The following is a 57,671-nucleotide window of genomic DNA, read 5'->3' as shown; positions in this document are numbered from 1 at the left end:
GTGGTGGGCAGAGGTCTCATTGCTGCCGGAACAACGAACGAGCAGTACCAGTGGCCCAGAGCGTCCTGGTACACGCGCACCGAGGATGGCTCCGTGGGAAGGCTCCGAGACCACACCACATTCAGCACGATCCCGCCCGCAAGGTGCAGACGGCCGTGCTTCAGTCGGAAACCGCGCCTGGTATAGCTCAGTGTCGGCAGTGCGGCGTGTTTCTTCTTGTACTTCGGCATCCCGGCGCGATGGTGTCCGGGCAGCCCCTGCACGATGTCCTTCACAGCCTTGGCACGGGACTTGCCGAAGTCGCGAATGATCTGCTGCTGCGGAACCGAACACCCCGTCCGCAGCCATGCGTTGTTCGCCCTGGCCTCGGTGAGCATGCGGTCGAGGCGGGCCGGGCCGCACGTCTCGCCGTCCCGGTGGGCCTTCACGGAACGGGCAACACACTCGTTCCAGACCCAGCGGCACCGGACCCACTCGGCCTCCAACGCGGCAGCGGTGGCCGACGACACGCGCAGCCGGAAGGTGTAGCGAGCGTGTCCACCCTGTGGAGCCGCCTTCAGCTCCGTCACCCCCTCACCAGCCTTCCGCGCGGAACGTCGCGGCACTTCCAACTCTCAGACGGAACCGTACGTACGACGGCCGCACATCCGTGCCCCGATCTCGCGAGCACGCTCCAATGGGTGAACGTGGGCACGCGTATTCGCATCATTCCGTCTCCGTTCTTCCCTGGCGTGTCTGTCGGGGCCCTCGTAAGAAACAGGTGATGCCCATGACCCCACTCGAGGCAGCCCGGGAACTACTCGCCGAGTTCCCGGTCGTCGACGGCCACAACGACCTCCCCTGGGCGCTGCGCGAACAGGTCCGCTACGACCTCGACGCCCGTGACATCGCCACCGACCAGTCGGCCCACCTGCACACCGACCTGGCCCGGCTGCGGGCCGGCGGGGTAGGTGCGCAGTACTGGTCGGTGTTCGTCCGCTCGGACCTGCCCGACGCGGTGCCGGCGACGCTGGAACAGATCGACTGCGTACGGCAGTTGCAGGCGCGGTACCCGCAGACGCTGGCGCCCGCGCTGACCGCCGCCGACATGGAGCAGGCGCGCCGGGAAGGCCGTATCGCCTCCCTCATGGGCGCCGAAGGCGGTCACTCCATCGCCAACTCGCTTGCCACGCTACGCGCGTTGTACGCACTCGGCGTGCGCTACATGACCCTCACCCACAACGACAACGTGGACTGGGCGGACTCGGCGACGGACGAACCCGGCGTGGGCGGTCTGTCGGCGTTCGGCCGCGCGGTGGTCCGGGAGATGAACCGCGAGGGCATGCTGGTCGACCTCTCGCACGTGGCGGCGACGACCATGCGGGACGCGCTGGACGCGAGTGAGGCGCCGGTGATCTTCTCGCACTCCTCCTCGCGGGCGGTATGCGACCACCCGCGCAACATCCCGGACGACGTCCTGGAACGCCTGCCGGCCAACGGCGGCATGGCGATGGTGACCTTCGTCCCGAAGTTCGTCCTCCAGGCCGCCGTCGACTGGACGGCCGCGGCCGACGAGAACATGCGTGAGCACGGCCTCCACCATCTCGCGACCACCCCCGAGGCGATGAAGGTGCACCGCGCCTTCGAGGAGCGCACCCCGCGCCCCGTCGCCACGGTCTCGACGGTCGCCGACCACCTCGACCACATGCGCGAGGTGGCGGGCGTCGACCACATCGGCATCGGCGGCGACTACGACGGCACGGCCTTCACCCCCGACGGCCTCAGCGACGTCTCCGGCTACCCGAACCTGATCGCGGAGCTCCTCGACCGCGGCTGGTCCAGGCCCGACCTCGCCAAGCTGACCTGGCAGAACGCGGTACGGGTACTGGGCGCGGCGGAGGACGTGGCAAGGGAGCTTCAGGCGACCCGGGCACCGTCCAACGCGACCCTCGCCCAGCTCGACGGCTGACCACCAGGGGCACCTTCGACCTGGTGGCCGGGGCGGCGCACGGTACCCGAACCGGTGTACCCCCGAACGCCCCGCCCACCAGGAAGCCTCCCGCGCTCCGTGCGACGGTGACGGTACGGCGATCAGGAAGATCACGACGTACGGAGCCCGTCATGGCAGACCTCCAGGACGAACTGCACCCCACGACTGAGGTGGGAGAGCTGCCCCAGCACTTCGAGGCCGTGCCGCAGCTGTACACCCCCGTCTCCGACCCGGACACCGAGCCCCTGGAGCGCGCCCACCTCATCCTCGCCGCGCACCCCGTCGCCGACGGCTACAGCGGACTGCCCTGGGTCCTGAGGCATCTGCCCTGGTACGACCTGGAGCTCGGCGAGAGCGCCGTGGACACCGATGTGCCGAGGCTCAGGGAGGGCCACGTGGGCGCCCTGATGTGGTCGTTGCACCTGCCCGAGGGGCTCGACGGGGACCGTGCGGTGGGGGCCACCCTGGAGCAGCTCGACCTGGTGAAGACGGTCGTACGGAACCACCCGGAGGGTCTGCGGCTCGCCTGCACCGCCGGTCAGATCACCGACGCCCGCAACTGCGGCCGCGCCGCCGTACTGCTCGGCCCCGCCGGTGCCGCCGCCCTCGGCGACTCCCTCGGCATCCTGCGCTCCCTGCACGCTCTCGGCCTGCGAGCCCTCACCCTGTCCGGGGTGTCCTGGGCGAGCGAGGCCGGGCTCACCCGCTTCGGCGAGGAGATGCTGCGTGAGATGAACCGGCTCGGTGTCCTCGCCGACCTCTCCGGCGCCTCCGAGGCCACCATCCGGCGGACCCTGGCGGTGTCCAAGGCGCCCGTGATGTTCACCCGCTCCGCCGCCCGCGCTCTGCGCCCCCACCCGGCCAACCTCCCCGACGACGTGCTCGCCGAGGTGGGCGCCGCCAGGGGCCTGTGCATGGTGCCGCTGACCGCCGAGCAGACCGGCCCGACGGTGCGGGACGTCGCCGACCACCTCGACCGGGTGCGCGAGATCGCGGGCGCCGAGTGCGTGGGCCTGTCCGGCACCTATGACGCCGGCACCGCCCATCCGCAGGAGCTCGGCGACGCCTCCTGCTACCCGCACCTCATCGCCGAGCTGCTGCGCCGCGGCTGGGAAGAGGTCGACATCGCGCTGCTGACCTGGGGCAACGTCCAGCGGGTGCTGCGCGGCTCAGACTTCACCGCACAGGCCGCGCAGCTGCGGCGCGAGCCGTCCACGGCGAAGATCGCCGACCTGGACGGCTAGAGCTAGATCGGGTCGATCCGGCACAGGCAGAACGGATGCCCCGCCGGATCCGCGTACACCCGGAAGTCCTCCTTGTCCTCCGCGTGCAGCAGCCGCGCCCCCATTTCCAGCACCTTGGCCTCCGCCGCGTCGATCTCCTCCCATGTGGTCCCGGCGTCGAAGTCGAGGTGGAACTGCTGGGCGTTGCGGTCGGCGCGCGGCCACTCCGGCGGGGTGAGCCCGGGGGCGCTCTGGAAGGCGAGCCGGGGGCCGCCGGGGACGTGCAGGACGACCCAGTCGGGGTCGTCGTCGTCCGGAGTGCCGCCCACGATCCCGGCGTAGAAACGGGCGAGCGCGGGGGGGATCGGGGCAGTCGACGACGACGGAACGGAAAGACGCGACAGTCACGGGAAGACCTCCTGGTTCAGCGGGCACACACGTCAGCAGGCACAGAGGCAGAACGGGTGCCCCGCCGGGTCCGCGTACACACGCCAGCCGCGGGTGCGGTCGTCGGCGTCCAGCGGCTTCGCGCCGAGCGCCAGCACCTCCTTCTCCGCCGCGTCCAGGTCCTGGACGGTCAGGTCCAGATGGAACTGCTGCGAGGCGTCGGGGGCGGGCCACTTCGGCGGTACGAAGCCGGGGGCGGCCTGGAAGGCCAGCGACTGTCCGCCGGGGGTCTTGAGGTCCACCCAGTCGCCGTCGCCCTCGACGCTGCCGCCGAGGACACCGGCGTAGAAACCGGCGAGAGCGCGGGGGTCCGGACAGTCCAGTACCACGACACCGAGTTCGGCGATGGCCATGGTGCTTCCTCCCTGAAGCGGGGTTACCTGTAGAGCCGGGTAACCAGTAACCGTTACCGCATGATGCCTCGTAGGAGGTAACGTCGCAAGGGAATTCCCGAGAGTAGGTAGCGTGCAGCCATGAGTGAGCGAACGCCCGCGCCCGGAGGGCTGGCCCTGGTCGAGTCCCTGGTCAACACGCTCGACCTGGAGTCGGGTGCCGACTCGCTGGACACGGCGGACGGGCGGGCGCGGTTCGGGATCACCGAGGGCGAGGTGGCGGGGGCGCGTGAGCTGCGCGAGTCCCTGCGGGTCGTGCTGCTGGCGCATGCGGGGCATCCCCCGCACCGGGCGGTGACACCGCTGGGCGAGCTGCTGGCGTCGGCGCCGCTGCTGCTGACGGTCACCGCGGGGGACGGCTCCGCGGCCCTCGCCCCCGCGGACGCACGGCCGCTGGTGTCCAGGGTTGCCGCCGCCGTCGCCGAGTCCCTGGTCGCGGGCACGTGGATACGGCTGAAGGCCTGTGAGGCCGTCGACTGCCACTGGGCGTACTACGACCGGAGTCCGGCGGGGCGGGGGCGGTGGTGTTCGATGCAGGTGTGCGGGGCCCGGGCGAAGATGCGGCGGTATCGGGGCAAGGGGTTGTAGCTGCTTGCCGGAGAGTGTGGACCAGGTCGGGTCGCCGGGGTACGGCGCCAGTGTGCGGGGACCCGCTCCACCAGAGAGATGGTCCGGGCCCTCCCCGTCGGCGTCCGTCAGCGACCTCCGGCTGCGGGGGCCTCCCTGGACCGGACCACGCACAGGATGCGCGTCGCCGCCGCCCCGGGGCCCGAGTACGCCGGGGACCAGCTCGCCCAGGACCGTTCGGGGTGCGCGGCTGAGCGGACTCACTCCCGCTCAGTCTTCAGGAACGGCGAGCCCTGCCCCTGCCGTCAGGACTCCTCTCGCTGCGCTCGGGACGTCCTTGAGCCCACCAGCAGCAGGCACAGCACCGCCACCCCGGCCACCAGACCGGCCAGGAGCAGCAACGGATCCAGGGGGCGGACCGTCGAGGCGGTCGTCTGGGTCGCCGGCACCTGTGCCGGCTGCGGGGACGACTGGGTCGTCTGCGGTACGACCGCTGCGGGCGCCGTGGGTGACGGTGACGAGGAGGTGCGGGTCGCCGTCGGCGTGCGGCCCATCGTCATGCCCGGCATGGCCGAGTGCTGTTCCTGAGTGGTCGGCGCCTGTGTGTGCACATGCTGCTCAGGAGCCGCCGAGGTCGGCGCCGGGGCCGGAGCCGCCGCCCGTACCGTGATCCCCGCGATCATGTCCGGATGGACCGTGCAGACATAGCCGTAGGAACCGGCCGTGGTGAAGGTGAAGCTCCAGCTCTGGCCCTTGTTCAGCATGGGGGAGTGGATCGAGACCGGGCCGGAGGTGGTCTTCACGTCGTGCGGGGCCGTGTCGTAGTTGGTCCAGGTCACCGTGGATCCGGCCGGCACGCTCAAGGAGGCCGGTGAGAAGGCGTACCCCTTCATGGCCACGGAGTAGCTCGCCGCGGATGCCTGTCCGGACGGCAGCAGCCACACGGTGAGGAGGGCGAGCGCGGCCGCGGCCCTCAGCAGCCCCCTCACGCGAACTCCGCCGCGACGAGCAGCCTGAGGCGCGTGGCCGGCAGGCGCCACGGCAGCCGGAAGCCGGTGGCCCGGCGCAGCAGCCGGTACGGCAGCCGGGCCGTGCCCACGACGAGCAGCCGGTCCTCGGCCCGGTCGACCACGCGCAGCCGGAGCAGAGCGGGGAAGGCGACGCCGTCGAGGACGAGGTCGGTGGTGAGCTGGAGGCGGTCGCCGGGCAGCTCCTCGACCCGCTCGGAGGTGAGGACGGCCCGCAGCTCGCGGTCGTCGAACTCGAAGCGGTACGCGGGGTGTTCGGTCTCCGCGGGGGTCTCCAGGGCTGCCGAGGCGAGCGGTATCCGACGGCGCCGTACCGGCAGCGGCCCGTACCAGGCGGTGAGTTCGGCGAGCGAGCGGCCGGGGGCCACGGTGAGGCGGCGGGGCGGCGGAACGGTGGGCAGGGTGACGGTTGTCATCCCGAACTCCTTGGAAAGCGGTTCCCGAAATGTGGTGGGGGTGTGGAGAATGGCGGTGGACGCCGTTCCGGCCGGCTGAGCCCCGGCCGGAACGGCGTCCACCTGTGTGTCAGCAGCTGGTGGTGAGGAAGTCCGTGGTGGGCGTGAGCAGGTGCTCGGCCCAGACGGTGTGCATCTTCACGTAGGCGTCGGGGTTCAGCAGATCGGTGACCTGCTGTCCGAGCGACTCCTCCAGGTGCGCGGAGTTGATGTGGGCCAGCAGCACGCTGAGCGTGCTGTCGAGCACCGTGCCGCCGTCGTTGACGGCCGGCTTGAGGATGCTCTCGATCCACACCGTGTGCATCTTGATGTACGAGTCGAGCGCCAGCGCGTCCTGCACCTGCTGGCCCGGCGACTGCTCCAGGTGGGCCGCGTAGAGGTGCTGGAGGATCGGCAGCAGCTCGTTGCGGATGCTGGTGCACTGCTCGCCGTCACCGCTGGTGGGCGTGGCCGTCGGGGTCGCCGTCGGCATCCCGGTCGGGGTCGAGGTGGGAGTGGCCGTCGGAGTGGCCGTGGGGGTACCGGTAGGGGTGCCGGTGGGTGTCGCGGTCGGCGTCGGCGCGGGCGTCGTACCGCCACCGCCACCGCCACCGCCGGACGCGGCTACGACCTTCACGGACGACACCATGTCCGGGTGCACCGCGCAGTAGTACTCGTACGTCCCCACCTTGGTGAAGGTGTACGACCACGAGTCGCCCTGCTTCAGGGTCCCCGAGTCGAAGGCCACCGGGGCCTTGGTCGTGGTCACCGTGTGCGGCGCGCTGTCGTGGTTGGTCCACTGAACGGTCTGGCCGACCTCGACGACGAGCTGCTTACCGTCGCCGAACTTGTACCCCATGATGTCGACTTGGTAGTCGGGGGCGGCGTCGGCCTTCATGTCCGCGGCGTTGGCAGCGGGCGCCTGAGCCGCGCCCGCGGCCTGCTGCGAGGCCGTCGTGGAACCCGTGGCCGCGCTCAGCAGCCCGAGACTCAGTACGGCGGCGAGGGCCGCGCCGAGGCCGGCGAACAGCAGGGACCGGTTCCCGGTCGGCGACTTGCTGCGCCGGCCACCGGTCTCGTCTTTGCTTTTCACTACAACTCCTTTTGTTTCTCAGGGAGTTCAGCGGCCGGGATCGGCCGTGACCAGCAGACTCGTCACGGCGAGCACGACGAGGACCAGCCCCGTCTCGGCCGCGACCGAGTAACCGAAGGGCCGCACGGTGGCGGCGTCGCCGCGCAGCAGCACGGCGAGATCGAGACGGGTGCGCACCCACTGGCGGCTCGCGTACGCGGCCACCAGGACGCCCCCGAGGACGGCTGTCTTGACGAGCAGCAGCTGCCCGTACGAGGTGTGCAGCAGGGCGCCGTACGACCCCACCACCTGCCAGGCGAGCACCAGCCCGGCGCCGACGATGCCGGTGACGCTCAGCGCCGCGAGCCGCGAGTAGCCCGGCACGATCTCCGCCAGCTCCCCGGGCCGCCGGCGCGGCAGCACCGCCAGCGCGAGCATCGCGAGCCCGCCGATCCACAGCGCGGCCCCGAGCAGGTGCACGAAGTCGGCGACGGCACCCCAAGTGGGCTCGCTGCCCTCGGAGTTGTGGCCCGCCATACCGGTGGTGCGCAGCAGCCCGAAGGTCACCGCGAGCGCCCCGACCCGCCAGCCGGGCGAGCGCGCGGCGCCCTGGAGGAGGGCGGCGAGGACGACGGCCGCGAGCACCCACATCAGCCCGCGGGCGGCGAGCACGATGCCGGGCTGGGTGGCCAGGACGTCCGCGTAGGTCGCCGGGCGCAGCGCGTCCCGGAAGCCGCCGAGGGAGCCGTACGCCCCCTGCAGTCCGACCGTCGCCACGGTCGCCAGCAGCCCGACCGTCCAGGCAAGGCCCAGCAGCGCCCGGGCCCGCGGCTCGTGCGCCCCGCCCGGCCACAGCAGCGAGACGAAGGCGAGGCCGCCGACGAACAGGGCCAGCGCGAGATATCCGGCCCAGCGGACGGCGACGAGGCCCTTGCGCACCGAGGGGGACGGTGCGGGAGCGGGGGCCCGGGCCTCGTCGCCGCCGGTCCCGGTGGCGGACGTCCCAACGGCGAAGGCGATCCGCCCGGAGGAGGCGTGTCCGTCCTCCCGGTCCACGACGGACCACACGACGGCGAACTTCCCGTCCGCCGGGCTGCCGAGGGCGACCCGCACGACGTTGCCCTTCGCCGTGCGTGAGAGGGGCAGCCGGTCCCCGTCCACCGTCAGCACCCGTACGTCGGCCAGGTCGACGGCCTCGTCGAAGGTGAGGGTGAGGTGGTCGGGGGCCTTGGCCGGCGTGGCGCCGTCCTTGGGGGAGGAGCTCACCAACTCGGTGTGCGCAAAGGCGGGTTGAGCGGCGGCGCCGAGCAGCGCGCAGAGCAGGGCGGCGAGGACGAGCAGCGGCCTCATCGGGTCGCCTCCGGCCGCGGGGAGGCGGAGGGGGAGCCGGCGAGGATCCCGCCGAGGAGGCTGGAGGCGGGCGCGAGGCCGACGCAGGGCGAGGTCGACGGGGAGGGCGTCGGCGAGGGGGAAGCGCTCGGCTCCGACCCGCCCAGCAGGCCGAGGACCGGCTCGGTGAGGCCTTCGAGCAGCGGCTGTACGAGGGTGACCTCGCCGTCCTGGCAGGTGTCCGTGGCGGAGGGGGTCGGCGTAGGGGTGGGCGTGGCGGAGCCCGGGCCGGAGGGCGGGGGTGGGGTCTCGCCCCCGGTGGGGCCGGTGCCGTGCCCTCCGCTGTGATCGACGGGCACGGTACCGGTCACGGCGCCTCCGCCGCCGTACCCGAACCCGGTGCCCGCCGCCCCGCCCACGCTGTACCCGGGCAACTGCCCCGAACCGACCGGGACTTGAGCGGCCCCCGGTGCGGTCGTCGCCGGAACGGTGGCCGCAGGCGGCGGCGCGGCCGGGGGAGCGGCGGCCTCGGCCGTGCCGGGTGCGCCGATGCCCGACGCGTACCCCAGCACGATCACCACCGCTCCGACGAGCGCTCCGGCGACCAACTCGTCGCGGTGATCACGCGGCCACTCCCCCCTGCGGAACAAGGGCATGACTCACTCCTGACGTGCTCAGATCAATCCGACCGAAGAACTCGGCGAATGACGAACAGTGGAGTGCAGGGCGGATTCCGCTTGACTACGCGTCGGTTAACCGACCGTTGCCTACCTCTCCTTCGTGGGGGTGTGGTCTGTGAGAACGGTCAATTCCCCACTGTGCTCGAATGCAAATCGAACTCGTGTTGATGGTTCCGGGGAGGGCGGCATATGCCGATGTGCGGCCCACTGGCATCGCTGAGTCCGCTCCGGACCTGGAACTCGCGGCGGCGGCCGGTACGGCGTGCGGCGGGCCGTGGGTCCGTCGTCGAAGGCCGGCACCATGGTCCGCCGCGTCCTGACGGGCGGATGGCCGCGCTCACCGCCGAGGCGGTGGCCACCGACCCGCCTTGCCCGGACGCGAGAAGGCCCCGGCGCGCTCCTGCGCCGGGGCCCTGCCGAATCTTCGAGGGGTCAGGCCGTCGGCCGCCCCATCGCCCGGTACGTCCACCCGGCCTTCCGCCACAGCACCGGGTCCAGCGCGTTGCGGCCGTCGAGGACGACCTTTGCCGCCGCGACCTCACCGAGCGCCGCCGGGTCCAGCTCGCGGAACTCCCGCCACTCCGTGAGATGGAGTACGACATCGGCGCCCCGTACCGCCTCCACGGCGGTGTCGGCGTAGCCCAGGGTCGGGAAGAGCCGGCGGGCGTTGGCCATGCCCTTCGGGTCGTACACCGTGACCTGGCCGCCCTGGAGGTGGATCTGACCGGCGACGTTCAGCGCGGGCGAGTCCCGGACGTCGTCCGAGTCGGGCTTGAAGGTGGCGCCGAGCACCGCGACCCGCTTGCCGAGGAACGGCCCGCCGCCCAGTATCTGCCGGGCCAGCTCCACCATCTGGCCGCGCTGGCGCATGTTGATCGAGTCGATCTCGCGCAGGAAGGTCAGCGCCTGGTCGGCGCCCAGCTCACCCGCACGGGCCATGAAGGCGCGGATGTCCTTCGGCAGACAGCCGCCGCCGAAGCCGATCCCGGCCCGCAGGAACTTCTTCCCGATCCGGTCGTCGTACCCGATCGCCTCCGCGAGCCTCGCGACATCGCCGCCGGAGGCCTCGCACATCTCCGCCATCGCGTTGATGAAGGAGATCTTGGTCGCCAGGAAGGAGTTCGCGGACGTCTTCACCAGTTCGGCCGTCGGGAAGTCGGTCACCACGAACGGCGTCCCCTCGCCGAGCGGCGTGGCGTACACCTCGCGCAGCAGCTTCTCCGCACGCTCGCTGCGCACGCCGACGACGATCCGGTCGGGGTGCAGCGTGTCGTCCACCGCGAAGCCCTCGCGCAGGAACTCCGGGTTCCAGGCCAGCTCGGCGTCGGCGCCCGCGGGGGAGTGGTCGGCCAGGTAGCGGGCGAGCCGGTCGGCGGAACCCACGGGCACGGTCGACTTGCCGACGACCAGAGCAGGGCGGGTCAGGTGCGGGGCGAGGGAGGCGATCGCGGAGTCGACGTACGACATGTCGCAGGCGTACTCGCCGTGCTTCTGCGGGGTCGTCACGCAGACGAAGTGGACGTCACCGAAGGCGGCGACCTCGGCCCAGTCCATGGTGAAGCGGAGGCGCCCGGTGGAACCCTCGATCCCGGCGACATGCTTGCGCAGCAGTTCGTCGAGGCCGGGCTCGTACATCGGGGCCTCGCCCCGCTCCAGCTTCTCGATCTTCTCGGGAACGACATCGAGCCCCAGCACCTCGAAACCGAGCTCGGCCATGGCCGCGGCGTGTGTCGCGCCGAGGTAGCCGGTGCCGATCACGGTGATCTTGAGGCTCATGGGGTCTCCAGGCGAGGTCATTGGCGTTGCGGTGCCCGAGCATAGTCGGGCCCTGTGACGGGCAACTTTCCCGCTGTCGCCAAGCTCACGTATCAGTCCCGTGGGCAGGCCCCTAAAATTTGAGTTACTTAACGGTAATTAGCACAGGCATCGCAGCGTCCTTGGAGCGTGAGAGACCTTGGCCGGATCGGCTGACTTCGACCTGTACCGCCCGTCCGAGGAGCACGACATGCTCCGGGACGCCATCCGCTCGCTGGCCGAGGCGAAGATCGCGCCGTACGCCGCCGCGGTCGACGAGGAGGCCCGCTTCCCCCAGGAAGCGCTGGACGCCCTGGTGGCCAACGACCTGCACGCCGTGCACGTCCCCGAGGAGTACGGCGGCGCGGGCGCCGACGCGCTCGCCACCGTGATCGTGATCGAGGAGGTCGCACGCGTCTGCGTCAGCTCCTCCCTCATCCCCGCGGTGAACAAGCTGGGCTCGCTCCCGGTGATCCTCTCCGGCTCCGAGGAGCTGAAGAAGAAGTACATGACGCCGCTCGCCAAGGGCGACGCGATGTTCTCGTACGCCCTCTCCGAGCCGGACGCCGGCTCCGACGCGGCCGGCATGAAGACCAAGGCGGTCCGCGACGGCGACCACTGGATCCTCAACGGCGTCAAGCGCTGGATCACCAACGCGGGCGAGTCCGAGTACTACACGGTGATGGCGGTCACCGACCCCTCGAAGCGCTCCAAGGGAATCTCGGCGTTCGTCGTCGAGAAGTCCGACGAGGGCGTCTCCTTCGGCGCCCCCGAGAAGAAGCTCGGCATCAAGGGCTCCCCGACCCGCGAGGTCTATTTCGACAACGTCCGCATCCCCGCCGACCGCATGATCGGCGAGGAGGGCACCGGCTTCGCCACGGCGATGAAGACCCTGGACCACACCCGCATCACCATCGCCGCCCAGGCCCTCGGTGTCGCCCAGGGCGCCTTCGACTACGCCAAGGGCTACGTCCAGGAGCGCAAGCAGTTCGGCAAGGCCATCGCCGACTTCCAGGGCATCCAGTTCATGCTCGCCGACATGGCCATGAAGATCTCCGCCGCCCGCGCCCTGACCTACCAGGCCGCGGCCGCCTCTGAACGCCTCGACAAGGACCTCACCTTCCAGGGCGCCGCCGCCAAGTGCTACGCCTCGGACGTGGCGATGGAGGTCACCACGGACGCGGTGCAGCTGCTGGGGGGGTACGGGTACACCCGTGATTACCCGGTGGAGCGAATGATGCGGGACGCGAAGATCACCCAGATTTATGAGGGCACGAACCAGGTCCAGCGGATCGTGATGGCGCGGAACCTTCCGTAGCGAGTTGCGGTCGAGCCCCGGTCCGGTGGGCCGGGGCTCCTTGGTTTCTTGGGGAACTACCGGACAGGGCACGTGAGTTCTGTTGCCTGGTGCCGAAGACGCCAGTCGGGCCACGCCGGTTCGGTACGCACTTCCGAACTCGTCACCAACGCCTACCTGCACACCACCCGCACTCCCCGCCCTCTTCGGCGAACCGCCAGTGGATCAGGCCTCCCTGCCTCCGCTCAGTCCTCGAACCCCTCTGCCGCCCGCCTCTCCCGCAGCTCCAGGATCGCCCGGCGCCGCGCCAGCCGATGCGTCCGGCGGATCTGGGCCTCCTGGTAGCGGCGCTCGTCCCGCTCCGTCTCCGGGAGCACCGGCGGGACCCGGCGCGGCTTGCCGTCGGCGTCCACGGCCGCGAAGACGAGGTAGGCCGAGCCGACGTGGGTGGCCGGGTTCGACTCGTTCCAGCGTTCGGCAAGGACCCGGACCCCGACCTCCATCGAGGTCCGGCCGGTCCAGTTGACCTGCGCCTTCACATGGACGAGGTCGCCGACCCGCACCGGCTCCAGGAACGCCATCTCGTCCATCGAGGCGGTGACGGCGGGCCCGCCGCTGTGCCGCCCGGCGACCGCGCCCGCCGCGTCGTCCACCAGCTTCATGATCACGCCGCCGTGCACGGTACCGAGGAGGTTGGTGTCGGCCTGCGTCATGATGTGGCTCAGTGTGGTGCGGGACGCCGAGGTGGGCTTGCCCGGGATCTCCGGAGTACCCGATTCCGTGCTGTCCGGGGCGGTGGCCTGGTCTGTCATGGCCCCCACCCTATGCGGTGTGACAATCCGGGAATTTGTGTCAGCTTGGCAACAGCGCTGCCCTGATTTTCCGACGACCCTTGTATAGGGCACAGCAGGTACCTGCACACTGGGGCCCATGAACGATTGGCCCGAGGGATGGTCCGGCGACAACCGCGGCGGCCGGTACGGACGTGGCAGCGCGAGCGCACAGCCCGAGAGCGCCCGCGTGATGCGGCAGGTCCGCCGCGGTCAGCCGGCGCCCCCGTACGGCAACGGCGTGCCGCAGCAGCAGCAACCGTCGTACGTCAACGGCCAGGGCTACGGCGGTGGCTACGACGGGCAGGACGGCTACGACAGCGGCTACAACACCGGCCAGGTCTACGGCAGCCCCGGCGGCGGTGGCCACGGCGGGCCCGGCGACCCGGGCGCGGTCCGGGGTCCGCGGCCCGCGCCGAACTGGCGCAAGCGGATCAAGTGGACCGCGATCATCGTGATCACCGGGCTGATTGTGACGACCGTCTCCACCTACTTCTGGGCCGACTCCAAGCTCAACCGTGAGGTCGACCTGTCCAAGGTCATCGACCGGCCGGAGCAGGGCGAGGGCACGAACTACCTCATCGTCGGCTCCGACAGCCGCGCCGGGCTCTCCTCCGAGCAGAAGAAGCAGCTGCACACCGGCTCCGCCGAGGGCAAGCGCACCGACTCGATGATGATCCTGCACACCGGCAGCAACGGCGACACCCTGATCTCGCTGCCGCGTGACTCGGACGTGGAGATCCCTTCCTTCGTGGGCTCCGAGTCCGGCAAGACCTACAAGGGCACGGGCCGGCACGTGAAGCTGAACGCCGCCTACGCCGAGGACGGCCCCGAACTCCTGGTGCGCACGGTCGAGTTCAACACCGGCCTGAAGATCGACCACTACGTCGAGATCGGCTTCGCCGGTTTCGCGAACATCGTGGACGCGGTCGGCGGGGTCGAGATCGACATCCCGAAGGGCGGCATGAAGGACACCAAGTCCGGTGCCGACTTCAAGGCGGGCAAGCAGACCCTGAACGGCGACCAGGCACTCGCCTTCGTCCGCACCCGGTACGCCCTCGCGGGCTCCGACCTCGACCGCACGAAGAACCAGCAGAAGTTCCTCAACGCGCTCGCCAACCAGGTCGCCACCCCGAGCACCATCCTGAACCCCTTCAAGCTCTACCCGACGATGGGCGCGGGCCTGGACTCGCTGGTCGTCGACAAGGACATGGGCCTGTACGACCTGGGCAAGATGTTCTGGGCGATGAAGAGCGTCAACGGCGGTGACGGCAAGTCCATGAACATGCCGATCTCCGGCTCCACCGGCGGCAACCTGCTCTGGGACAAGGCCAAGGTCAAGGCGCTGGTGGACGAGCTGAAGAACGACGAGAAGGTCACGGTCTCCGGCAACTGAGGGCCAGGGCCCGAGGCCCTGTCATCAAATTCCCGCCTGCCGCGCTCCGGGCGGACGACGGGAATTTGACGACAGGGCCTAGGCCCGCCGTCCCGAGCCGAGCAGCGCGATGTGCGGAAGGGCCAACTGCCCTTCCGCCACCGTGTGTTCGGCGCACAGCCGGTCGTACTCCCGCCTGATCCGTACGACCGTCTCCGGGTCCTGAGAGGTGACGACCAGCCCGATGGTGGCGACGCCACCCGCGGCACCGCTCCACCACTCCTCGACCCCGGCCCGGTGATCCCAGGAGAGTTCGACCGCCTCCGCCGCCACGAGGCCCGCCTCGCCGAGGAGTTGGGCGAACCCCTCGGCCGTACGGGGCCAGTCCTCCGCCGGGTCCAGTCGCGGGAGGTACTCCGGGGGTACGGCCCCGCCCGCCTCGCAGGCCCGGCCGAGGAGGTCCTGTCCGGCCCCGCGGTTCGCGCTCCACGTGGTGAGGGCGAGGCGGCCGCCGGGGCGCAGGACGCGGTGGAGTTCGGCGAGGGCGGCGCGGGGGCGGCCGACGTGGTTGAGGACGAAGTTGCCGACGACGGCGTCGAACTCGCCCTCGGAACAAGGGAGTTCGGGAAGCACGCCGGTGCGCGCGTCGACCCCGCGGGCACGCGCCGCCGCCACCATCCCGGCGTCGGCGTCCACGGCACTCACCCGGGCGCCGCGCGCCAGCGCCGCCACGGCCGCCGTACCGGTCCCGGTGCCGACGTCGAGGACGCGTGTCCCCTCACCGACTCCGGCGGCGTCCAGCAGGGCCTCCACGGGGTAGGCGCACAGACGGGCGAAACTCCCGGCGTAGGCCTCGGTACGGCCCTGCCACATCGCACGCTCGGCGGCGTCGAAGGCCTCGGCCCTGTTCATCGGTGTCATGGGCCCAGCCTGCCCCACGCATGATCGAGGGCCCCCGAGAGGGTGCCCTCGATCCGTTCGGCCGGCCGGTGTCACATCGCCATGCCCGCCATGGCGCGACAGGTCTCCACGCAGCGGCGACACGCCTGCGCGCAGCGCATCATCTGGGGGTCGTCCGGCATGGACATACACGCCTCGGCGCACATCTCGCACGCCTTGGCGCACATCGCGCACATCTCCGCGGACATGGGCGAGCGGCGCATCATCATGTCCGCGCACATGCGGGTCATGTCGGCGCAGTCGATGAGCGCGCGCATGATCTGCATCTGTGCCTGGCCGCCCATCTGCATGCAGGAGCTCATGGTCTCCTCGCAGACGCTGTGGCACTCCATGCACGCCGCCACGCAGTCCTGCATCTCCTTGCTCATCGTGGACATGCTCTCGGCCTGGGTCATGACTCCTCCTGGGGGACGCGGGAGCCCGGGGTGGGCCCCGTCGCCTTCCGTCCTACGCCCATCCGGCCCCGACCGCCACGGGACCGACGCAAATCGGGCGTGGGCCGCATCAGTGCGGCTTCTCCCACACCTGCTCCACCGGCAGCCCCCGTGCCGCGCGGGCGCGGTCCGTGAGGTCCTGCACCAGTGCGGTCTTCGCGTACGTGTAGGCGCCGGGTTCGGTGCCGGAGGCGACGATCGCCCGCTTGAGCGCGGCGTACCGGGCGGCGTCCTCCGGGTGTGCGCGCAGGTGCAGGATGTGGCTGCGGACGCCGTCACGGACGCGGACGTACAGCAGCCGGTCGGTCATCCCGTTGTCGTGCGGACGGAAGCCGAGGGCGGCCAGCGCGTTCTCGTGGGGCCGGATGTGAGCGAGGCCGTGAACCGCGGCCATCAGATCGATGACGGGCTTGGCCGCGAGCCCCGAGACGGCAACGAACACTCCGGGGGCCGCCGAGCGGAGGGCGTCGATCGCCGCGGCGGCCTGACGGGGCCAATCGGGGTCGTACTCGGAGATGTGGATGACGCCATCATGTGCCGGCCGCCCGCGGACGGGCACCGAGTTTTCTCGCCTACGCGCACCCCACCTCGTCCCCGGTGACCACCCCGAACTCCCCCTGAAGCTCGTCCTCGGCCCGCACCTTCCGAACCCGCTCGAAGTCCGCGCCCGCGATCACCTTCAGCACCGGCCCCTGTCCCTTCACCGCCCGCAGCTCGCTCCCGGGCAGTGCCGCCGCCAGCGAGCGGGCGGAGCGGTCCCAGCGGGGGTCGTAGGAGACGACCGTGCGCTTGACCGCGTGGTCGGCCGACGTCGTCGGGGCACCCGTCGTGCGGAAGCCCGTCGACGCCAGGGCCGCGTCGACCCGCTTGCCGAGGCCGCCCGTCGCCGTGCCGTTCTCGACCTGGACGCGGATCTGCTGTGGCGAGACCGGGACCAGCAGCGCCTTGCTCTTCGGCTTGTGCGCGGCCAGCGGCTGGTCCTCGCGCAGGGACTTGAAGAGGCGCCCGGACTTCACCGGGTCCCACTTCAGGGTCGACCCCACGCCCTTGACGGCGTACCCCATCTGTCCGATCGGCACGGTCGTGAACTCCGACGAGGAGGGGGAGAAGTTGCGCATCGCCCGGCCCAGGTCGAGCAGCTCATCGGTGCCGAAGCCCTTGTCGGCGCGTACGGAGCCGAGGACGGCCCGGGTCACGTCGCGGAACTTCATCGGGTTCAGGAGGATGCCGGACGAGGTCGACCGGTCGATCAGCGCCGCGAGGAATCGTTGCTGCCGCTTCATCCGGCCGAGGTCGGAGGACCCGTCGGCGTGCCGGGAGCGGACGTACTGGAGGGCCTCACCGCCCATCAGCCGGTGCCGGCCCGGTGCCAGGTCCAGGCCGGTGTAGGCGTCCTTCAGCGGGTCGGCGTTGCAGATCTCGACGCCGCCGACCACGTCCACCGTGCGCATGAAGCTGGTGAAGTCGACCTCCAGGTAGTGGTCGATCTTCACGTGGGTCATGTTCTCCACGGTCCGGACCGTCAGCTGCGGCCCGCCCTCCGCGTACGCCGCGTTGATCTTGAGGGGGTGCCCGTGGTGCTGTTCCCCCGTGGTCGCGTCGATGTGCGCCGGCGTCATCGCGTACGAGTCGCGCGGCAGGCTCACCACGCTCGCCCGCTCCCGGTCCTCCGAGATGTGCACGATCATGATCGTGTCGGTGCAGTGGCAGGGCGCCCCGCCCAGCCGGTACTTCCGCCGCTCCGCCTCGGTGATCTTGTCCCGGCCGTCGGTGCCGACAAGGAGCAGGTTCATGCCGTGCCCGGCGCGCGGCCGGTTCTTCATGTCCTTGAAGGGGTCCACGCGCTCGATGTCCGCGTCGAGGCTGGTCATCACCGCGTGCCCGATCCCGGCGGAGGCCAGCACGACGACGGACAGCGTGGTCGCCGCCCGCATGGCCCAGCGGGGCTTCTTCCGTCGTACGGGTGGCCGGACGGGCCGGCGCTGCGGGGGGCGAGGGCGGGTGGCGGAGGGGCGGGGCGGCGTGGCGGGCATGGGGGGACACCTCCGCGAGGAACAGCCGAACGAGGGATCCTGAGCACCGTAGGCCCATACGATCTGCGACGACCGGCACCGCCCCGGGCGGGGCGCGGCGGTGTCCCCCGTTCGCGGTAACGTGATCCCCCTATGAACGCCAAGCCCGACGTGCGGCTCCCCGCCGTTTCTGTGATCATGCCCGTCCTCGACGAGGAGCGGCATCTGCGCGGAGCCGTCCAAGCGATCCTCGCGCAGGAGTACGCCGGCGAGATGGAGGTCGTGATCGCCCTCGGTCCGTCCAAGGACCGCACGGACGAGATCGCGGCCGAGCTCGTGAGCGAAGACCCCCGCGTCCACACAGTCCCGAACCCCACCGGCCGTACGCCCGCCGCACTCAACGCCGCGATCAAGGCATCCCGCCATCCGATCGTCGTCCGCGTCGACGGACACGGCATGCTCTCGCCGAACTACATCGCGACCGCCGTACGGCTCCTGGAGGAGACCGGCGCGCAGAACGTCGGCGGCATCATGCACGCCGAGGGCGAGAACGACTGGGAGCACGCGGTCGCCGCCGCGATGACCTCCAAGATCGGCGTCGGCAACGCGGCCTTCCACACCGGTGGCCAGGCGCAGGCCGCCGAGACCGTCTACCTCGGGGTGTTCCGGCGTGAGGCCCTTGAGCAACAGGGCGGCTACAACGAGGAGTTCATCCGCGCCCAGGACTGGGAGCTCAACTTCCGGATCAGGGAAGCGGGCGGGCTCATCTGGTTCTCGCCCGAGCTGAGGGTGTCGTACCGGCCGCGGCCGTCGGTGAAGGCCCTCGCCAAGCAGTACAAGGACTACGGCCGCTGGCGGCGCGTCGTCGCCCGCTACCACGAGGGCTCCATCAACCTGCGCTACCTCGCCCCGCCGACCGCGGTGTGCGCGATCGCGGCCGGGATCGTGGTCGGCGCCACGCTGACCCCGCTCGGGTTCGTGGTCCCCGGCGGCTACCTCGCGGCGATCGTGCTGGGCTCGCTGCCCGCGGGCAAGGGGCTGCCGCTGAAGGCACGGCTCCAGATCCCGGTCGCCCTCGCCACCATGCACATGTGCTGGGGGTACGGCTTCCTGACCAGCCCGCGTTCACTGGCGAAGCGGGTCATAGCCTCGCGACGGCCCGCGGTGCTCACCAGGTGAACCCCGGGTTCACGTGCATGCAGGCCGAGTCGTCGGCGCCGTTGAGGGCCTCGGCGGACTCCGGCGTCCTGTCGCTCTGCTTCGGTGCCTTGTAGGCCGTACCCTCGCGCCAGTCCGCTCCCACGACGAGCGTGACCCCGGACACGTCGGTCGACTTCTTCACCGAACTCATGGGAATGCCCAGGGACTTGGCGACCGCTTGGGCATCGCCCTCCAACTCGGCGCTGGGGTAGCGGACGAGCGTCTTCGGCTCGCTGAGGGAGGCGGTCCGGTCCGAGGCCGCCCTGGTGTAGCCCTTCTCCGCGAGCAGTCCGGCCACCGTGCCCGCCCGTCCGGTCGCCGCGGCCAGGGTGTCGGTGCGGGTGCCGTTCTGGACCAGGACCCCGATCTCGTCCTTCGCCGCGGCGGGGTCGTCGGAGGCCGCCTCGGTCTTCCCCGCGGTCGCCTTCTTCGCGTCCTTGCCGTCCAGCGCGACGTCCTCGCGCACCAGCCGGAAGAGCGTCTCGGCGTCCTCGGTGGGCTCCACGCGCGCACCGACGTACCGGTTCGGCATGGTCGTCATGGTGATGCGTTCCGGCTCGACCTTGCGCAGCTCGTTGCTGAGGTCGTAGAGCTTCTTGACGGTGCCGAGTCCGGAGTCGACCGTGATCGCCCGCGTGGCCTGCTCGGCGAGCTTGCGCAGCTTGTTCGGGCTGCTCAGAGTCGCGTTGGCACGCAGCTCACGGACCATCGAGTTCATGTACATGTGCTGGGCCTTGGCCCGGGCGAGGTCGCTGCCGTCCTCGAAGCCGTAGCGGGTGCGCAGCCACTGGAGCGCCTGCACGCCCTTGATCGGATGCGTGCCCTCCTCCAGTCTCAGCCCCGAGCCGTGCCCCTGGCTGTCCCGTGAGTAGATGTTGGCGTCCACGCAGACCGGGACGCCCCCGATGGCGTCCGCCATGGACACCACGCCGGAGAAGTCGACCATCATGAAGTGGTCGATGTGGATGCCGGTGAGCTCCTGCCAGGTGGCCACCGTGCAGCCGGGACCGCCGTGGCCGAGGCTCCGGTTGGTCATCACCCGGCCCTCGCTCGCCGCGTACACCTTGCCGTCGTCCGGATCCGTGCACTTGGGGATCTTCACGAGGGTGTCGCGCGGCATGCTGACGACCGACAGGTTGGAGCGGTCGGCGGACAGGTGCAGCAGCATCTGCACATCCGCGAGCGGTGTGGAGCCGAACGTCTCCTTGGCGCCGCCGAGTTCCTGGTTCTCCTTGCTGTCTCGCGCGTCGGACCCGATGACCAGGATGTTCAGCGGGGTCTGGCCCGCCGCGTTCGGCGTCGGCTCGGCGACCTTGTTGTCGCCCAGGTTCAGCTCGTCCTGCTCGATGTTGGAGTTCAGGTGCCGGTAGTAGAGGTAGCCGGTCCCGGCCACCGCGAGTATCAGCACCGAGAGCGTCGCCGCGGACCATCTGAGCACCCGGTGCTTGCGCGGCGCCCGCCGGCTGCCGGGTCCACCGTCCGCCGCTGTGTCCGGCACGACTTCCTGCACCCTGTATTGCGTTGTCAACGTTCCCGTCCTCCCCACCCACCCCACCGGTCCCGCGGTCACACCACGGGCCCGCCGCACGTCTTAGACATACGACGGGCCGGTGAGGTTGCCCTACGAACCTGTGCGGGACCTGGGGGCCCGCTCGCGGTCCCCCGTGGACCTCAGCTCGCGCACTGGACCTTGTCCGCGGTGGACTTCTCCACGCCGGGTGCGGCCGCCGCGGAAGAGCTGAGTTTCACGCCCGCGCCCTTGAAGTCCTTGCCCAGCGTCAGGGTCATGGCGGGCAGGCCCTGGGCGTTGGTGACGCTCTTGCCGGGCTTCAGCGCGGAGCCGGACAGGCCCATGATGTCGGCCAGACGGCGGGCCTGGTCGGCCTGGTCGGGGTCGTACTCCAGGGTCGTCTTCGCCAGCGTCGCCTCGGCGTTGCCCGCGTTGTCGGACTTCAGCACACCCGCCTCGGTCTGGAGGTAGGCGAGCTGCTGCTGGGCGCTGCCCGCCGCGGCCCCGCCGTTGAGGATGCGCACCCGCACGTCGGACGCGGCGGACTTGGTGCCCTTGAGGCGGGCGGCGACCTCCGCCTTCTCCTTCTTCTCCTGGGCCTTGACCTCGGTGAACGAGACGTCGCTGTTGATCGCGTCGACGACCTGCGGAGCCTTCGAGTCGTCGACGACCACCGTCACCGGGGTCGGCTCGGCGGGGTTGTCCTTGACCGGGATCGTCATGAAGCTGATGTTCTTCGTCGGCACCTTCTTCAGCTCCAGGGCGATGTCCTTGAGCGTGCCGACCTTGCCGATCGCCTGGTCCACGGTGAGCGCGTTGGTGGCGGCCTCCGCCAGCTTCAGCAGCTTGGTGGGGCTGGTGAGGGTGTCGCCGGAGGTCATCTTGCGCATCAGCGAGCCCAGGAACTGCTGCTGCACCTTGATCCGGTCCAGGTCGCCCTGGTTGCCGAAGGCGTGCCGGGTGCGCACGAAGGCCAGGGCCTGCTCGCCCTCCACCGTCGACTTGCCCGCGGGCAGGACGAGCTTGGACTGCTTGTCGTTGACGGCCTTCTCCACACAGACCTCGACCCCGCCCACCGCCGAGGTCAGGGTCTTCACCGCGTTGAAGTCGGCCATCACGAAGTGGTCGGGCTTGATCCCGATGGCCGCGTCGACCGTGCGCATCGTGCAGCCCGCGTCCCGGCCGTCCTGGCCGAGGCTGGTGTTGAAGCGGACGTCCTCCGTGCCCGCGACGATGGCCTTGGTGCCGTCCTCCTTGTTGGTCTCGCAGTCCGGGACGTCCACGATCAGGTCGCGCGGGATGCTCAGCGCGGTCGCGTTCGTACGGTCCTTGGAGACGTGCAGCAGGATGTTGGTGTCGGCATGGCCCACGCTGCCCGCGTCGCCGTAGCCCTCGTTGCCCTCACCGGTGCGCTTGTCGGTGCCGATGATGAGGATGTTGAAGGCCTCGTCCTTGCTGAAGCTGCTCGCGGCCGCGTCACCGACGTCGGTCGTGCCGACGTTGCCCTCAAGGTGCTTGAGGTAGAAGTAGCCCGTCGTGGCCCCGGCGACCAGCACGAAGGCCATCGTGCCGCCGGTCCACAGCACGGCCTTCTTCGCCTTCGACTTCTGCTTGACCGGCCGGCGCCCGCGCCGCCCCGGCAACGGCTCCTCGGGCGGTACGCCCCGGCGCCTGCGCTGCGGCGGGACGTCCCGGCCGGGGGCCACGGGGACCGTCGTACGACCACCCGGTGCACCCGCCCTGTTCGGGGCGGGCACGGATCTGCGCGGACCGGGAACGGTCGACTGCGGTGCGGAAGGGGTCAGTCGCAGTTCGTACTCACCGGTGTTCGGATTGAGCACCCACTGATCTGCGGGGTCGACGTCCTCCGCCCGCCCACGGCCTTGTGCGTCCACGGTTGTCCGAATCCTCCGTCAGGGCCACGCGGCGATCGCTGGATCGCTCACACTATCCGCCCGGTTGGGCTTTGAGCGACGTGAGTTGTTCCTGTTCCGATTCTGTAAGTATGTACGTACGACAGGGGCAATCCGTTCGGCATCCGAGCGGGCCTTCGACCGGCTACCAGCGGTACACCCAGTACACGGGCATGCACTGCCCGGTGTCCGAGCCGTTGATGGCGTCCGAATTGCCCGGCAGATCACCGGCTTTGGCCTCGGGCTGTTTCGGATACGCCGTCCCGGTGCGCCAGTCGGCTCCCACCACGAGGGTGACACCGGACACGTCGGTCGACTTCTTCACCGACCTCATCGGGATACCGAGGGACTTGGCGACGCGCTGGGCGTCGCCCTCCAGGTCGGCGCTCGGGTAGCGCACCACCGTCCGGTCCTCGGAGAGGCCCGCTGTCGCGTCCTTGGACGCCTGCGAGAAACCTTTTTGCACGAGTTCCTGGGCGATCGTGCCGGCGCGGCCGCTCACCGGGCCGAGCGTGGAGGTGGCCGTGGCGTTCTGCACCGTCACGCCGATCTCGGCGTCCGGGGCGGAGGGGGCCTTGGTGGCCTCGGTGGTCTTCTTGGCCTTCGGCGCCTTGCCGTTCTTGTCGAGGGGCACGTCGTCGCGGAGCATCTCCCACAGCTTTTCGGCGTTCGCGCCGTCAGGCCTCACATGCTCCTTGTTCTCCGGGTCCTGGACGTTCGGCATCGTCACCGAGGTGATGCGGTTCGTCGGCACCGACTTGAGCTGCATGCCCAGGTCGTAGAGCTTCTTCACCGAGCCGATCTCCTCGGACACCTTCAGCGACTTCGTGGCCGCCTCGGCCAGGCCCATCAGCCGCGGGGTGTCGGTGAAGACGTTCTGCCCCTTCAGCGTGCGGATCATCGAGTTCAGGTACATGTGCTGGGCCCTGGCCCGCATCAGGTCGCTGCCCCAGGCGTGCCGGGTGCGCAGCCACTGCAGGGCCTCCTTGCCCTGGACCTTGTGCGTCCCGGCCCGCATCTTCAGCCCGGAGCCGCCGGGCACCTCGGCCGTCGGGCGGTCCCACACGTTCTCCCGGACACAGACGTTGACGCCGCCGATGGCGTCCGCCATCCGCACCACGCCCGAGAAGTCGATCGTCATCCAGTGGTCGATGTAGACCCCGGTGAGGTTCTGCCAGGTGGCGAGCGTGCAGCCGGGGCCACCGCGGGCCAGGGAGAGGTTGATGATGTCGGTCGTGGCCTCGTACGTCTTACCGGTGTCCGGGTCCGTGCACTTCGGAATGTCGACCCGGGTGTCGCGCGGGATGCTCACCATCGCGGCGCTCTTGCGGTCCGCGGACAGGTGGATCAGCATCTGCACATCGCCCAGCGGCGGGTTGCCGCGGTTGTTCCTGCTGCCGCCGAGCTTCACGTTCTCGTCCGAGTTACGGCTGTCCGAGCCGATCAGCAGGATGTTGAGCGGCGTCTGCCCGGCCGCGTTGGCCTCGGTCTTCTTCGCCTTGGAGTCACCGCTGCTGCGCTCGCCCTTGCGGATGTTGTCGTTGAGGTGCTGGTAGTAGAGGTATCCGGCCCCGGCCGACCCGAGTATCAGCACCGCGAGCGTGGTCGCGGACCATCTGAGCAGCCGGTGTTTGCGCTTGGCGCGCCGCCGCCCGTGCCGCCCCGAACCCTCCGGACTCCCGCCCCGCTCGGAGCGGACGTCCGCCCGAGGCGCCTCCCCCTGGACACTGCTGTGCACCATCCCCTGTCTCCCCACCCTCACACCGAACGAACGAAAAGACCTGCCGTACGTCCCCTTAGACGCACGACAGGCCCCTCAGGTCACAGGAGAGCCGGTGAACGACCCCCTGCCGACTCTCACTTGGCGCATTCGACCTTGTCGGCCGTGGACTGCTGCACCCCCGCCGGTGCCTTGGTCGCCGCGGTGAAGGACACCCCGGCGCCCTTGAAGTCCTTGCCCAGGGTCAGCGTCATCGTAGGCAGACCCTGGGAGTTGGTGACGCTCTTGCCGGGTTTCATGGCGGACCCCGACAGGCCCAGGATGTCCGCCAGCCTGCGGGCCTGGTCGGCCTGGTCGGGGGCGTACTCCAGCGTGGTCCTGCTGAGCGCCGCGTCCGCGTTGCCCGCGTTCTCCGACTTCAGTACGCCCTCTTCGTTCTGCAGGTACTCCAGCTCTGCCTGCGCGCTGCCCGCCGCCGCACCGCCGTTGAGGATGCGCACCCGCACCTGGGACGCGGCGGACTTGGTGCCCTTGAGCCGGGCCGCCGCCTCGGCCGCCTCGGCGTTCTTGGACGCGCTCGCCTTCTTCTTGACCTCGGTGAACGACACGTCGTTCTTGATCATGTCGAACACCGTGGGCGCGGTCGCGTCGTTGAGGACGACCGTCGCCTTCACCTTCTCCGCCGGGTTGTCGACGACCGGCACGGTGGTGAAGGTCAGGTTCTTCACATTGAGCTTGCCCAGCTCCAGACCGAGGTCCTTCAGCTTGGAGATGCTGTCCAGCTGCGAGTCGACGGTCAGCGCCTTGGTGCCCGCCTCGGCCAGCTTCAGCATCTTCGCCGGGCTGGTGAGCGTGTCGTTCGACTTCAGCTTGCGCATCAGCGCGCTCAGGAACTGCTGCTGGAGCCCGATCCGGCTCAGGTCACCGCCGAAGCCGACCGAGTGCCGGGTGCGCACGAACGCGAGGGCGTCCTCACCGGAGATGGTGTGCTTGCCCTTGGACAGCTTGAGCTTGGAGTCCTTGTCGTCGATGTCCTTGGCCAGGCAGATCTCGACACCGCCGACCGCCGTGGTCAGCGTCTTGACCGCGTTGAAGTCGGCCACCATGAAGTTGTCGGCCTGGATCCCGGTGAGCTCGGTCACGGTCCGCACCGTGCAGCTGGGCGTACGGCCGTCCTGCCCGAGGCTGGTGTTGAAGCGCACCCCGTCCGTGCCCGGGATGACCTTGCTGCTGCCGTCCTCCTGCGTGGTCGGACAGTCCGGCACATCCACGATCAGGTCGCGCGGGATGCTCAGCGCGGTCGCGTTCGTCCGGTCCTTGGAGACGTGCAGCAGGATCGTGGTGTCCGCGTGACCGACGCTGCCCGAGTCGCCGTAGCTCTCGTTGCCCGCGCCGGTGCGCTTGTCGGTGCCGATCAGCAGGATGTTGATGGCCTTGTCGGTCTGGAAGCCACCGGTGCTCGCGCCGTCGTCGGAGACGGAGGTGATGTTCCCGTTGAGGTGCCGGATGTAGAGGTAGCCGCCTCCCGCCGCCGCGACCAGCACGAAGGCCATGGTGCCGCCGGTCCACAGCAGCGCCTTCTTCGCCTTCGACGTCTTCTTGACCGGTCGGCGCCCGCGCCGCCCCGGCAGCGGTTCCTCGGGCGGTGCGCCCCGGCGCCTGCGCGGCGGTGGGACGTCCCGGCCGGGCGCCACCGGAGCGGCCGTACGACCCGCGGGTGCGCCCACCCTGCTCGCGGAGGGCGTGGACCTACGGGGACCGGGAACGGTCGACTGCGGTGCGGAAGGGGTCAGTCGCAGTTCGTATTCACCGGTGTGCGGGTTGAGTACCCACTGGTCGGCGGGGTCGATGTCGCCCGCCCGCCCTCGGCCTTGTGTGTCCACGGTTGCTGAATCCTCCGTCGGCCGGATGAACCGGAGCGTCACACTAGCCGTCCGATTCGCCGACAGGTTACGACGGTGACGAATTCCACGTCCCTACAACCGGGCAATCCGCCCATTTGCTCGAACACCGCTGCGCCGCCTTGGGAAACGCTTTACCCACAGCTGCCCTGGGCAGCCGTGTTGCCGCGGAAGGTGGGCGCCCCGCCCTCGTTCTCGGTTTCTTCATAGGGGTCTTCGTCATGAGAATGTTCTGAAACCTTCGGGGCTTTCTCCGTCACCTTCACCGGCGCATCCCTGCGCAACCGTTCGAAAAGCCGACGCGCCTCGGGTTCCGCGAGTTGATCACGATTGGTGTCGTGGACGTACGGCTCCCGCGGCACGGTAAGGAATTGCACACGCTCCGTGGGGATGTCCCGCAGGCCGCGCACGAGTTCGTACAGACCGCGCAGACTCGCGAGGTCCGGATCGGTGGTGAGCGAGGAAGTCGCCGCGTCCAGCACGGGATAGAGCTTCACCGGATTCAGCAGTACGTCATTGCTCTGCACCTTCTTGGCGAGCGCCCCGAGAAAGCGCTGCTGCCGGTCCATCCGTTCGGTGTCGCTGCCGTCGCCGAGGGACTTGCGGGCGCGCACATAGCCGAGCGCCTCTTCGCCGTCGAGCGTCACCCGGCCCGCCGGCAACCGCAGCCTGGCCGCCTTGTCGTCGATCGGCTCGTCGAGACAGACGGTCACCCCGTCCACGGCGTCCACCATGTCCTTGAAGCCATGGAAGTCGACGACCATGTGATGGTCCACGCGAATGTCCGTGAGTTTCTCGACGGTCCGGATCGTGCAGGCCGAACCGCCTTTCTGGAAGGCGGTGTTGAACATCGCGAACACGGGCTCGCCACGGGTCCCGTCCGCCTCCCGGCAGCCCGGCACGTCCACCATCAGATCGCGCGGCACCGACACAGCGGTCGCGGTGCGCCGCCCGGCGGCCAGATGCAACAGGATCGTGGTGTCCGACCGCTCGGTCCCGGAGTCCCGCCCGTACCGCCCGTTGCCGTCCCCCGACCGCGAGTCCGACCCGATCAGCAGAACGTTCTGCGCGTCCTTCACGAGCGCGGTCGGCCGCTCCTTCTCGTACCGGGCGAGCTCGGCGGCGGCCGCGTCGTCGGGCGTGATGTTCCCGTCGAGCGCGGCGTAGAGCCCCCACCCGATCCCGACGGCCCCGAGCCCGAGCAGCACGGCCCCACCCCCGCCGTACCGGACCCACCTGCGCCGCCGCCGCCGTATGAGCCCTTTCCCGCTCGCGGACGACCCGGCACCGGGACCGAGGGTTCCTGCACCGTCGGTCATGTGCGGGCCCCCTGGTGGCGTAAGAGTCTCGTCCTACGACCATGGCGTGACCTGGGTGCCAGGAGCGTCCGGTGCTGGGCTGTCCGGGTGACTGATCCCACCCAGGGGCGCGGGGAACTGCGCGACCAGCCACCTCGGACCCGCACCCGGCACTCAAACGGTCCCATCAACGACGAGTAGCCGAAACCCGCTCACTCTCGATCCGCTTGGCAAGCCCTTCCTCACCCAACTGCTCCAGATGACGGCACAACACCACGGACCCCCCGTTCGCGAGCGGCCCGTACAACCCGGCGTTCAACCCGTCCCACGTGTCATACGGCAACCCCGACAACACCCGATCTCCCGTCCCCTCCGCCCGAGCCCGCTCCACAACCTCCGCCCCACTGAACTCCCGCCCCGCCACGACCAACGAGGGCTCATCAGGATCCACCGGAGCGAACGGCACGAACCGGTCCCCCTGACTCGGCACCTCCACGGCGTAGTCGACAAACCCCTCCGGCGTCTGCGGAAACCGCCCACCCAGCGGCCGCAGCGCAAGGGCGACCCGCTCCCCGGAACACGCCCGAGCCGCCTCGAGGGAGTCCGGCCCACTCACGACCACGTCGGCGGCCGACGGATTCCCGCCCACGTCCGCGACCACCCCCACCGACGCACACGCCAGCAGCCACACCGCCGTCTGCCAGTGCGCGGGCAGCAACAGCACCACCCGGTCGCCCGGCGCGGCCGCGAGGTCGCCCTGGAGGAGGTTCGAGGTCTTGGCCACCCAATTGGCGAAGGTGGCCACGGACAATTCGACACGTTCGCCCGTGGCATCGTCGTAGAAGGTCACCAGGGGGCGTCCGGGATCCGCGGCGAGCGCGGAACGCAGCAGGTCGGCAGGGGTGCGATCGGTGGCGTTCACCCGCAGAAGCGTACGCGGACACACGGACGGCCACCTCCGCGCGGGTCCACCGGTTCGGCGCAACAGGACCCGACGGTCCGTCAGTTCCCGGATGGACAGATTTATATGACTATGTCCAGGATCGGGAGCATGCGTGGACTTCTTGCTTCCTCGATCGGCGTCACCTGCGCGGCCGCCCTCGCCCTGCCCCTCACCTCACCCGCGCTCGCGGCGAGACCGGCGTCCCCGGCGGCCGTGAGCGCGATGCCGGCCGCGGAAACCCTCGGCGGCACCCAGTCGCTGCCCCTCGTGCCCCTCGCCACCCGCGACCGCACCCTCGCCCCGACCGCCGAGCAGGGCCTGCCCCGCCGGGACGTGCACCACTTCTCCCTCGTCGGCGTGGTCTGGGACGACCCGGACGCCGTGCTGCACGGCAGCGTCCAGGTCCGCACCCGCGCGGTCGGCGCGGACACCTGGTCCGGCTGGCAGGACCTGGAGACCCACAACGACGACGCCGCCGACCCCGGCACCGCCGAACGCACCTCCGGGCGGGTCCGGGGCGCCACCGCACCGTTGTGGGTGGGGGAGTCGGACGGCGTGGAGGTACGGGTCCGCGCCGAGGCCGGCCGCAGGACCGAGGACACCGCGCGCGGCCCCCGTACGGCGACGACGGTCTCCCCGCTCCCGACGGGCCTGCGTCTGGAACTGGTGGACCCGGGGGAGAGCGCACCGGCGCCCGGCACCCGGGAGGTGGCGGCGGCGGGCGCCCCCCACCACGGAGCCGCTCGTCCGTCTGCCCCTCACCACGGAGCCGCTCGTCCGTCTGCCCCTCACCACGGAGCCGCTCGTCCGTCTGCCCCTCACCACGGAGCCGCTCGTCCGTCCGCGCCCCACCACGGAGCCGCTCATCCGTCCGCCCCCACCGCCGCACCGGCGGACGCCCCCGCCGCGACGGACGCGTCCGCCGCCAACACGGGCCTGACCGGCCTGTCGGGCCCGGCCGCCGCGGAGATCCCGGCGCTGAACCGGAAGCAGACCGAGAAGGAGCTGTTCGCCCTGCGCGCGGGGGAGTTGACGGAGCGGCAGCGGGTGAAGCCGTACATCGGACCGCGTCCGCGCATCGTCACCCGGCACGGCTGGGGCGCCGACGAGAAGCTGCGCGAGCGGACGTTCGTCTACACGAAGAAGGTCAAGGCGGCCTTCGTGCACCACACCGCGTCCGGCAACGGGTACCGCTGTGCGCAGGCCCCGTCGCTCATTCGCGGTATCTACCGCTACCACGTCAAGAGCATGGGCTGGCGTGACATCGGCTACAACTTCCTCGTCGACAAGTGCGGAAACATCTACGAGGGCCGGGCCGGCGGCGTGGCGAAGCCGGTCCTCGGGGCGCACACCCTCGGGTTCAACACCAACAGCATGGGGATCGCCGTCCTCGGCAGCTACGGCTCCAAGAAGCCGCCCGCCGCCGTGACGAAGGCGGTCGCGCGGCTCACCGCGTGGAAGCTCGGTCTCCATGGCGCCAACCCGAAAGGGAAGACGTATCTGAAGTCGGGCGGTGGCAACCTCTACCCGAAGGGTAAGAAGGTACGACTGAACGTGATCTCCGGCCACCGGGACGGCTTCGCCACGGAGTGCCCCGGACGGCAGCTCTACCGCAAGCTCGGCTCCACCCGCTCGACCGCGGCCCGTCTCCAGGGCCGTTGACAGTCGCAGGGGGCCGCACCACCCGTTTCACCGCCGTCGGGGGGCAGGCGCGAATGCCGCACGGCCGTCGAAGGCGCCGCACAACGGTCTGCATACACTGGCCGGTCGAAAGGCAGTTCGGGCCGGTCCCGGCAGGAAGCGGAGACGACAGGTGACAGAAGCGATCCTCCTGGTCGGCGGCAAGGGTACGAGGCTGCGGCCCCTCACGGTGCACACCCCAAAGCCCATGGTCCGGGCGGCCGGCGTCCCCTTCCTCACCCACCAGCTGGCGCGAGCGAGAGCGGCGGGCGTCGACCACATAGTCCTCGCGACGAGCTACCTCGCGGAGGTCTTCGAACCGCACTTCGGCGACGGCTCGTCCCTGGGCCTCCACCTGGAGTACGTCACCGAGGAGGAGCCCCTCGGGACGGGCGGCGCAATCCGCAACGTGGCCGCCCGGCTGCACTCGGCCCCCGACGACCCGGTCCTGATCTTCAACGGCGACATCCTGACGGGCCTGGACATCAGGGCCCTGGTGCGCACCCACGAGACGACGGGCGCCGACGTCTCCCTCCACCTCACGAAGGTCACGGACCCCCGGGCCTACGGCCTGGTCCCCACCGACGACACGGGCCGCGTCCTCGCCTTCCTGGAGAAACCGCAGACCCCCGAGGAGATCGTCACCGACCAGATCAACGCGGGCGCGTACGTCTTCCGCCGCTCGGTCATCGACACGATCCCGCAGGGCCGACCGGTCTCGGTGGAACGCGAGACCTTCCCCGGACTCCTGTCGGCCGGAGCTCACCTCCAGGGCATGGTCGACTCGACGTACTGGCTGGACCTCGGCACCCCCGCCGCCTTTGTCCGCGGCTCGGCCGACCTGGTCCTGGGCCGTGCCCCGTCCCCCGCGGTCCCCGGCCGCTGCGGCGACCGCCTCATCCTCCCCACGGCCCGGGTCGCCCCCGACGCCAAGCTGACCGGCGGCACGGTGGTGGGCGAGGGCGCGTTCGTAGCGGAGGGCGCGCGGGTCTCCGGCTCCACGATCCTCCCGGGCGCCGTGATCGAACCGGGCGCGGTGATCACGGACTCCCTCATCGGCACCAGGGCCCGCGTGGGCGAACGCTCGGTCCTCACCGGCACGGTCATCGGCGACGGCGCGATAGTCGGCGCCGACAACGAGCTACTGGACGGCATGAGGATCTGGTGCGACGCCAGGATCCCGGCGGGAGCGGTCCGCTTCTCGTCGGACCAGTGAGGATTCGGGCACACCCAGCCCCTCCGGGGGCAATTCCAGCCGGGTAATTCCATCCCCTCCGGCGTTTGAGGAGCGGGGGTCCAGGGGGGCAGAGCCCCCTGGGAACGGGGTCGAAAGGGGCAGCGCCCCTTGGAGATGGGACGGGTAGGGGCGGCGGGGGCGGAAACTCCCGACGGCACCCCCGGAGGGACCCTCACAACCGCCCGATATCCCCCCGAGTCATCCGCGGCGCCCGCCGAGGAGGCGTACGCCCACTCAACAAGATCAACCGAGCCGCCCGATGCCGCTGCCCCGCATACGGCTCCAGCAACGACAACATCACCGAGTCGTCCGCATCCCGATCCCCGGCCAGCGCAAACCCCACGATCCCCGGCAGATGCAGATCCCCCACGGTCACCGCATCCGCCGCCCCGTGACTCCGCTGCACCACCTCCGCGGAAGTCCAAGGCCCCACCCCCGGCACAACCTCCAACCGGGCCTGCGCGGCAGAAGGAGACATCCCCACCGCCTCCTCCAGCCGCGCAGCAACCCGCACGGCCCGCAGAATCGTCGATGCCCGCTTGTTGTCCACGCCGGCCCGATGCCACTCCCACGACGGAATCAACGCCCACGCGCGAGGCGTCGGCATCACCCACAACCGCCCACCCGCCGCAGGCCCGGGCGCAGGCTCCCCGAACTTACGCACCAGCAACCGCCACGCCCGATACGCCTCGTCGGTCGTGACCTTCTGCTCCAGCACGGACGGAATCAACGACTCCAGCACCAGCCCGGTCCGCGTCAACCGCAGCCCCGGCCGCCGATGCCAGGAATGCGCCACAACCCGGTGCCGGGGCACGAAAGCGGAAGGATCGTCCGCGGCCCCGAGCATCTCGGGCAACTGCGAGAGCAGCCACTCACCCCCCGGCCCCCACGCCTCCCCGCGCACCTGACCGCCGTACACGGAAACCCGCAGGGTCCCGGGCCCGACCGGCGTACGACTGGCCCGCCACACGGACCCGTCCGGCATCGCCCGGAACGTGGGATCACCCGGCCCCCGTCTGAGCGCCCCGAGCACCAGCCCGAGCTCGACGGGCCACCCGGGCGTCCAGGTCCGCACCCGCCCGGCCTCCACCGGCGCCGCCCCCCGCCGCGCGGCGGGCACGACGACCTCCCCACCGCGCACGGTCGTACGCGTGGGCCTGGGAGCGAAGCGTCCTGCCACGGATGAAGTCCTGAGGTACGAGAGAAACGGGGAGAAGCCCTACGACACTAGACGCACCTCAGCGCACCTCGATGAAACTCCCCGCATCCCGCTCCGGCCGGGGCCGCGGCTCCTCCGCCGGATGCCCCACCGCCACGGCCCCCATCGGGTCCCAGTCCTCCGGCAGCCCCAGCACCTCGCGCACCACGTCCCGGCAGAACATCGTGGACGACACCCACGCCGACCCCAGCCGCTCCCCGGCCAGCGCGACGAGGAGGTTCTGCACCCCGGCCCCGGCGGCGACGACGAACATCTCCCGCTCGGCCCCGTCCCGCCGCACATCGCCGTATCTGTGCGACCCGTCCATCACCAGACAGGGCACCACGAGATACGGCGCGTTCCGCAGGACATCGCCCCGCCGGACCCGCTTGGCTATGGACTCCTCGGACTTCCCGTCCCGCCGCAGATCGGCGATCCAGGCATCCCGCATGGCGTCCAGCAGGGCGGTCCGCGCGCCCTCGGACTCCAGCAGCACGAACCGCCACGGTGTGGTGTGGTGCGGCGCCGGCGCGGTGACCGCGAGCGCCACCGCCCGCCGCACGGCCCCGGGGTCGACGGGCTCGTCGGTGAAGGCCCGCACGGTACGACGCTGGGCGACCGCCTCCCGCACCGCCTCGGACGTCCCCAGCCGGAACATGTCGTCGCGCGCGTGGCGCACCATGGCCCGCGCCCCCTCCCCGTGCTCCTCGGCCACCACATGCCCCAGCCCGCGCACGACGGCGACGGGCAGTCCGGCGGCCTTGCCCTTGACGAGATCACCGGCGGCGGCCAGCTCGTCGGCCGTCGCCACGACGGTCGCGCTCAGCGGATTGCCGTACGCGTCCGTCCCGCCCCGCAGATCGTCCAGCACCCGCACCCCGGCGGCGCCGATCGCGACATCGGTGAGCCCGGCGCGCCAGGGCCGCCCGAAGGTGTCGGTGACGACCACGCCGACGTCGACCCCGAGGGCGTCCCGCAGCCCGTCCCGGATCGCCCGCGCGGACGCGTCCGGGTCCTCGGGCAGCAACAGCACGGTCCCGGAAGGGGTGTTGGAGGCGTCCACCCCGGCGGCCGCCATCACCAGCCCCTGCCGGTTCTCCACGATCCTGAGCGGCCCGCGCCGCGCCACGACCCGCACGGTCTCGGCGTCGATCGCGGCCTCCCGGTCATCGGCCCGGACGACCCGCCCCTCCGCCTTGGACACGATCTTCGAGGTGACAAGGAGGACATCCCCGTCGACCAGGCCGGGTTCGGCGGCGGCGATCATCTTGGCCAGGTCGTCCCCCCGCTGCACCTCGGGAAGACCGGATACGGCCCAGACCCGGTAGCCGTCGGCTTCGGTAGCCATCTCGCTCAAGCTCCGCGCACCTCCTCCGCCAGCTCCAGCGCCTCCTGGGCCATCCTCGCGGTCGCGTCGAGGTCGGTCATCATCAGGGGCACCGCCCGGCAGCGGATGCCGGCCGACTCGATCCGGTCGACCGCGCCCGCGTCCACGGTGTCGACGAGCCAGCCGTCAAGGAGCCCCGAGCCGTAGTGCTCGGCGACCGCGGCGGCGGTGGACTCGACGCCGACCGCCGCGAGCACCTTGTCGGCCATACCGCGCACGGGCGCGTCCCCGACGATGGGGGACAGGCCCACCACCGGCACCCCGGCCTCGGCGATCGCCTCACGGATCCCGGGCACCGCGAGGATGGTGCCGACGGACACGACCGGGTTGGACGGCGGGAACAGCACGACGTCCGCCTCGGCGATCGCCTCCAGGACGCCCGGCGCCGGCTTGGCCTGCTCCGCGCCCACCGGCACGACCGCGTGGGCCGGCACGGACGCCCGCAGCCGCACCCAGTACTCCTGGAAGTGAACGGCCTTGCGCTCACCTTCGACCTCGACGGCCACATGCGTCTCGACCCGGTCGTCGGTCATCGGGATCAGCCGCACCCCCGGCTTCCACCGGTCGCACAGCGCCTCGGTCACCGCGCTCAGCGGATACCCGGCACCGATCATCTGCGTCCGCACGATGTGCGTGGCGAAGTCCCGGTCCCCGAGCCCGAACCACTCGGGCCCGACCCCGTACGCCGCGAGCTCCTCCTTGAGGTGGAAGGTCTCCTCGGCCCGCCCCCAGCCCTGCTCTTCGTTGATGCCGCCGCCGAGCGTGTACATCACCGTGTCGAGGTCCGGGCAGACCTTCAGACCGAAGAGGTGGATGTCGTCCCCGGTGTTGCCGATGACCGTGATGTCCGCCTCCGGCGCGGCCTGCTTCAGACCACGCAGGAAACGGGCACCACCGATGCCGCCTGCCAGAACCACGATTCGCATGGAAGCCAGTCTTGCAGGCGGGTACGACAACGCGTCATGCGGTTACGGCGTCGACCTCGTCGTAGGACTCGCGCGCGGTGCAGGCAGTGTGCATGGGCATCTCGGTCAGGCCCGGGTAGTACACGTGCAGGCTCACCGCCGGCTCCAGCGCGTCATTGACGACCTCGTGCACGTACCCCGGTGCGAACACCCGCTGGGAACCCGCCCCCAGCGCGCGCGTGCCCCGCTCGGTGCGCTCGGTCAGCGCGCCCTCCAGGACGGTGAGGACACCGGAGGAGCGGCCGTGGTCGTGCAGCCCGCTGCCCTGTCCCGGCACCCAGGACAGCAGCCACACCTCGTAGCCGGGCCCGGTGCGCAGCCGGTGGTACCAGCGGCTGGTCGCGTCGTACTGGACGAGATGCGCCCACTGCGAGCGGTCGGCGGCGATGGAGCGGGCCAGGCCGACGAAGTCGGCGACGGTGGCCGGGTGCTCGCGCGGCGCCTGCAGGAGGTGGGGGACTTCGAGGAGGTCGCCGGCGATCTGGAGGTCGTTGTCGCTGTTCATGGGGTGCGGTGGGTCCTCGGCGGAAGAGTGGGGGATGGCTGGGTGTCGCGTACCGTCCGCCCGGATCACGGGAAGACAGGAATGCCCTGGTGCGGGCGGGGAACAAGCAGCCGAGTCACGGTGGACTCAGGGGCAGCCGGAGCGCGTTGGGCTCAACAGCTGGAACAGCAACAACAGCTACAGCGAGCGCGGGCAGCACCGTGGGACCCGGCGGGGCGGGTCGAGGTGAGTGCCAAGTTCGCGAGCATGCCCACAAGGCAATCGGTTCACACCATGACTGTCAACTCGACACCGGCATGTGGGACGGGTTTCACCTCATCCGGTTCATCTCGGAGGTGAAAGGTTTGTTCATGTGCCTACCGGGACACATGGCGCACAACCGGGCGCACGGACCGTGACCTCCACGCGACTTCCATGCGCGCGTACGGAACGAGATCGAACTGATGGGCGTCCTTCCCCGTACAGGTCCGCACAGGCTTGGGGTGGGGTCGGCAACCCCCTCGGGCTTCGCCTGCCTGTCAAGGTTTATGCCGATTTGAACACTTTCTGCTAGGCCTTGGTTCCGCAGAGTGAATAAGGGGCCCAATAGCAGATCTCGGCTTGACTCGCCCGGAGCAGCACACTTGTAATTTCACTCGTGTCGTTCAGCCGAAATCGGTAACGGCCGTCACACGGGGACGCGAAAGACAGACGAGGGGCGCACATGACCGAGACGGTGCAGCAACTGCTGGTCGACGACGCGGACGAGGAACTCGGCTGGCAGGAGCGCGCGCTGTGCGCCCAGACCGACCCCGAGTCCTTCTTCCCGGAGAAGGGCGGCTCCACCCGCGAGGCCAAGAAGGTCTGCCTCTCCTGCGAGGTCCGCTCCGAGTGCCTCGAATACGCCCTCGCCAACGACGAGCGCTTCGGCATCTGGGGCGGCCTGTCGGAACGCGAACGCCGCAGGCTGAAGAAGGCCGCCGTCTGACGCGAGGCACACTGCGCAGCACTCTTCGCAGCACTTTTCGTACGCAACCGAACGGCCCGTCGCACGTGGGTTATCCACAGGCGGCGGGCCGCCGTCCTGCCCAGCCGATAGTGTGGGCGCTCGTCCGAGACGCCTCGCCGCCCCCTCAGGGCACAGGCGTCCACCGCAGTCCACCGAACCGGGGCCCGTACCTCGATGTCCGTGCACAGCCACACGGCAGCCCAAGACCACGCTGCCACTCCTGAGTTCCCGCGTCATGTGGTGACCGCGGTGCTCGTCTCCCATGACGGCGCCCGCTGGCTGCCCGACGCGCTCGCCGGGCTGCTCGGCCAGGAGCGTCCCGTGCAGTTCGCCATGGCCGCCGACACCGGCAGCGCGGACGACTCCGCCCAGCTGGTCACCGACGCCCTCGGCGCCGACCGCGTCCTGCACCTCGCCCGGCGCACCGGCTTCGGCCAGGCCGTCGAGGAGGCGAGCCGCACCGCCCCGGTCCTCACCCCGGACGAGCTGCCGTACCTGAAGCGGCCCAGCGGCTGGGACCCGGTCACGCGCACCTGGCGCGACGACGCCTACGACATGCCGGAGCTGCCGCACGGCGAGCCGGTCCAGTGGCTGTGGCTGCTGCACGACGACTGCGCCCCCGAGCCCGACGCCCTGGCCCAGCTGCTGCGTGTCGTGGAGAACGAACTGGAGCTCGGCCGGGACGACGTAGCTGTTGTCGGCCCGAAGCTCCGCGGCTGGTACGACAAGCGGCAGCTCCTTGAGGTCGGCGTCTCGATCGCCCACTCAGGCCGCCGCTGGACCGGCCTGGACCGCCGCGAACAGGACCAGGGCCAGCACGACCACGTCCGGTCCGTGCTGTCGGTCTCCACCGCCGGCATGCTGATCCGCCGCGACGTCTTCGAACAGCTCGGCGGCTTCGACCGGCGGCTGCCCCTCATGCGCGACGACGTCGACCTGTGCTGGCGCGCCCAGGCCGCGGGCCACCGCGTCCTCATCGCCCCCGAAGCCGTCGTACGCCATGCCGAGGCGGCCTCCCGAGAGCGCCGTACCGTCGACTGCGCGGGCCGCACCACCGCCTCCCCGCACAAGGTCGACAAGGCCGGCGCCGTCTACACCCTGCTCGTCAACACCCGTACGGCCGGGCTGCCCTGGGTACTGCTGCGGCTGGTCCTCGGCACCCTCCTGCGGACCGTCGCCTATCTCGTCGGCAAGGTCCCGGGACAGGCCCTCGACGAGATCCGCGGCCTCCTCGGCACCCTGCTGCGGCCCGAGAGGATCATCGCCGGGCGGAACAAGCGCGGCAAGCCGGTCGTCGACAAGGACGAGCTCAGACAGCTCTTCCCGCCACCCGGCGCGACCGTGCGGGCCACCGTGGAACAGGTGGCCGGAAACTTCTTCGGCGGCTCCGACGCCGAGACCACCACGGCCGGACGCCATGGCGGCGGCATCGAGTCCGGACCCGGCGGCGACGACGCGGACTTCCTGGAGATCGAGCAGTTCGCCCGCCTCAAGCGCATCGCCCGCAACCCCGGCCCGATGCTCTTCCTGGGGCTGCTGCTGGTCGCCCTGGTCGCCTGCCGCAACCTCCTGGGCGGCGGCGCCCTCGCGGGCGGCGCCCTGCTGCCCGCCCCGGCCGACGCGAGCGAGCTGTGGTCGCGCTACGCGGACGCGTGGCACGCGGTGGGCGCGGGCGGCACCCCGTCCGCGCCGCCGTACCTGGCGATCATCGCCGCGCTCTCCTCCGTCCTGCTCGGCTCGACCGGCCTGGCGCTGACGATCCTTCTGGTCTGCGCGGTGCCGCTGGCCGGCTTCACGGCCTACTTCGCCTCCCGCCCGCTCGTCGAGTCCCGCCTCCTGCGTGCGTGGGCGGCCGTCGTCTACGCGTTCCTGCCCGCGGCCACCGGCGCCCTCGCCGGCGGCCGGGTCGGCACCGCCGTCCTCGCCGTCCTGCTGCCGCTCATCGCGCGCGCGGGCGTCGCGGCCGCCGGCCTGACCACCACCTCGGGCGCACGCGGAAGCTGGCGCGCCACCTGGGCGTTCGCGCTCCTGCTCACCGTCACGACCGCGTTCACGCCGATCATCTGGCCGATCACGCTGATCCTCGGCATCGCCCTGCTGGTCGTGCGCCGTACCGACATCACCGCCTACGGTCTGCGCTTCCTGGCCCAGTTCGGCACACCCCTGCTGGTGCTCGCGCCCTGGTCGCTGACGCTGCTCCCGTTCGGCTTCTTCGACCAGGCCGGGCTCGCCTACGGCTCCTCGGCCGCCTCCGCGCTCGACCTGCTCGGTGCGAGCCCCGGCGGCCCCGGCACGGTCGACGGGCTGATGCTCATCGGTGTGGTGCTGGCCGCGCTCGCCGCCCTGCTGCGCACCGAGCGGCATTTCGGCGTCTGGACGGCCTGGGCGGTGGCCCTGGTGGGCCTCGTCTTCGCGGTCCTGTCCAACGACTCGACCTGGGCCGGCCCCGCCACCCTCGTCTACGGCCTCGCCCTGCTGGCCGCCGCCATGCTCGGCGCCGACGGGGCACGCGCACGCGTGGCCGAGCAGAGCTTCGGCTGGCGCCAGCCGGTCGCCGCCCTGATCGCCTTCGCCTCCGCCGCGGGCCCGCTGCTCGTCGCAGCCGGCTGGATGATCGGCGGCGCCGACGGACCGCTGGAGCGCCGCGACCCCGTGCAGGTGCCCGCGTTCGTCGCCGAGGAGAGCGGCACCCGCGACCAGGCCCGCACCCTCGTCCTCGACAGCGACTCCACCGCACACGTCGGCTACATGCTGGTGCGCGGCTCCGGCGCCCGCCTCGGCGACGCCGAACTCGCCGCCGCCGACGGCGAGAACAGCAAGCTGGACAAGGTCGTCGCCAACCTGGTCGCCGGCTCCGGCGCCGACCAGGCCGACGAACTCGGCGGCTTCGCCGTGCGCTACGTCCTCGTCCACAAGGGCGCGCCCCGCGCGGTCACGCGCGTGCTGGACGCCACACCCGGCCTGACCCGGCTCAGCCAGCAGGACGGCAGCGGCCTGTGGCGGGTCGACCAGGAGGTCGCGCGCGCGACCATCGTCGCGAAGTCCGGCTCGGGCACCGCGCAGCCCGTCGCCGCGGGCCCCGTCGACATCCACACCACGATCCCGTCCGGCACCGACGGCCGGATCCTGCGCCTCGCGGACACCGCCGCCGAAGGCTGGACGGCCACGCTGGACGGCAAGCCGCTCAGCCCCACCACCGTCGACGGCTGGGCCCAGGGCTTCGAACTCCCCGCCTCCGGCGGCACGTTGGACGTCACCTTCGACGACCCCTTCACCCACACCCTCTGGCTGTGGATCCAGGGCTCCCTCGCGGTCGTCCTCGTGGTGATGGCCCTTCCCGGCCGCCGCCGCGACATCGACGACGACCTCCCCGAGGAGCCGTCGATCCCCGCCCAGGCCGTGGCGGGCGAGGGCCGCCGCGCCCGCCGGCTGCGCGCCCAGGCCGAGGCCGAGGAGACCGCCGGGACCGAGGACTTCCCTGCTCCTCCGGAGGAGGCCCCCGCCCCGGCCCCCGTCCCGCAGCAGCAGTCCTACGGCGACTGGGACGCCCCGAGCTACGCGAACGCCGAGTACGGCACCTACACCGGCGACCAGTACCAGAACACCGCTCAGCAGTACCAGACGGGCGGCTACGACCAGCAGCCGTACCAGGCGGACCCCTACCAGGGCGGCCAGTACGACCCGTACGCCTACGGCGGCCAGGCCCAGCAGGCGCCGTACGACCAGTCGTACGGCGGCCAGTACGAGCAGCAGTACGACCAGGGCTACGACCCCGCGTACGACCCGGCGCAGCAGCACCCGGGCGCCGACGGCAGTGAGCGCCCCGACGGGAGTCAGCAGTGAACCGCACCACCCTGTCCCTCATCGCCGGCACCGCCGCGCTCGCCGCAGTCACCGGGTTCGCCACACTCAGCTCACCGGATGCCGCGAGCGACACCGCGAGGACGGCCGCCGAGCTGCCCGTGGAGCGCACCAGCCTGCTCTGCCCGGCGCCCAGCACCTCGGACATCGCGGAGACGGCGTACACGTCCTTCACGCCGGTCACCAAGGACGCGGGTGACAGCGGCAAGGGCGAACTCAAGGCGGCCGGCGAGGAGTCGGACGGCAAGAGCACGAGCAAGAAGAAGGCTGCCAAGCCGGTCCTCGAACCCGCGGAGCCCGGCAAGCCCGCGACCGGGGAGACCTCCGGCGGTGACGCGTCGGCCCTCGTCGGCACCGCCGAGGGGAAGTTCGCGCCCGGCTGGACCGTCCAGGAGACCACGGAGGTCGCCGCCGGCACCGGACGCGGGCTCCAGGGCGTCAACTGCTCCGCTCCCGACACCGAGTTCTGGTTCCCGGGCGCGAGCACGGCCGCCGACCGCACCGACTACGTGCACCTGACCAACCCCGACGACTCCGCCGCCGTCGTCGACATCGAGCTCTACGGCAAGGACGGCGCCCTGGACTCCACGCTGGGGGAGGGCATCACCGTCGCGCCGCACTCCAGCGACCCGATCCTGCTGTCCACGCTCACCGAGGAGAAGCAGGAGAACCTCACCGTCCATGTGAACGTCCGCAGCGGGCGCGTGGGCGCGGCCGTGCAGGCCCTGGACGACAAGCTCGGCGGCGACTGGCTGGCCGCGTCCACGGACCCGTCCGGCAGCCTGGTGCTGCCCGGCATCCCGAAGGACGCGACCGCCGTACGCCTGGTCGCCTTCACGCCCAGCGACTCCGACGCCGACCTGAAGGTGCAGCTCGCGTCCCCGACCGGCCTGATCACCCCCGCCGGGAACGAGACGCTGCACGTGAAGGCGGGCATGACGACCTCGGCCGACCTCGGCGACGTCACGCGCGGGGAGGCCGGTTCGCTGGTGCTGACCCCCACCGACACCTCCGTGCCGGTGGTCGCCGCGCTGCGGGTCGTCCGCGGCAAGGGCGACGACCAGGAGACGGCGTTCATCCCGGCCACGCGTCCCGTCGGCACGCGCGCGACGGTCGCCGACAACAGCTCCAAGGGCACCACGCTTTCCCTGACCGCCCCCACCCGGACGACCACGGTCAAGGTCACGGCCTCGGCGGGCAGCGAGGGGGGCGAGGCGGTCTCCAAGACGTTCACGATCAAGGCGGGCACCACGCAGAACGTGGCGGCCCCCACCCCGACCGGCCTCAAGGGCACCTACGCGCTGACGGTCGAGCATGTCTCGGGTGGCCCGGTCTACGGCGCCCGCACCCTGGCGGCCACCGAGGACGGCGTCGCGGGCTTCACCGTCCAGACCCTCCCGGACGACCGGGGCATGGTGGCGGTGCCGGAGGCGGACCAGGATCTGTCGGTGCTGCAGAAGTAGCGAAGGTGATCCGCGGGCGGTTCAGTCCTCGCCGTACCGCGGATCGACCGTCTCCGGAGTGAGCCCGAGCAGCTCGGCGACCTGCTCAACGACCACCTCGTGCACCAGCGCCGCCCGCTCGTCGCGCCCCTTGGTGCGGATCTCCACCGGCCGCCGGTAGACGACCACGCGCGCGGGACGGCCCTCACGCGCGGGAATCGTCCCGCCGAGCGGCACCGCCTCGTCGTTCCAGGTCTGCCCGTCCAGCCGAGGCACCTCGAGGACCAGGAAATCGATGTCGGCGAGCTGCGGCCAGCGCCGCTCCAAGCGCTCCACGGAGTCCTGCACCAGGTCCGCGAACGCCTCGGCACGACTCGCGGCGAGCGGCACCTGCGGCGGGGCGATCGGGCCGCGCATGCCTCGTCCGTGGCGATCACGGCGGCGGGGCCCGGGGCCGGTGGCGCGGGGCGGTACGGGGTTGTCCATCACTGGTGAAGCGTAATCCTCGCCGCGCTCCCGCGCCCGGCGCCCACGCGGCACCCCGGCCCCGGCCCGAAACGACGTACGACCGTCTCGTACGGCATGTCGGCAGTTGACCATTCCAGCCAAGGTTGGGCTCGATTCCGCATCTCTCCGGGACCGGCGATCTCAAGGCAATTGACATGGTTTGTGCCAACTGGTGACCGCTCTCAGGTGTGTTCGGCCCCTCGAAAGCGGATGTCCGCGCAGGTCATCGCCGTGTGATCGGAGTGGCGTGTGGGGCGTTTCACAACACGACACGGTGGGGTGACCTGGGGGAGAGTCGTCGCGGCCCGCTCAAGAGTGCGGTACCGTCCAACGTCGTGAGCCCTGTACGTCGCTGTTCGCGCACCGCTTGCGGCCGTCCCGCCGTCGCGACGCTGACGTACGTCTACGCCGACTCGACCGCGGTCCTCGGCCCGCTCGCCACCTACGCCGAACCCCACTGCTACGACCTGTGCGCCGAGCACTCCGAGCGCCTCACCGCACCGCGTGGCTGGGAGGTCGTGCGGCTCCTCGACGGCTCCGCCCCGGCCCGGCCCAGCGGTGACGACCTGGAAGCGCTTGCCAACGCCGTGCGCGAGGCGGCCCGTCCCCAGGGGCGCACCGCCGAGGCCGGTGGCGGGCCCCGCACGGCCGACCCGATGGAGGTCGCGCGCCGCGGCCATCTGCGGGTGCTGCGCTCGCCCGACAACTGACCTTTCTTTTGTGCGCGTTTCGTGCGCGTTCCGCTCCGTGACGCACGCCCATTGACGTCCCCTTGGCGCGGACACGACCATTCCGTAAGCCGAAGTGAGAAATCGCTTTCCGCATGACGGAATCGGGGAAGCGCCCGTGTACGTCCAGGAACTCGAACACGTCGCCCACTCGCTCGGGCTGTCCGCCCTCGTCGCGGCGCTGCCCCTGGTGATCGTCCTCGTCCTGCTCGGCGGCGTCCGCATGAAAGCCCATCTGGCGGGCCTCACCGGCCTCCTGGCGGCCGCTCTGGTCGCCTGGCTCGCCTACGGCATGCCCCTGGGCCAGACCGTCTCCAGCGCCGCCCAGGGAGCCGCCTTCGGCCTCTTCCCCATCCTGTGGATCGTCGTCAACGCCCTGTGGGTGTACCGGATGACCGTCCGCACCCGGCACTTCGACATCCTGCGCCGCTCCTTCGGGCGACTCTCCGACGACCCGCGCATCCAGGCCCTCGTCGTCGCCTTCTGCTTCGGCGCGCTCCTGGAGGCCCTCGCGGGCTTCGGTGCGCCGGTCGCGATCTGCTCGGTCATGCTCGTCGCCCTCGGCTTCGACCCGGTGCGCGCGGCGGTCGTCGCACTTGTGGCCAACACCGCCCCGGTCGCCTTCGGCGCGATGGGCACCCCGGTCGTGACGCTCGCCCAGGTCACCGGGTTGCCCCTGGACGACGTGGCGTCCGTGGTGGGCCGTCAAACGCCTTTGCTGGCCCTGGTGGTGCCCCTGGTGCTGGTCTTCCTGGTCGACGGACGACGTGGCCTGCGCGAGACCTGGGCGCCGGCCCTTGTGTGCGGAATCGCCTTCGCCGTCGCCCAGTTCGCGGCCTCCAACTACCTCTCCGCCCAACTCGCCGACATCGGCGCCGCCTTGGCCGGTGCGGGCGCCCTGGTCGCCGTTCCACGCGCGCGCGAGCCGGCCGACGAGTCCGTACGCGCTTCCGTGCTGACCGGCACGCGCAGCGAGGACCTCGACCTCGACGAGAGCGACCCGCGCGGTGAAGTCCTGCGTGCCTACTCGCCGTACGCGCTGATCGTCGTGATCTTCTCCGTCGCGCAGATCCCGGCCGTCAAGGACTGGCTGGCCAAGGCGACCCAGACCTACGACTGGCCGTTCCTGAACGTCGTGAACGCCGACGGCGATCCGGTCGGCGGCAACGTCTTCACCTGGCCGGCCGTCTCCACCGGCGGCACCCTGGTGCTGTTCGCGGGCATCCTCACGGCGATCGTCCTCGGCGTGCACGCGCGTGTGGCCGTTCGCGAATGGGCCGCCACGGTCCACGAGTTGAGGTTCGCGATCCTGACCGTCACGTCCGTGCTGGCGCTCGCGTACGTCATGAACCTCTCCGGACAGGCGGCGACCATAGGCCACTTCGTCGCGGCCGCGGGCGCCGGACTCGCCTTCCTGTCGCCGGTACTCGGCTGGTTCGGAGTGGCCGTCTCCGGTTCGGACACCTCGGCCAACGCGCTGTTCGGGGCCCTGCAGGTGACCGCAGCGCGGGAGTCCGGTCTCTCCCCGGAGCTGCTGGCCGCCGCCAACAGCTCCGGCGGGGTCCTCGGCAAGATGATCTCCCCGCAGAACCTCACCATCGCCTGCGCGGCCGTAGGGCTCGCGGGCCGCGAGGGGGACCTGCTGCGCAAGGTGCTGCCCTGGAGCATCGGGCTGCTGCTGGTGATGTGTCTGATCGTGGTCGGGCAGAGTTCGCCGGTACTGGACTGGATGCTGCCCTGAGACCTTGACCTGGGGTCACGGCCCGAAGTCCACTCAGGTACCGCACAGCCCACTGTCAGTGCCTACGGGTAGTTTGTGCTGACCGACAGGACTTTCGGAAGGGTTGGCCGTGGCTGATCTGTCACAGCTCGTGAAGGCGTACGACGTGCGCGGAGTGGTCCCGGACCAGTGGGACGAGACGCTGGCCGAGCTCTTCGGTGCCGCCTTCGTCCAGGTCACGGGGGCGAGCGCGATCGTGACCGGCCACGACATGCGGCCCACGTCCCCCGCCCTGTCACGGGCCTTCGCGCGCGGAGCGGCCGCCCGTGGCGTGGACGTCACCGAGATCGGCCTGTGCTCGACCGACCAGCTGTACTACGCCTCCGGCGCGCTGGACCTGCCGGGCGCGATGTTCACGGCCTCCCACAACCCCGCCCAGTACAACGGCATCAAGATGTGCCGCGCGGGCGCGGCCCCGGTCGGCCAGGACACCGGCCTCGCCGAGATCCGCTCCCTGGTCGAACAGTGGAGCGAGTCGGGCGCCCCGGAAGCGACCGGGCCGACGGGCACGATCACGCAGCGGGACACGCTGGACGACTACGCGGCCCACCTCCGCTCCCTGGTCGACCTCACCTCGATCCGCCCCCTGAAGGTCGTCGTCGACGCGGGCAACGGCATGGGCGGCCACACCGTCCCCACGGTCTTCGCGGGCCTGCCCCTGGACACCGTCCCGATGTACTTCGAACTGGACGGCACCTTCCCGAACCACGAGGCCAACCCCCTCGACCCGGCCAACATCGTCGACCTCCAGAAGCGGGTCACCGAGGAGGGCGCCGACCTCGGCATCGCCTTCGACGGCGACGCCGACCGCTGCTTCGTCGTCGACGAGCGCGGCGCACCGGTCTCCCCGTCCGCCATCACCGCCCTGGTGGCCTCCCGGGAGCTCGCCAAGCACGGCGGCAAGGGCACCGTGATCCACAACCTGATCACGTCCTGGTCCGTTCCGGAGGTCGTCAGGGAGAACGGCGGCACACCAGTACGCACACGCGTGGGCCACTCCTTCATCAAGGCCGAGATGGCGAGCACCGGCGCGATCTTCGGGGGCGAGCACTCCGCGCACTACTACTTCAAGGACTTCTGGAACGCGGACACAGGCATGCTGGCCGCCCTCCACGTCCTCGCCACTCTCGGCGGCCAGGACGGCCCCCTCTCGGCCCTGGTCGCCCAGTACGACCGCTACGTGGGCTCCGGCGAGATCAATTCCACGGTCGCCGACCAGAAGGGCCGTGTGGCAGCGATCAAGGCCGCCTACGCCGGCCAGGAGGGCATCGAGACCGACGAACTCGACGGCCTCACGGTCACCGCCTCCGACTGGTGGTTCAACGTCCGCCCGTCCAACACCGAACCCCTCCTGCGCCTGAACGCGGAGGCGAGGGACGAGGCGACGATGGCGAAGGTACGGGACGGGGTACTGGCGATCATCAGGAGCTGACGAGTGCCGGTTCGCGCATTTCAGCCCGTCCGGCGTTTGAGGACGAGGCCTTTCGGGCCGATGGGGGTCTGGGGGCGCAGCCCCCAGGGGCCGGGGTCGAAGGGGCAGCGCCCCTGGGGGATGGGACGGGTAGGGGCGGCGGGGGCGAGAAATCCCCCACACCACCCCCACTCAGACCTCGCCCCAACCCCGGCACCCCCCTCTCCCCGGCGGTACCCTGACCAGGCACATCCGCACAAGCAGCCGTACCGCCCCCGAAGGGAACCCCCATGCCGCTCGAAGCCGGCCTCCTGGAGATCCTCGCCTGCCCGGCCTGCCACGCCCCCCTCAAGGAGCAGGACACCGAGCTGATCTGCACAGGCCAGGACTGCGGCCTGGCTTACCCCGTCCGCGACGGCATCCCCGTCCTTCTCGTCGACGAGGCCCGCCGCCCCGCGTAAGCGCGCCAGGCCCGCCGTAGACGAAACAGCGCTCCAACTGCCGTAAGCGACAACGACACAGCGACCACCGGCGTCCCGGACCGCGCGGCCGGACGACCCGGCGAAGCGACAACCCGGCGTCCCGGAGACCCGGCGATCGGAGGCTGCCGCCCCATGCTCGACGAATCGCTGCTAGACACCCCCGAGGCCCTCTCGGAGGCCGACCGCCGAGGCCTGCTCCGCGGTGCCGCGGAGGCCGGCGCCCGCGTCCGCACAGCGGCCAGGCACGCCGCCGAGGCCGGGGTGAACGACCTCAAGCCCGACGGCCGCCCGCGCGCGGTCCTCATCGCGGGCCCCGGCGCCGCCGCCACCCACGTGGCCGACCTCCTCGGCACCCTCGCCGGAGCCGGCAGCCCCGTCACCCGCCTCGCCCCCACCGGTGTCGCCCCCGCCGCGGGCGCCCTGCGCTGGGAACTCCCCGGCTGGGCCGGCTCGGTCGACCTGCTCCTGATCGCCACCCCCGACGGCACCGAACCGGGCCTGTCCCTGCTCGCCGACCAGGCCTACCGCCGCGGCTGCACGGTCGTCGCCGTGGCCCCCGGCCACACCCCGCTCTCCGAGGCGGTCGAGGGCGCCCACGGCCTGTTCGTGCCCCTGGCGACAGCCCCCTACGAGCAGGACACGCCCATCACTGCATCCGCCCCCGGCGTCCTGTGGGCCCTGCTCACCCCGCTCCTCGCCGTCCTCGACCGCGCCGGTCTGCTCGCCGCCCCGCCCGACACCCTCGAGAAGATCGCCGGCCGCCTCGACCACATCGCGGAGCGCTGCGGCCCCGCCATCGCGACCTACAGCAACCCGGCCAAGACCCTCGCCGCCGAACTCGCCGACGCGCTCCCGGTGATCTGGACCGAGGGCACCTCCGCGGGCCCCGCCGGCCGCCGTTTCGCCGCGGCCCTCGCCGAGCTCTCCGGCCGCCCCGCCCTGGTCTCCGAACTGCCCGAGGCCCTCGCCGCGCACCGCACGCTCCTTTCCGGACCGCTGGCCGCCGGCGCGGACCCCGACGACTTCTTCCGCGACCGCGTGGAGGAGCCTCCCGCGCTGCACGCACGCGTGGTGCTCCTTCGCGACCGCCCGATCGGCGGTCTCAGCGCAGCCCCGTCCGCGCGTGACCTGGCCCTCAGCCACGACACGCCGATCAGCGAGCTGGAGCCGGAGGCCGGCGGCGAGATCGAGACCCTCGCCGAACTGATCGCCGTCACGGATTTCGCCGCCGTTTACCTGGCGCTCGCCTCAGGGGCCTGACGTTGCCCAGGACGCCTTGATCGCCGTACGTACAGAAAGAGCCTGATGGACCGCCTCGACAACACCGTCCGCCCCTACGCCTGGGGTTCCACCACCGCCATCCCCTCACTCCTCGGCGCCGAGCCGACCGGTGAACCGCAGGCGGAGATGTGGATGGGCGCCCACCCCGGCGCCCCCTCACGCACCGCGCGGGGCACGCTCGTCGAGGTCATCGACGCCGACCCCGCGCGCGAACTGGGCGAGGCGGCCGTCGCCAAGTTCGGCCCCCGCCTGCCCTTCCTGCTCAAGATCCTCGCCGCGGGCGCCCCGCTCTCCCTCCAGGTGCATCCCGACCTCGCCCAGGCGAAGGAGGGTTACGAGGACGAGGAGCGCCGTGGCATCCCCGTGGACGCGGGCCACCGCAACTACAAGGACGCCAACCACAAGCCCGAACTGATCTGCGCGCTCACCGAGTTCGACGGCCTGTGCGGCTTCCGCGAACCCGCGCGCGCGGCCGAGCTGCTCGACGCGCTCGGCGTCGACTCCCTCAAGCCGTACGTCGACCTCCTGCACGCCAGCCCGGAGGAGGCGGCCCTGCGCGAGGTCCTGACGGCCGTCCTGACCGCAGACCGCGCGGAGATGGCCCACACGGTCACCGAGGCCGCGGCCGCCTGCGCCCGCCTCGGCGGCGACCACGCCCCCTACGCCGAGATCGCCCACCACTACCCGGGCGACCCGGGCGTCATCGCCGCGATGCTGCTCAATCACGTCCGTCTGCAGCCCGGCGAGGCCCTGTTCCTCGGCGCCGGCATCCCGCACGCCTACCTGAACGGGCTCGGCGTCGAGATCATGGCCAACTCCGACAACGTCCTGCGCTGCGGCCTGACCCCCAAGCACGTCGACGTCCCCGAACTCCTGCGCATCGTCCGCTTCGAGGCAGCCGACCCGGGCGTACTCCGCCCCGAGGCGGCCCCCGACGGCGAGGAGGTCTACGAGACGCCCATCGACGAGTTCCGGCTCTCCCGTTACGTCCTCCCTGAGGGCGCCGCCCCCCACGACCTGACCCGCCCGACCCCGCAGATCCTGCTCTGCACGGCAGGTTCCGTGCGAGCCGGGGAACACGAACTGAGCCCCGGTCGGTCGGTCTTCGTCCCGGCGGGCGAGAAGGCCGAGGTGTCAGGCACGGGCACGGTCTTCCGCGCCACCGTGATCGTGTGACGGTATGACTGGGGCTGTGGATACCTGAGACATCCGTGCCGGGCGGGGCTGCAAGAATGGCCCACCGGCAAAGGACGTGCAAAGGCCTGGACGGCGTAGAGCACTTGAAGCGAAGGGACAACGCGAGCAGATGAGCGCGTCAGGCGGAACCAAGGCGATCGTGGCGGCACTCGGCGCCAACCTCGCGATCGCGGCGTCGAAGTTCGTGGCGTTCGCGTTCAGCGGCTCGTCCTCGATGCTCGCCGAGGGCGTGCACTCCCTCGCCGACTCCGGCAACCAATTCCTGCTGCTCCTCGGCGGCAAGAAGGCCCAGCGCGAGGCCACCCCGCAACACCCCTTCGGCTACGGCCGCGAGCGCTACATCTACGCCTTCCTGGTCTCCATCGTCCTCTTCTCGGTCGGCGGCATGTTCGCCATCTACGAGGGCTACGAGAAGATCAAGCACCCGCATGAGATCGAGCACTGGTACTGGCCGGTGGGCGTCCTCGTCTTCGCGATCATCGCCGAGAGCTTCTCCTTCCGTACGGCCATCAAGGAGTCGAACCCGCTGCGCGGCACCCTCTCCTGGAAGGAGTTCGTGCGCCGCGCCAAGGCGCCCGAGCTCCCGGTCGTCCTCCTGGAGGACCTCGGCGCACTGGTCGGCCTGATCCTCGCCCTCGGCGGCGTCGGCCTGGCCCTGCTCACCGGCGACGGCGTCTGGGACGGCATCGGCACCCTCTGCATCGGCATCCTGCTCATCCTGATCGCCCTCGTCCTGGCCGTGGAGACCAAGTCCCTGCTCCTCGGCGAGTCCGCGGGCGTCGAGGCGGTCCAGAAGATCGAGACGGCGATCGTCGACGGCGACACCGTGACGGGCATCATCCACATGCGCACGCTCCACCTCGGCCCCGAGGAACTGCTCGTCGCCGCGAAGATCGCCGTCCAGCACGACGACACGGCCGCCGAGGTCGCCTCCGCGATCAACGCCGCAGAGTCCCGCATCCGCGAGGCCGTCCCGATCGCTCGCGTCATCTACCTCGAACCGGACATCTACAGCGAGACCGAGGCCGCCAAGGGCCCCGACCGCGAGGCGACCCCCGGCGGCCCCGCCCAGCAGCCGACGCCCGGCCACTGATCACCCGCCGTACCGCCTTCTCTCGTACGGCGACGGGGCCCGTTGATCTCTCGGCGGGCCCCGCTGCTTTCCTGCGTCCCGGCACCTACCGGATCTCGCCCAGTACCCCGAGTACCGCCCTCTCGTCCGGCGCGGCGAGGAGCCGCTCCCGGAAGCCGGGATCCATCAGCTTCCGCGACAGCAGCGCCAGGATCCGCAGGTGCTCGTCGCCCGCGGCCGCCTCCGGCACGGAGATCATGAAGACCAGCCTGGCCTTCGTACCGTCCAGCGCACCCCACTCGATGCCCTCGGCGGACCGCGCGAACCCGACGACCGGCGCGGTCACCGCATCCGTCTTGGCATGCGGGATCGCGATCTCCTCCCCGAGCCCGGTCGTGCCCTGTTCCTCCCGCCGCAGGGCGGTGGCGACCAGCTCCTCCACATCCGCAACCTTGCCGGACCGGGCGAGCAGCTCCGCCATCTCCCGGATGGCGGCCTCCTTGTCATGGGAGGCGAGGTCGAGCTTCACGGTCTGCCGGGTGAGATGGCCGGAGAGGACTTCGGCGGCGTCGGCGTTGGCCTCGACCGAGGGCACGCCTTCGGCCCTGCCGTCGGCGTCGGCGTCGGTGTCTGCGGCTTCCCGAGTCCCGGCCGGTGCGGCTTCGGCGGTCGGCGCGCTCGACGCGGACACGACCCTCTGCGCCGCCACGGCCCCGGCCGCACCGGCGGCCGTCGCACCGGCTCCCACCCCGACCGGCACAGGCGCCACCGGCCCGGCCGCACCTGCCCCCGCCACCGGCGCCGCACCCTTGCGCCTCCGCTCGCTGATGTCGACCAGCGCGACCGTCGTCAGAGCCGTGACAACCATGCCGATCACCACGGCCACGAAGAACATCGGAACCCCGCTCACCGCGCCCAGCACCGCCACGATCGGTCCGCCGTGCGGCACCGCGTCCTCGACCCCGGCAACGCCGGCGATCGCACCGGCCACTGCGCCTCCGAGCATGTTGGCCGGGATGACCTGCGCGGGCCGCGCCGCCGCGAACGGGATCGCGCCCTCAGAGATACCGAAGCAGCCCATGAACAGCGCGGCCAGCCCGGTCTCCCGCTCCTGCTCGGTGTAGAGCCGCTTCCGTATCAGCGTGGCCAGGCCCTGCCCCAACGGCATGACCGGGATCGCGGCCGCGCACATGCCCATGACCGTCTGGTTGCCGGTCGCGATGAGCCCCGTGCCGAACAGGAACGCCGTCTTGTTGACCGGCCCGCCCATGTCGAACGCGATCATGAGCCCCAGGATCGTGCCCAGGAGGATCGCACTCGTCCCCGTCATCCCGCTGAGCCAGTCGGTCAGGTGCTCGAACACCCAGGAGATCGGCTTCCCGATGACGTAGATGAAGAACAGTCCGAGCGCCGTGGCCGCCACGATCGGGATCACGATGATCGGCATGATCGGCTGCACGAACTTCGGGACCTTGACCTTCTTGATCCACAGCACCAGATACCCGGCGAGGAACCCGGTCACGATCGCCCCGATGAACCCGGCGCCCGCCTTTGAGTCGTACAGCGCCCCGGTGTTCGCTATCCAGCCACCGATCATGCCGGGGACGAGGGCGGGGCGGTCGGCGATGGCGTAGGCGATGTATCCGGAAAGGATCGGGATCATCAGCTGGAAGCCGATGACACCGATCTGATTGACGTCAGCCCAAAAGGTGCCCTCGGGGATCACATAGCCCTTGGCCGTCGCGTCACCCCCGAGCGCGAGCGAGACTGCGATCAGCAGACCGCCGACGACCACGAACGGGATCATGTACGAGACGCCGTTCATCAGCGCCTTGTAGACCGTGCTTCGCTGCTTGCCACCGTCGGCCGGTGCAGTCGCTGCCGGGGCGCCGCCAGTCCTGTGCAACGGCGCCGACCGCACCCGCTCGATCAGCCGCTCGGGGTGGTGGATGCCCTCCGCCACTCCCACGGTCAGCACCCGCTTGCCCACGAACCGGCTCAGGTCCACGTCCTTGTCCGCGGCGATGATGATTCCGTCCGCGGAGCTGACATCGTTGTCATCCAGGACATTTTCAGCCCCGATCGATCCCTGCGTCTCCACCTTCATGTCGATGCCACGGCTCGCGGCGGCCTGCGCGAGCTTCTCCGCGGCCATGTACGTGTGGGCGATGCCGGTCGGGCACGCGGTCACCGCGAGCAGCTTCAACCGTTGCCGCTCGTCGCTGCCGCCGTCCGTGGAGGGAGGTCCGGCCGGATTGGTCACGTCGATCTCCTAACGCCTTTGTCGCGCGGAAACGCCGGGTCCCGGACGCCCCGCAAGATCGATCAGATGTTCCGATCGCTTCGCATCCTCCCTCACCTGCCCAGACCCTCCGAGAAGCAAAAGTCCCCGGATGACCTGGTCTGTTGTCGCCCGTTCCGCAGTTCTTGGGCTTGATGTCACCCACGCCAGGGCACCCTGTCAGGACGGCCGACGGAGCCAGGCCATGTCTGAACCGGAGCCCCTGATCGGCCTGATGTATTCGTAGGCGGGCTGGGGTCGCCCGGCCGACCGGTGTAGCTTGGGACCGAGCCAGACGTCGCTGCTGATGGCGGTCGGGCGGTCCCACCGCGGACCGACCGAGGGAGAGAGGGCCTCCGACGGACTGCGCTGCGCGCACCGGGCATGCCTGTGTCCTCTTCGGGCACCCCTGTGTCCGCCGCCGCGCAGACCAGCCGTACCCACGTCGCCCCAACCCCAAGGAGCAGCTCGCAATGACGACTGTCGAAAACCGACAGGACTTCAAGGTCGCCGACCTCTCCCTGGCCGAGTTCGGCCGCAAGGAGATCACCCTCGCCGAGCACGAGATGCCCGGCCTGATGGCGATCCGCAAGGAGTACGCGGCCACCCAGCCGCTGGCCGGCGCCCGAATCATGGGCTCGCTGCACATGACCGTGCAGACCGCCGTCCTGATCGAGACCCTGGTCGCCCTGGGCGCCGAGGTCCGCTGGGTGTCCTGCAACATCTTCTCCACCCAGGACCACGCGGCCGCAGCCGTCGCCGTCGGCCCGAACGGCACGCCCGACAACCCCCAGGGCATCCCGGTCTTCGCCTGGAAGGGCGAGACCCTGGAGGAGTACTGGTGGTGCACGGAGCAGGCTCTGACCTGGCCGAACACCCCCACCGGCGGCCCGAACATGATCCTGGACGACGGCGGCGACGCCACCCTCCTGGTCCACAAGGGCGTCGAGTACGAGAAGGCCGGCAAGGTCCCCTCGGTCGACACCGCCGAGAACGAGGAGCACCGGGTCATCCTGGAGCTCCTGAACCGCACCATCACCGACGGCTCCCAGAAGTGGACCCAGCTCGCCTCGGAGATCCGCGGTGTCACCGAGGAGACCACCACCGGCGTCCACCGTCTGTACGAGATGCACCGTGACGGCACCCTCCTGTTCCCGGCGATCAACGTCAACGACGCCGTCACCAAGTCGAAGTTCGACAACAAGTACGGCTGCCGCCACTCCCTGATCGACGGCATCAACCGCGCTACCGACGTCCTCATCGGCGGCAAGACCGCGGTCGTCTGCGGCTACGGCGACGTGGGCAAGGGCTGCGCGGAGTCCCTGCGCGGACAGGGCGCCCGCGTCATCGTCACCGAGATCGACCCGATCTGCGCCCTGCAGGCGGCGATGGACGGCTACCAGGTCACGACCCTCGACGAGGTCGTCGAGACGGCCGACATTTTCATCACCACGACGGGCAACAAGGACATCATCATGGCCTCGGACATGGCCAAGATGAAGCACCAGGCGATCGTCGGCAACATCGGCCACTTCGACAACGAGATCGACATGGCCGGCCTGGCGAAGATTCCCGGCATCGTCAAGGACGAGGTCAAGCCGCAGGTCCACACCTGGAAGTTCCCCGACGGCAAGGTCCTGATCGTCCTCTCCGAGGGCCGCCTGCTGAACCTGGGCAACGCCACCGGCCATCCGTCGTTCGTGATGTCCAACTCCTTCGCGGACCAGACCCTGGCCCAGATCGAGCTGTTCACCAAGCAGTCCGAGTACCCGATCGACGTCTACGTGCTGCCCAAGCACCTCGACGAGAAGGTCGCCCGCCTCCACCTGAACTCGCTCGGCGTGAAGCTGACCCAGCTGCGCCCGGAGCAGGCGTCGTACATCGGCGTCGAGGTCGACGGCCCGTACAAGCCGGACCACTACCGCTACTGAGCCTGACGGCACAGCAGCAGTACCTCCGAGGCAGGCCCCCGCACCCCCGTGTCGGGGGCCTGCCCTTTGGCCCAGTGACCCTTCTGCCGTCCTGCTCCCTCGCCGTGTGACCGTCAGGCCGGACAGCCCGTCAGAACCCAGGACCCCCATGCCCCGCGGCCGTTATTCGCTCCACGATCCGCACGATCACACCCCCCTCGCGGAAGAACACTTCCAGTGCGCCCCCGGCCCTTCCGGCTGGCGCTATGTCTCTCAACTGACCACCCCCGCGGGCGATCACAGCGGCTCGGTCGATCTGACCCTGGACGAACTTGGCCGCCCCATCCGCCTTGAACTCCACGCCGCGAGCTGGCAGGTGCGCGGTGCCGCGCTCGACGGTGTCACCTGGGTCCGCACGGACCCCACCGGGACCCACGCCACGGAAGGCAACGTCGCCGCCCACGCCTTCACCGGCACATCTCCCGCATTCCTTGTTGCCACCACCCGTCTCCTACGCCTCGCCCCCTCCGCCTCAGCAACCCGCGTACGCCTCGTGGCCTTCACGGACCCCGTCCTCGCCCCGCGCACCGTGGACCAGTCCTGGACCTTGCTGAAAAGAGAAGCACACGCCACTGACAACGGCCCGCTCACCGTGGAGGAGTACCAGGTCACAGCGCTGGACACGGGCGAGCAGCACTCCGTACACATCGCAGGCGACGTGGTCCTCGCGGCCCCCGGGATCGAGCTGGAGGACCTTGAATCACCACCGTCGGCGTTCCCCGAAGCACCGCTTGACTGAACCGGCTTCAGCGGCCCCCGGCACCAGTGCGGCCAGGGGCACCGACACGATCAGGCCGGCGGCACGAACCCGGATGCGGGCTTGCCCTCCGGCGGCACGGCGGGCGGGACCTGCTCGGAGGACTCTTGGGACGGTGTGCCAACAGCCGGAACGCCGGGATACCCCACAGCCGGAGCCGCTTCGACGGCGTACGAGACAGGCGGCGGAGGAGAGGACGGAGCCGCAGGCTGCACCCCCGCGTACGGGTAGCCGCCCGGCGCCCCGACGACAGCACCGGGCCCCGGTGCGGGTGACGACCCGGCCGCCGCCGTAGCGCCGCCGAAGGACCGCCGGACCTCGCGGGCCTGCCGCTCCTGCACCACCGCGGCCAGATACGCGCCCGGCGGCACACCCTGCGGCGCCGGAGCCCCCGTACGAGCCGCGAGATCGGACGCCAGCCGCTCGGCCATGGCCCAGCCGACCTGTGGATCCAGCTGGTGCATCCGCGTCAGGTACTGCCGGATGGCAAGCCACAGACCATCGGGGACCGCTGAGAGATCGAGCTCGGAGAACCGCCCGGCCAGCCACGGCGGAGGCGGCGGCACGAATCCGCTGGGCGCGACGGGAACCCGTTCCCGCACCACCAGAGTCCCCGCGAACACATCACCCAGCCGACGCCCACGTGCCGACACGAGTGAGGCGATACAGGCGACGACCCCGAACGTCATCAGAATCTCGACCACACCGATCGCACCCCGCACCAGAGCGTGCCGGAACCGGATCGGCCCGCCGTCGTCGCGCACCACGCGAAGCCCCACGGCGAGTTTCCCCAACGACCGCCCATGGCTCAGCGTCTCGACCGCGATCGGACCGCCCACCAGTACGAGCAGGAACGCGGCGATCGACAGGGCGACCTGCGCCGCATCGTCCAGCGAAGCGGAGGCGGCCACCAGAGCGATGGTCACAGCGATGTACACGACCATGGCCACGACCAGATCGATCAGCACGGCCAACGCCCTGCTGGGCAGCCTCGCAGGGCGCAACTCCAGCGCCACCGCCTCGCCCGTCACCAGCTCACTCAACGCCCGCCGCCCTTCCCCTGACCTGCCTCGTGAACAGCCAGTCTGCCAAGCTGAGGGCGCATCGCGCCGCAGTACGACAAGCTGACATCCACGATGGACCGCCGACGATCAGCCGAGGAGCAGGCAAACCGATGGACCTCGACGTCTTCGTCACCGCCCACCGAGCCGAGTGGGACCGCCTCGACGCCCTGCTCAGGCGCCAGCGTCGCCTCAACGGCGCCGAGGCGGACGAACTCGTCGCCCTCTACCAGCGCACCGCCACCCACCTCTCCCTGATCCAGTCCAGCGCCCCCGACCCGCAGCTGACCGGCCGGCTCAGCCAACTCGTCGCACGCGCGCGTAGTGCCGTCACAGGGACCCGCCGCGCCTCTTGGCGCGATGTCACACGCTTCCTCGCCCACGGCTTCCCGGCCGCGGTCTATCGGTCGCGCCACTGGTGGGTGCCCACCGCACTGTTGTCCACCCTTGTCGCAGCCCTCCTGGGCTGGTGGATCGGCACCCATCCCGAGGTGCAGTCCTCGATCGCAGCCCCGAGCGAACTGCGTGAGCTCACACGCCCCGGCGGCCAGTACGAGACGTACTACTCGAGCCATCCCGCGGCCTCCTTCGCTGCCCAGGTCTGGACGAACAACGCCCAGGCCGCCGCCATGTGCCTGGTGCTGGGGGTCTTCCTCGGCCTTCCGGTCCTCTGGATCCTCTTCCAGAACATGCTCAACCTCGGCATCGGCGTCGGCCTGATGTCCTCGGCCGGCCGACTCGACACGTTCCTCGGCCTCGTGCTCCCACATGGCCTGCTCGAACTGACCGCCGTCTTCGTAGCCGCCGGCACGGGCCTGCGTCTCGGGTGGACCCTCGTCGACCCCGGCCCACGCTCCCGACGCATCGCACTCGCCGAGGAGGGTCGAGCAGCCGTGGGCATGGCGATAGGCCTGGCGCTGGTCCTGTTCGTCTCCGGTGCCATAGAAGGCTTCGTCACCCCCTCCGGCCTGCCCACCTGGGCCCGCATCGCCATCGGGATCATCGCCGAGCTGGCCTTCCTCGCCTACGTCTTCGTCCTGGGCGGACGCGCGGCGCGTGCCGGTGACACGGGCGACGTCGAGGCAGCCGAACGCAGCGCCACCGTCCCGACTGCTGCCTGATGTGCGGGGGACTGTGCTGAGCTGCTAGTGTCTCCTTCGCCCCACAGGAGCCGTTGACATGGATCGAGTGGGGAGGTAGATTCGAACAGTTGCCTGGAGCTGGGTTCATCCCGCTCGGTAGCAGTGAGTGTCTGTCTGCTTCTAGAAAATCTTGATTTCGAAGAAGCCCCTTCCCGATGAATCGGAAACAAGTGGCCGGTTAGTCCGGCCCGAAAGTTCTGATAATGTTGGGAGCGCCGGAAAGGGAAACGCGGAAGCGGGAACCTGGAAAGCGCCGAGGAAATCGGAACCGGAAACGGTCTGATAGAGTCGGAAACGCAAGACCGAAGGGAAAAGCCCGGAGGAAAGCCCGAGAGGGTGAGTACAAAGGAAGCGTCCGTTCCTTGAGAACTCAACAGCGTGCCAAAAATCAACGCCAGATATGTTGATACC

General features: G+C 70.7%; 48 protein-coding genes and 1 pseudogene (1 of these 49 running past the window's edge). 21 read left to right on the top strand and 28 right to left on the bottom strand.

Annotated features, from left to right (window positions below; all coding sequences use genetic code 11):
• Nucleotides 1-569, bottom strand: partial view of a transposase gene (locus AB0D34_RS43155; protein WP_362672645.1) — the 5' end (the start) only. Its footprint begins 634 nt before the window's first position; only the first 569 of its 1,203 coding nucleotides appear in the window; the start codon lies at nucleotides 567-569; its stop codon lies beyond the left edge, outside the window.
• 200 nt (nucleotides 570-769) lie between these two features.
• On the opposite strand from AB0D34_RS43155, the gene AB0D34_RS43150 reads away from it, so the two are divergent.
• Nucleotides 770-1,948, top strand: a complete 1,179-nt coding sequence (locus AB0D34_RS43150) for a dipeptidase (RefSeq protein ID WP_362672642.1) — start codon at nucleotides 770-772, stop codon at nucleotides 1,946-1,948.
• A gap of 152 nt (nucleotides 1,949-2,100) precedes the next feature.
• Nucleotides 2,101-3,213: a dipeptidase gene (locus tag AB0D34_RS43145; RefSeq protein WP_362672639.1), complete on the top strand. Its 1,113-nt coding sequence runs from the start codon at nucleotides 2,101-2,103 to the stop codon at nucleotides 3,211-3,213.
• 2 nt (nucleotides 3,214-3,215) lie between these two features.
• Here the strand turns inward: AB0D34_RS43145 and AB0D34_RS43140 are convergent.
• Both AB0D34_RS43140 and AB0D34_RS43135 read right to left on the bottom strand, forming a co-directional pair.
• Nucleotides 3,216-3,600: pseudogene (locus tag AB0D34_RS43140) on the bottom strand (VOC family protein).
• 32 nt (nucleotides 3,601-3,632) lie between these two features.
• Complete coding sequence (locus tag AB0D34_RS43135; protein ID WP_362672636.1) at nucleotides 3,633-3,992, bottom strand: VOC family protein; 360 nt, start codon at nucleotides 3,990-3,992, stop codon at nucleotides 3,633-3,635.
• Between the two features lie 120 nt (nucleotides 3,993-4,112).
• Here AB0D34_RS43135 and AB0D34_RS43130 point away from each other — a divergent pair, with 120 nt between their 5' ends.
• Entirely contained in the window at nucleotides 4,113-4,619 is a 507-nt protein-coding gene (locus AB0D34_RS43130) for a CGNR zinc finger domain-containing protein (protein ID WP_362672633.1), read from the top strand.
• A 284-nt stretch (nucleotides 4,620-4,903) separates the two neighbouring features.
• Here AB0D34_RS43130 and AB0D34_RS43125 read toward each other — a convergent pair whose 3' ends face one another.
• The 6 genes from AB0D34_RS43125 to AB0D34_RS43100 all read right to left on the bottom strand — a co-directional run bounded on the left by AB0D34_RS43125 (nucleotide 4,904) and on the right by AB0D34_RS43100 (nucleotide 10,917).
• Nucleotides 4,904-5,587 (bottom strand): plastocyanin/azurin family copper-binding protein, encoded by a 684-nt coding sequence (locus tag AB0D34_RS43125; protein ID WP_362672630.1) that lies wholly within the window; start codon nucleotides 5,585-5,587, stop codon nucleotides 4,904-4,906.
• Nucleotides 5,584-6,042, bottom strand: a complete 459-nt coding sequence (locus tag AB0D34_RS43120; protein ID WP_362672627.1) for a hypothetical protein — start codon at nucleotides 6,040-6,042, stop codon at nucleotides 5,584-5,586. Before AB0D34_RS43120 ends, AB0D34_RS43125 begins: the two co-directional genes overlap by 4 nt.
• A 109-nt stretch (nucleotides 6,043-6,151) precedes the next feature.
• Nucleotides 6,152-7,153, bottom strand: coding sequence for a plastocyanin/azurin family copper-binding protein (locus AB0D34_RS43115; protein ID WP_362672624.1), 1,002 nt, complete (start codon nucleotides 7,151-7,153; stop codon nucleotides 6,152-6,154).
• Between the two features lie 27 nt (nucleotides 7,154-7,180).
• The gene (locus AB0D34_RS43110; RefSeq protein WP_362672621.1) at nucleotides 7,181-8,482 is read right to left on the bottom strand and encodes a copper resistance protein CopC; all 1,302 of its coding nucleotides are present in this window, start codon (nucleotides 8,480-8,482) and stop codon (nucleotides 7,181-7,183) included.
• Nucleotides 8,479-9,117, bottom strand: coding sequence for a hypothetical protein (locus tag AB0D34_RS43105; RefSeq protein ID WP_362672618.1), 639 nt, complete (start codon nucleotides 9,115-9,117; stop codon nucleotides 8,479-8,481). The genes AB0D34_RS43110 and AB0D34_RS43105 overlap by 4 nt, the downstream gene beginning before the upstream one ends.
• Before the next feature lie 456 nt (nucleotides 9,118-9,573).
• Nucleotides 9,574-10,917, bottom strand: a complete 1,344-nt coding sequence (locus tag AB0D34_RS43100; protein ID WP_362672615.1) for a UDP-glucose/GDP-mannose dehydrogenase family protein — start codon at nucleotides 10,915-10,917, stop codon at nucleotides 9,574-9,576.
• A 178-nt stretch (nucleotides 10,918-11,095) separates the two neighbouring features.
• On the opposite strand from AB0D34_RS43100, the gene AB0D34_RS43095 reads away from it, so the two are divergent.
• Complete coding sequence (locus AB0D34_RS43095) at nucleotides 11,096-12,253, top strand: acyl-CoA dehydrogenase (protein ID WP_362672612.1); 1,158 nt, start codon at nucleotides 11,096-11,098, stop codon at nucleotides 12,251-12,253.
• 224 nt (nucleotides 12,254-12,477) lie between these two features.
• Here the strand turns inward: AB0D34_RS43095 and AB0D34_RS43090 are convergent, their stop codons facing one another.
• The gene (locus AB0D34_RS43090) at nucleotides 12,478-13,044 is read right to left on the bottom strand and encodes an acyl-CoA thioesterase (protein ID WP_362672609.1); all 567 of its coding nucleotides are present in this window, start codon (nucleotides 13,042-13,044) and stop codon (nucleotides 12,478-12,480) included.
• A 118-nt stretch (nucleotides 13,045-13,162) separates the two neighbouring features.
• Between AB0D34_RS43090 and AB0D34_RS43085 the strand changes: the two genes are divergently transcribed.
• Nucleotides 13,163-14,458 carry an LCP family protein gene (locus AB0D34_RS43085; RefSeq protein WP_362672606.1) on the top strand — a complete coding sequence of 432 codons (1,296 nt, stop codon included), beginning with the start codon at nucleotides 13,163-13,165 and terminating at the stop codon, nucleotides 14,456-14,458.
• 78 nt (nucleotides 14,459-14,536) lie between these two features.
• Here AB0D34_RS43085 and AB0D34_RS43080 read toward each other — a convergent pair whose 3' ends face one another.
• The 4 genes from AB0D34_RS43080 to AB0D34_RS43065 form a co-directional block, all read right to left on the bottom strand.
• The gene (locus AB0D34_RS43080) at nucleotides 14,537-15,358 is read right to left on the bottom strand and encodes a class I SAM-dependent methyltransferase (protein WP_362672603.1); all 822 of its coding nucleotides are present in this window, start codon (nucleotides 15,356-15,358) and stop codon (nucleotides 14,537-14,539) included.
• Between the two features lie 71 nt (nucleotides 15,359-15,429).
• Nucleotides 15,430-15,792 carry a four-helix bundle copper-binding protein gene (locus tag AB0D34_RS43075; RefSeq protein WP_362672601.1) on the bottom strand — a complete coding sequence of 121 codons (363 nt, stop codon included), beginning with the start codon at nucleotides 15,790-15,792 and terminating at the stop codon, nucleotides 15,430-15,432.
• Nucleotides 15,793-15,901: 109 nt separating this feature from the next.
• Complete coding sequence (locus AB0D34_RS43070) at nucleotides 15,902-16,390, bottom strand: GrpB family protein (RefSeq protein ID WP_362672598.1); 489 nt, start codon at nucleotides 16,388-16,390, stop codon at nucleotides 15,902-15,904.
• A gap of 13 nt (nucleotides 16,391-16,403) precedes the next feature.
• The gene (locus tag AB0D34_RS43065) at nucleotides 16,404-17,864 is read right to left on the bottom strand and encodes an LCP family protein (protein WP_362672595.1); all 1,461 of its coding nucleotides are present in this window, start codon (nucleotides 17,862-17,864) and stop codon (nucleotides 16,404-16,406) included.
• Nucleotides 17,865-17,996: 132 nt separating this feature from the next.
• Between AB0D34_RS43065 and AB0D34_RS43060 the strand changes: the two genes are divergently transcribed.
• Complete coding sequence (locus tag AB0D34_RS43060; protein WP_362672592.1) at nucleotides 17,997-19,022, top strand: glycosyltransferase family 2 protein; 1,026 nt, start codon at nucleotides 17,997-17,999, stop codon at nucleotides 19,020-19,022.
• On the opposite strand, the gene AB0D34_RS43055 is transcribed toward AB0D34_RS43060, so the two are convergent.
• The 6 genes from AB0D34_RS43055 to AB0D34_RS43030 form a co-directional block, all read right to left on the bottom strand.
• Nucleotides 19,012-20,541 (bottom strand): LCP family protein, encoded by a 1,530-nt coding sequence (locus AB0D34_RS43055; RefSeq protein WP_362672591.1) that lies wholly within the window; start codon nucleotides 20,539-20,541, stop codon nucleotides 19,012-19,014. The genes AB0D34_RS43060 and AB0D34_RS43055 overlap by 11 nt on opposite strands.
• Nucleotides 20,542-20,714: 173 nt before the next feature.
• Nucleotides 20,715-22,448, bottom strand: a complete 1,734-nt coding sequence (locus AB0D34_RS43050) for an LCP family protein (protein WP_362672589.1) — start codon at nucleotides 22,446-22,448, stop codon at nucleotides 20,715-20,717.
• A 163-nt stretch (nucleotides 22,449-22,611) separates the two neighbouring features.
• On the bottom strand, nucleotides 22,612-24,207 hold the full coding sequence (locus AB0D34_RS43045) for an LCP family protein (RefSeq protein WP_362672587.1): 1,596 nt from the start codon (nucleotides 24,205-24,207) through the stop codon (nucleotides 22,612-22,614).
• A 116-nt stretch (nucleotides 24,208-24,323) separates the two neighbouring features.
• Entirely contained in the window at nucleotides 24,324-26,069 is a 1,746-nt protein-coding gene (locus AB0D34_RS43040) for an LCP family protein (RefSeq protein ID WP_362672585.1), read from the bottom strand.
• 152 nt (nucleotides 26,070-26,221) lie between these two features.
• Nucleotides 26,222-27,406, bottom strand: a complete 1,185-nt coding sequence (locus AB0D34_RS43035) for an LCP family protein (protein WP_362672583.1) — start codon at nucleotides 27,404-27,406, stop codon at nucleotides 26,222-26,224.
• Between the two features lie 166 nt (nucleotides 27,407-27,572).
• Nucleotides 27,573-28,307 (bottom strand): TIGR03089 family protein, encoded by a 735-nt coding sequence (locus AB0D34_RS43030; RefSeq protein ID WP_362672581.1) that lies wholly within the window; start codon nucleotides 28,305-28,307, stop codon nucleotides 27,573-27,575.
• Between the two features lie 129 nt (nucleotides 28,308-28,436).
• Between AB0D34_RS43030 and AB0D34_RS43025 the strand changes: the two genes are divergently transcribed.
• The gene (locus tag AB0D34_RS43025; RefSeq protein WP_362672579.1) at nucleotides 28,437-29,990 is read left to right on the top strand and encodes a peptidoglycan recognition protein; all 1,554 of its coding nucleotides are present in this window, start codon (nucleotides 28,437-28,439) and stop codon (nucleotides 29,988-29,990) included.
• Between the two features lie 151 nt (nucleotides 29,991-30,141).
• Complete coding sequence (locus AB0D34_RS43020) at nucleotides 30,142-31,224, top strand: NDP-sugar synthase (RefSeq protein ID WP_362672577.1); 1,083 nt, start codon at nucleotides 30,142-30,144, stop codon at nucleotides 31,222-31,224.
• A gap of 193 nt (nucleotides 31,225-31,417) precedes the next feature.
• Here the strand turns inward: AB0D34_RS43020 and AB0D34_RS43015 are convergent, their stop codons facing one another.
• The 4 genes from AB0D34_RS43015 to AB0D34_RS43000 are packed head-to-tail and all read right to left on the bottom strand — an operon-like array spanning nucleotide 31,418 to nucleotide 35,300.
• Nucleotides 31,418-32,425 (bottom strand): DNA-3-methyladenine glycosylase 2 family protein, encoded by a 1,008-nt coding sequence (locus tag AB0D34_RS43015; RefSeq protein ID WP_362672575.1) that lies wholly within the window; start codon nucleotides 32,423-32,425, stop codon nucleotides 31,418-31,420.
• A 58-nt stretch (nucleotides 32,426-32,483) separates the two neighbouring features.
• Complete coding sequence (locus AB0D34_RS43010) at nucleotides 32,484-33,791, bottom strand: coenzyme F420-0:L-glutamate ligase (protein ID WP_362672573.1); 1,308 nt, start codon at nucleotides 33,789-33,791, stop codon at nucleotides 32,484-32,486.
• Between the two features lie 5 nt (nucleotides 33,792-33,796).
• Nucleotides 33,797-34,756: a 2-phospho-L-lactate transferase gene (gene cofD, locus AB0D34_RS43005; protein ID WP_362672571.1), complete on the bottom strand. Its 960-nt coding sequence runs from the start codon at nucleotides 34,754-34,756 to the stop codon at nucleotides 33,797-33,799.
• 34 nt (nucleotides 34,757-34,790) lie between these two features.
• On the bottom strand, nucleotides 34,791-35,300 hold the full coding sequence (locus AB0D34_RS43000) for a cysteine dioxygenase family protein (protein WP_362672568.1): 510 nt from the start codon (nucleotides 35,298-35,300) through the stop codon (nucleotides 34,791-34,793).
• A gap of 703 nt (nucleotides 35,301-36,003) precedes the next feature.
• Between AB0D34_RS43000 and AB0D34_RS42995 the strand changes: the two genes are divergently transcribed.
• The 3 genes from AB0D34_RS42995 (at nucleotide 36,004) to AB0D34_RS42985 (ending at nucleotide 41,612) form a co-directional block, all read left to right on the top strand.
• A complete protein-coding gene (locus tag AB0D34_RS42995; protein WP_020137941.1) occupies nucleotides 36,004-36,267 on the top strand; it encodes a WhiB family transcriptional regulator in 264 nt (87 codons plus the stop codon).
• A 195-nt stretch (nucleotides 36,268-36,462) separates the two neighbouring features.
• Nucleotides 36,463-40,131: a glycosyltransferase gene (locus tag AB0D34_RS42990; RefSeq protein WP_362672565.1), complete on the top strand. Its 3,669-nt coding sequence runs from the start codon at nucleotides 36,463-36,465 to the stop codon at nucleotides 40,129-40,131.
• Nucleotides 40,128-41,612, top strand: coding sequence for a DUF5719 family protein (locus AB0D34_RS42985; RefSeq protein WP_362672563.1), 1,485 nt, complete (start codon nucleotides 40,128-40,130; stop codon nucleotides 41,610-41,612). Before AB0D34_RS42990 ends, AB0D34_RS42985 begins: the two co-directional genes overlap by 4 nt.
• Before the next feature lie 21 nt (nucleotides 41,613-41,633).
• Here AB0D34_RS42985 and AB0D34_RS42980 read toward each other — a convergent pair whose 3' ends face one another.
• Complete coding sequence (locus AB0D34_RS42980) at nucleotides 41,634-42,077, bottom strand: metallopeptidase family protein (RefSeq protein ID WP_362672658.1); 444 nt, start codon at nucleotides 42,075-42,077, stop codon at nucleotides 41,634-41,636.
• A gap of 356 nt (nucleotides 42,078-42,433) precedes the next feature.
• Between AB0D34_RS42980 and AB0D34_RS42975 the strand changes: the two genes are divergently transcribed.
• From AB0D34_RS42975 to AB0D34_RS42945, 7 genes are all read left to right on the top strand, one after another.
• Nucleotides 42,434-42,808 carry a DUF3499 domain-containing protein gene (locus AB0D34_RS42975; RefSeq protein WP_362672560.1) on the top strand — a complete coding sequence of 125 codons (375 nt, stop codon included), beginning with the start codon at nucleotides 42,434-42,436 and terminating at the stop codon, nucleotides 42,806-42,808.
• A gap of 136 nt (nucleotides 42,809-42,944) precedes the next feature.
• Entirely contained in the window at nucleotides 42,945-44,567 is a 1,623-nt protein-coding gene (locus tag AB0D34_RS42970) for an L-lactate permease (protein ID WP_362672558.1), read from the top strand.
• Between the two features lie 103 nt (nucleotides 44,568-44,670).
• Complete coding sequence (locus AB0D34_RS42965; protein WP_362672556.1) at nucleotides 44,671-46,038, top strand: phosphomannomutase/phosphoglucomutase; 1,368 nt, start codon at nucleotides 44,671-44,673, stop codon at nucleotides 46,036-46,038.
• A gap of 269 nt (nucleotides 46,039-46,307) precedes the next feature.
• Nucleotides 46,308-46,478 (top strand): Trm112 family protein, encoded by a 171-nt coding sequence (locus tag AB0D34_RS42960; protein WP_007382472.1) that lies wholly within the window; start codon nucleotides 46,308-46,310, stop codon nucleotides 46,476-46,478.
• A 153-nt stretch (nucleotides 46,479-46,631) separates the two neighbouring features.
• The gene (locus tag AB0D34_RS42955; protein ID WP_362672554.1) at nucleotides 46,632-47,759 is read left to right on the top strand and encodes an SIS domain-containing protein; all 1,128 of its coding nucleotides are present in this window, start codon (nucleotides 46,632-46,634) and stop codon (nucleotides 47,757-47,759) included.
• Between the two features lie 45 nt (nucleotides 47,760-47,804).
• Nucleotides 47,805-48,956, top strand: a complete 1,152-nt coding sequence (gene manA / locus AB0D34_RS42950) for a mannose-6-phosphate isomerase, class I (protein WP_362672552.1) — start codon at nucleotides 47,805-47,807, stop codon at nucleotides 48,954-48,956.
• Between the two features lie 130 nt (nucleotides 48,957-49,086).
• A complete protein-coding gene (locus AB0D34_RS42945; RefSeq protein ID WP_362672550.1) occupies nucleotides 49,087-50,070 on the top strand; it encodes a cation diffusion facilitator family transporter in 984 nt (327 codons plus the stop codon).
• An 85-nt stretch (nucleotides 50,071-50,155) separates the two neighbouring features.
• Here the strand turns inward: AB0D34_RS42945 and AB0D34_RS42940 are convergent, their stop codons facing one another.
• On the bottom strand, nucleotides 50,156-52,312 hold the full coding sequence (locus AB0D34_RS42940; RefSeq protein WP_362672547.1) for a fructose-specific PTS transporter subunit EIIC: 2,157 nt from the start codon (nucleotides 52,310-52,312) through the stop codon (nucleotides 50,156-50,158).
• A gap of 491 nt (nucleotides 52,313-52,803) precedes the next feature.
• On the opposite strand from AB0D34_RS42940, the gene ahcY reads away from it, so the two are divergent.
• Together ahcY and AB0D34_RS42930 are read left to right on the top strand one after the other, a co-directional pair.
• The gene (ahcY, locus tag AB0D34_RS42935) at nucleotides 52,804-54,261 is read left to right on the top strand and encodes an adenosylhomocysteinase (RefSeq protein WP_362672545.1); all 1,458 of its coding nucleotides are present in this window, start codon (nucleotides 52,804-52,806) and stop codon (nucleotides 54,259-54,261) included.
• A gap of 148 nt (nucleotides 54,262-54,409) precedes the next feature.
• Nucleotides 54,410-55,039: a hypothetical protein gene (locus AB0D34_RS42930; RefSeq protein ID WP_362672543.1), complete on the top strand. Its 630-nt coding sequence runs from the start codon at nucleotides 54,410-54,412 to the stop codon at nucleotides 55,037-55,039.
• A 50-nt stretch (nucleotides 55,040-55,089) separates the two neighbouring features.
• Here AB0D34_RS42930 and AB0D34_RS42925 read toward each other — a convergent pair whose 3' ends face one another.
• Entirely contained in the window at nucleotides 55,090-56,100 is a 1,011-nt protein-coding gene (locus AB0D34_RS42925; protein WP_362672540.1) for an RDD family protein, read from the bottom strand.
• Nucleotides 56,101-56,231: 131 nt separating this feature from the next.
• Here AB0D34_RS42925 and AB0D34_RS42920 point away from each other — a divergent pair, with 131 nt between their 5' ends.
• Entirely contained in the window at nucleotides 56,232-57,239 is a 1,008-nt protein-coding gene (locus AB0D34_RS42920; RefSeq protein ID WP_362672538.1) for a stage II sporulation protein M, read from the top strand.
• Between the two features lie 141 nt (nucleotides 57,240-57,380).
• On the opposite strand, the gene AB0D34_RS42915 is transcribed toward AB0D34_RS42920, so the two are convergent.
• On the bottom strand, nucleotides 57,381-57,671 hold a 291-nt coding region (locus AB0D34_RS42915; protein ID WP_362672536.1), incomplete at its 5' end, for a hypothetical protein.

Source organism: Streptomyces sp. NPDC048420, assembly GCF_040651535.1.
Lineage (GTDB): Bacteria > Actinomycetota > Actinomycetes > Streptomycetales > Streptomycetaceae > Streptomyces.
This window is presented reverse-complemented; position numbering and strand designations above follow the sequence as displayed.

Excerpts from the sequence above, each read along its gene's own strand:
- AB0D34_RS43150 (WP_362672642.1), top strand. The coding sequence starts at position 770 with ATGACCCCACTCGAGGCAGCCCGGGAACTACTCGCCGAGTTCCCGGTC.
- AB0D34_RS43145 (WP_362672639.1), top strand. The coding sequence starts at position 2,101 with ATGGCAGACCTCCAGGACGAACTGCACCCCACGACTGAGGTGGGAGAG.
- AB0D34_RS43135 (WP_362672636.1), bottom strand. The coding sequence starts at position 3,992 with ATGGCCATCGCCGAACTCGGTGTCGTGGTACTGGACTGTCCGGACCCC.
- AB0D34_RS43130 (WP_362672633.1), top strand. The coding sequence starts at position 4,113 with ATGAGTGAGCGAACGCCCGCGCCCGGAGGGCTGGCCCTGGTCGAGTCC.
- AB0D34_RS43120 (WP_362672627.1), bottom strand. The coding sequence starts at position 6,042 with ATGACAACCGTCACCCTGCCCACCGTTCCGCCGCCCCGCCGCCTCACC.
- AB0D34_RS43110 (WP_362672621.1), bottom strand. The coding sequence starts at position 8,482 with ATGAGGCCGCTGCTCGTCCTCGCCGCCCTGCTCTGCGCGCTGCTCGGC.
- AB0D34_RS43105 (WP_362672618.1), bottom strand. The coding sequence starts at position 9,117 with ATGCCCTTGTTCCGCAGGGGGGAGTGGCCGCGTGATCACCGCGACGAG.
- AB0D34_RS43100 (WP_362672615.1), bottom strand. The coding sequence starts at position 10,917 with ATGAGCCTCAAGATCACCGTGATCGGCACCGGCTACCTCGGCGCGACA.
- AB0D34_RS43090 (WP_362672609.1), bottom strand. The coding sequence starts at position 13,044 with ATGACAGACCAGGCCACCGCCCCGGACAGCACGGAATCGGGTACTCCG.
- AB0D34_RS43085 (WP_362672606.1), top strand. The coding sequence starts at position 13,163 with ATGAACGATTGGCCCGAGGGATGGTCCGGCGACAACCGCGGCGGCCGG.
- AB0D34_RS43080 (WP_362672603.1), bottom strand. The coding sequence starts at position 15,358 with ATGACACCGATGAACAGGGCCGAGGCCTTCGACGCCGCCGAGCGTGCG.
- AB0D34_RS43075 (WP_362672601.1), bottom strand. The coding sequence starts at position 15,792 with ATGACCCAGGCCGAGAGCATGTCCACGATGAGCAAGGAGATGCAGGAC.
- AB0D34_RS43065 (WP_362672595.1), bottom strand. The coding sequence starts at position 17,864 with ATGCCCGCCACGCCGCCCCGCCCCTCCGCCACCCGCCCTCGCCCCCCG.
- AB0D34_RS43060 (WP_362672592.1), top strand. The coding sequence starts at position 17,997 with ATGAACGCCAAGCCCGACGTGCGGCTCCCCGCCGTTTCTGTGATCATG.
- AB0D34_RS43045 (WP_362672587.1), bottom strand. The coding sequence starts at position 24,207 with ATGGTGCACAGCAGTGTCCAGGGGGAGGCGCCTCGGGCGGACGTCCGC.
- AB0D34_RS43035 (WP_362672583.1), bottom strand. The coding sequence starts at position 27,406 with ATGACCGACGGTGCAGGAACCCTCGGTCCCGGTGCCGGGTCGTCCGCG.
- AB0D34_RS43025 (WP_362672579.1), top strand. The coding sequence starts at position 28,437 with ATGCGTGGACTTCTTGCTTCCTCGATCGGCGTCACCTGCGCGGCCGCC.
- AB0D34_RS43010 (WP_362672573.1), bottom strand. The coding sequence starts at position 33,791 with ATGGCTACCGAAGCCGACGGCTACCGGGTCTGGGCCGTATCCGGTCTT.
- cofD (WP_362672571.1), bottom strand. The coding sequence starts at position 34,756 with ATGCGAATCGTGGTTCTGGCAGGCGGCATCGGTGGTGCCCGTTTCCTG.
- AB0D34_RS43000 (WP_362672568.1), bottom strand. The coding sequence starts at position 35,300 with ATGAACAGCGACAACGACCTCCAGATCGCCGGCGACCTCCTCGAAGTC.
- AB0D34_RS42995 (WP_020137941.1), top strand. The coding sequence starts at position 36,004 with ATGACCGAGACGGTGCAGCAACTGCTGGTCGACGACGCGGACGAGGAA.
- AB0D34_RS42990 (WP_362672565.1), top strand. The coding sequence starts at position 36,463 with ATGTCCGTGCACAGCCACACGGCAGCCCAAGACCACGCTGCCACTCCT.
- AB0D34_RS42980 (WP_362672658.1), bottom strand. The coding sequence starts at position 42,077 with ATGGACAACCCCGTACCGCCCCGCGCCACCGGCCCCGGGCCCCGCCGC.
- AB0D34_RS42960 (WP_007382472.1), top strand. The coding sequence starts at position 46,308 with ATGCCGCTCGAAGCCGGCCTCCTGGAGATCCTCGCCTGCCCGGCCTGC.
- AB0D34_RS42955 (WP_362672554.1), top strand. The coding sequence starts at position 46,632 with ATGCTCGACGAATCGCTGCTAGACACCCCCGAGGCCCTCTCGGAGGCC.
- manA (WP_362672552.1), top strand. The coding sequence starts at position 47,805 with ATGGACCGCCTCGACAACACCGTCCGCCCCTACGCCTGGGGTTCCACC.
- AB0D34_RS42945 (WP_362672550.1), top strand. The coding sequence starts at position 49,087 with ATGAGCGCGTCAGGCGGAACCAAGGCGATCGTGGCGGCACTCGGCGCC.
- ahcY (WP_362672545.1), top strand. The coding sequence starts at position 52,804 with ATGACGACTGTCGAAAACCGACAGGACTTCAAGGTCGCCGACCTCTCC.
- AB0D34_RS42930 (WP_362672543.1), top strand. The coding sequence starts at position 54,410 with ATGCCCCGCGGCCGTTATTCGCTCCACGATCCGCACGATCACACCCCC.
- AB0D34_RS42920 (WP_362672538.1), top strand. The coding sequence starts at position 56,232 with ATGGACCTCGACGTCTTCGTCACCGCCCACCGAGCCGAGTGGGACCGC.